Here is a 53,657-nt window from a genome sequence, read left to right on the forward strand (position 1 = left end):
CCCCAACAGCAGATCCACGCGCGCAACACCACCGGTTTTGCCCCGGTTACCGCTCTGCGAAATGTCGGCGTCGATTGCGTGATGGGCCACTACATTCATGAGGAACGTGATTGTCGAGAATGTGGTCGCGTCTGGCAACAGCCGAACGAAAAGGCGTCTGACCTCAATCTTGGCCTGTCCTTGATCACCGACGCCTGGAATGACGTTTTTGACCGCGCCTACCTGCTCACTGCCGATTCCGATCAGGCGGCCACAGCTCGATTCCTCCGCGAAACCTTCAAAGAGAAAAAGTCATTGGTGACTGTCTCGCCGCCAGGCCGAAATTTCTCTGCGAATATCACACAATTTAGCGAGGGGCGCATAGCGTTGACGAGGGAGCATATAGAGCGGTCTGTTTTCCCGGCCACCATAATGGGTAACGGCCCTCCTGGTCGTCGGCCACGCGAATATGATCCACCTGCCGATTGGGTCCATCCCGACAATCGACCACAGAAAAAGGCCGAGGCTTGATAAGCAGATTCCTCTTGCTCTGGTGGTACGTCGTGCTCGCATTCGCTGCGATCGCAAATCCACTCGTTGCAATCTTTCAACTCTATCGCGGCGATCTAGTTGGAGGAGCATTCTTTACAGCTTTCACCGCAGCATCGTGGCTGGTGGCGCGCAATGTGCTTCGTGACGTGCGAATGTGGAGAAGGAGGACGTAACAGATGGTCATTCCGTATCTTTCAATTGTCACGAGCCTCGTCGCGGCAGGGCTGGGCATCAGAGCGGCAACCATCCCTATCAGGGACAGCATAGACGACATGATGCCTGACATCGGCCGACGGGGAAAATGGGCCAGCTGGGCAGCGGTCGCGGCTGGCGTGTCGGTGGTGTTGCAAGCACTGGATAGGCTTTGGCAGTAGCCGTTTACATCGCCGCAATCGGCGCCGTGATGCTCGCCGGCGCGGTCTGGTCCTTTCGCCGCGGTCGCTTGGTCAGATCCGCGGCCTGCCTGCTGATGGCCGCCGTGTGCGTCTATGCGTTGATGCTTGCGCCGGCTCGCTCAGAGCCAGCGCTGACCCTGATCGCACGTTGCGAATTCTTCCTGCAAACGATGATGTACCGTCGCGGCCTGATCTACCGGCCGACCAAAGCGACCGAGCGAGCCGATCCGCCGGTCGTCACAGTCGAGTTCGAGACGCGGAACCGGGCGCACGCACCAGGCCGATCGGTTATCGGCACCTGCGAATTTGCTCAGGATCATCGGCATATCTCGTTCATCACCTTGGATGGATTGCGCGCCCAGATCGTATACGACTAGGCCCAAGCGGAGGCCCGCCAGCGCGCGTTCTGTCTGGCCGCTGTCCAACACGGGCGATGTGCTTCCCGCGCTCTGGCGCTTCCCGCTGGCCTGAATTTTTGCTTTCCTACGGCGCTCACGGCAATGCTGATACGAGAGGGAGGAGACGCGATGGCTAGGGAAGCCGACTATCAGGATGACGACATAGTGGTCATCTCGCGCAACCCCCTTGTAGGCAAATTGCTGCTGATCACGGAAGACGACGAAGAGATCGATCTTCATCTTGAGAGGGATAGCGCCGAAGCGCTGATGAGCGCGCTGGGTGCCTTCCTGATGGAGGGCGCGATCGGCCCCTTATAGCAACCCGCCAGCGGGAAGCCCGCTTGCGCGCGCCTCCTTTGCCTTTGACGGGCGATCCCTCTAAAATGTGCAGAAGAAAATAAGGGGAAAGGCTTATGACTGAGCCTGACGCTGCGCACGAAGCAATCGTCGATACGTGGCGTGGTTTTGGCGCCTCTGATTATGAGTACTTTGAGCGGTACGAGGATCCTGAGCTGCTGGCTTGGTTTTGGGCACCGGCGAGCCGCTTTCGCAAAGCTTTTGAGCGATATTTGGATTTGGATGATGTGCTTGAGATAGCCAGCGGTGCTGGACGCCATTCGGCGCAGATCGTGGGCCGCTGCAGGCGGCTGACGTTGATCGATACTTCAGTCGACGCCACCGCATTAGCCAGGAAACGGTTTTCAAGCGCTTCTCATGTGACCGTGACGCTTTCGCCGGACGGCAAGAGTCTACCATTTGAAAAGGGGCGTTTTTCCTCTGTTTTCAGTTACGACTCGATGGTTCATTTCGAACCGCTGACCGTGGCGTCGTACATCATGGAAGTCGCCTCCGTCTTGAAGCCGAGGGGGCGAGCCGTCCTTCATCATTCGAACTACTCGGAAAATCCAACCGGAACATTCAAGGAAAATCCCGATTGGCGGAACTTTATGCCAAAGGGATTTGTCGAGCATGTTAGCTCGCGTGCCGGGCTGACCATCATCGAACAGCAGGCGTTCCCCTGGAATGGGAATAGCGAAACTGACGCTCTCACTGTCGTGGAGAAGGTTTAACGGCGCGAGGACACGACCTTCGCCGCCCACCTCGCTGTGCGCATTCGGCCTCCGCTTATCTGGCGTCGCCGCATGGTTTGTGAACACTATTTTAATCGCCTTGCCCAGTGCGATCTGGTTCTATCTGCGCCGCGACTTCATCGGCATGGCCCCCTGTCGCAGGCTTGGCTCTCTACGTGCTGCTCAGCTAGCCCGTCTTAGGCTCGGCTCTGGAGGCCGCGCGTCTGCTCGGCCGCAAAGTGGTAGCGCGTCAAGGCTTCCCGCTCGCGCTCGCGTTCCAGCCGGATAGATTCTCTCGGGCAACTGCTGCCAGTGATCTCAGTCTCGGCTGGGGCTCGCCTACGTTTCAGCCCGGCGACCGTGGCTGGGTGGCGGGTTTGGCCGCCGGGCCAAGCCGGAAAACGGGGTTAGGTTCGCCGGCCGGTGAGGTTTATAGGCCAGCTTGCGGCGCTGCCAACTTGGCAAAACTAGGGTGTTTGGCTTGCTCTATTCACAAATTGGATGAGCCCAGAGTCGCGACCCGAAGTATGCCTGCCCTGTTCCGATTCCGAGCCCCCGCCGGTTAGGTCCGGCGTCCACTGGCCTACCCCGCCAGAGCGCCGGGCCGCTCCCGTTTCAGGGGCAAGCCGTCCAGCCCTTGCGCTTATCCGGCGTCGCCGCATGGTTTGGCAATTACTAAATATGAAGCCCGCTGCCAAAGAGCCGGGTGCAGCGGGCCTCATTTACAGCCGGAGAGAGTGGGGGGAAACGCAAGATTGAGGTCCATGGCGGTTCCTTTCCGTGATCGCGGAATTTGTGTTTTCAGCTTGTTTGAAGCATTGTCCGCGCGGGGAGATTGCGCAGCATGAGGGAACGGTTCGGAGATCGCGGCGCTGAAAGCTTCAGCACCACGCTGCCGGCAATGATCGAGGAGATGAAGGCGGCGCCCGAGGCGATGCAGCCCTCGAAGTTCTGGCAAGACCTGAACCGGCGGCATGCCGAGCGCATGGCATCGACCGGGATCGCAAATTTCAAGCGGACGCTGGCCAAGGACTATTTTACTTGGATGCGGGTCCTGCCCTGGGACCCGCAAATCCGTTTTCTGATCGGCCACCTGCCGCCCGCAGCGTCACTCCGGGCCGCGCTTGGTGTCATGTCGCCGTTAAAGCATCGCCATATTCCGTTGTTCGAGGGCTTCGCCCTGAACTTTCTCACCCGGCTCGTCTGGCAATATGCCGGGCAGGAATGCCCGGAAGAGATCGCGGCCCTGTCGGAGCCATCCGTCGGAAACCCGCCGGCCATCCGCATCGGCGGAAGACTTGTTTCCCAGGATCTTGCCAATTCAATCCTGGAATACAAATCGGTCGAGCCGGTCGCGACAGGGACGATCTGCGAGCTCGGTGGCGGCTACGGCCGAACAGCGTTCGTCATTGCCTCGCTGCGTCCGACCGTCAGATACATCATGGTCGATATCCCTCCGGCTCTCGGGGTCGCCCAGGAATATCTCTGCCAGGTGTTTGCTGACAGGAAGCATTTCCGCTTTCGTCCCTTCGGCAATTTTGAAACCGTTCGCGACGAATTCGAGGCGTCCGCGCTTGCCTTCCTATTGCCTCATCAACTTAAACTTCTGCCGGATTCCACCGTCGATCTTTTCGTCAACATCTCATCGCTGCACGAAATGCGGCTCGACCAGATCGAGTGCTATCTGTCGGAAATCCACCGCCTCGTTCGCCCGCAGGGACATTTTTACCTGAAAGCCTGGCAAGTTTCGAAAATCCCGTTCGAAGGGATTGTCATCCGGGAGAGTGACTACCCATTGGAACGATGGGATCGCGTCTATCGCCGGCTTCCGAAGGTCCAGGCGAGCTTCTTTGAAACCTTGCTTCGGAAACCGAAAAATTGACACGCCCGCTCATGCGCTCAGTGCCGGAGCAACACTTGCGGCAAGTATTCGGCCGGGCATGACTGGGGAGGTGGGGATGCTCCGTCTGATAGGCACAATAGCATCACTGGCTCTATTTTGCGGTGCAGCGGCGGCCGAAGAACGATCGTGCGAAATGCTCGGCACCTTGCTCTCTAACGGCAACTGTCAGGATGGCGACATAGCCAAGATTGCCGGCATTCGCGCTGACGATGTCCCAGACGCGATCCAAACCTATTGCGACTTCGGTTCCCAAATCCTGACCTTGCCGGACAAAGGCGTAATGACCCAGATTTCGGGCCAGTCTCAGTATGTGGTGCTCTGCAAGTTTCATGAGCGACCGTCTGCACCGAAGAACTAATAGCAGGAAAAACCTTAATGGCTGCAAACAAAGAGCACTGGAAAGCTTTCCGAGCGGAGCTGAGCGAATCGCTTGAAAACGAACGCCGGTTCATTGCCACGGCCGAGGCTGGCCAGACGGGAATTTGGCAAGTTGAGCCAGGCAAAGGAAAGGTCGACACTACTGCGGCGCATATTGCGCAATCGAAGCGAGCAGTTGAGGTTCTTGCCGGACTAATTGCCAAAATCGACCAAGACCATTTGGCCGAGTGAGCCCTGTCCCGCTCTACATCTACCGCCGAAGCGGAAGACTCCGCTGGTGGATAAGCCGACATAGCGAGCATAAGCGGTCGCTAAGAACTGGTGCGAAGACGCCATAAGGGTGGGGATTCACATCCGCCGCGTTCCGATCTAGAATCTTCGGCATGGAAGCGATCTTTGATGACCTTTCCAGTGCTCTCAGGGAGCCACGCGCAGACGTTTCGGCTGCTGTCCGCGCCTTTGCCCTAGACATTGCCGGCAAGCTCTTCCTGGGCATTGCCATTGGCCTTGGCGTCGCCATCGGGCTGGCCATCGCCGGCTGATCTTAGACAGATCCACCAATGACGCGCGGATGGTCAGTTACCGACGTACCTGTCACGCTGCTGGCCAGAGTGTCTCTGAGTTCATGAATGTCTCGGACAAGTGGCGCATAGGCCACTGTCAACGATGTGGGCCGGATCGTGCTCGGCGCATAGCCTTTCGCCAGCGCTGCTATCTCATCGCTGGTTAAGTTCGTTGACCAATATCCGATCTCTGCGATTTCCCCGACGTAAGCTGACCAAAATCCGTTTAGTTGGCTGCACGCAATGGAATAGGTAGGCGTGAGGTTGTTTCCCCAATTGCTTGAGGAATTGCCGGAGACCTCGGAGACGCCGTCAATAAACAGAGCGTTGGCCTGTCCGCTGCTTCTGTTGAAATTGAAAGCGACATGACGCCAATTTCCGTCATTCAAGTTGGATGTGGAAATCAGCGTGATACCTGCCGGGGTGGACGAGGGGTAGCCGACCGCAGTCAGTTTGTTCGCCGTATTGTTCAATAATATCCCGAAGCCCAACCGGCTGCCGGTGCTCCAATGCGACATCACAGAGACATTGGACGTGGTTTGGGTTGTCTTCAGCCAAAACGCAAAGCAGCCCACTGAGGGCTGGGCAGGCGTTGCTGTCCTCGACCAGGAAAATTGATCCGTGCCGCCGGCATTGCTCCTCGCCATCTCACTGCCCCACCATCATGACGCGCAGCAACTCGGCATCACCGGTCGCTGTGTCGTTGGTGACATCGCGCTCGATCTTCAGCCGGAACGCTTCGCCAGCAGCCAGGTTGTCCATATCGTCAGGCGATGACCCGCTGCCGATGTTGACGCTCATCTTCAGGACTTGGCCGCTGGTGCCGGGGACAGTCGTCGCGGTAATCGTCTGGGTGGCCGAAAAGCTGTCGCCGTCGATATCGTGGCCCGATGCATTGATGCGCTCGATCGAGACAAGCCACCCCACCGTTCCGCTCGTAGCCGAAGTGAGCGCGCACCAGACAGAAACCGTCAGGCCGGCGCCGGCATAATCGGCTGGTAGAACTCCGGTGAAGATCGCCGCTTCCTGGGTGGTGGCGTCGAAGTCCAGGCAGGGATGCCCGTTGCGGCTGTCCAACGTCGCGTAGTTGCTTGTCGGCGGCTCATTGACCAGAGGAGACCACTGTAGCTGCCAGGCGCTACCGCTGCCGCCACCGCCAGATACCGCCGCCCAAATGGGATTGAGTCCAGCTCCTTGTGTTTTGAGGTAGTAGCCGCTGGTTCCAGCCGCCAGCCGCCGCCACTGAGCCGGCGAGCTGTTGTCATAGTAGAGGATGTCGCCGGCTGAGGCTCCCTGGAAGGCGTCGATAGACCAAACCGAACCACCGCCGGAAACTGTAATGTCGCCCCTGTCGCCGTCGCTGACGCCGATCGCTCCGGTTGACGATGCCGTGAACCCGTAAAGCCCTGGAGATGAACCGTTGGTATAACCGATGAATATCTCGCCCGGTGCGACGGCCTTGGTCAGCGCCGTCTCAGGGGAACCACCATCGGTGCTTTTCAGCGTGACGGTATATGTCGCGTCGCTGTTGTGGAACTCGAAGGGTCGCTTGATGGCTGGGAGAATGAGCGTTCGGGCAGCCGAGAGTGCAGCGCTCGGCTTGAAGATCATCGCGGAGCGGTATTGTGTCGAGTTCAGCGTGACATTGCCGGCCGAGAAGTCGACGGAATAAGTATCACCAAAGGCATTGCCCAGAGCGGCATCAGCGTCATTGCTCGTTTGCCATTGCCCGTCGGCCTGGCCATCTGCGATCACTGGAAAATTGAGATCATGCGCCATCGGCGAGGCCCTTTAGTTCGCGCTCAGCAAGCGCCATTGCGAGCTTCAAGACTTCCTCGCGATCGAAGCCCAAGGCCTGGCATTTCGCTTGGAATCGCGTGAACTCCAGCACGACGGGAAAAAGCCGGCTGGGCTGCTTGCAGCCAGGTTCGAACATCGCCGGATCGAAGAGGATGCTAAGGCTATCCATCGTTTCCCTTTCTTGGGTCATTTCGACGTCTCCAAAAGCGCCCGTTGCAGCTCGACCGCTTGCTCGTACGATTGGTCGAAAAGGGTGGTCCTAGAATTGGGCGGACGTTCGGGATCACAGCCGAGCGGTTCGATATCGCGCGGCAACGGACTCATTTCCCATGGTCGCAAGCTCAGGGCACGATGCAGGGCCAGGTAGTCATTTGCCTTGAATGCTTCGACCGCCGCCTGCGAGATCCTGCGTTTCACATTTCTGTTTCGTGGTGTGCGTTTCGTCGGCATCAGGGTGCTCCGAACTCGCGATAAGCCGCCGGTAATTGCTGAGTGTCGGTCGGTGTCCATTCGGCTATGAAGCGGGCACCGAAGCGCTTCCAGGCATCCGCCATTTGCTCTTTGAATGCAGCTCGTGCCGCCGGCATTTCCGCCACAGGAACGATCCGGTTTACCGGGTCGACGATGCCGAACTCGCTTAATTCATTGAAGCCATCGTTTCCGGTCTCGAATGCCTCTCGCCATGCCTTGTACTCGGCATTGCCGCCGATATGCCGGCGCCGGATGGGGCTTCGCTTTGTCGCCATCGCTCAGCCTCCATAACCGGGACCGGCAGGGCGGCCGGGCCCGCCATGGAGAGGTTCCAAATCCAAGCCAAGCCGCGCCAAGGTTCTGATGCAGAGGCTCCGCGCTGCCGTTTCGTGCTTCAGCCCCGGATGATCCTTCAAGCCTGCTTTCGTGCGGATGACAGCGCCATCGGCATCGATCTGCGCCTTCAATGCCTCCGCCCGATCGAGCGCCTGGCACGCGGTGACAAGGAACTCGATGCCGGCAGCATCTTCGATGGCGTATTGAGCAACTACCGAACGCCAGAGAGCCATGCCGTGCTGGCCGAGCGGCCTAGGTGGCGCGCAGGTCAAAGGCGGGTTGTCGGCAACGAGTTTCAGATTTTTAGGCACTAGGGTTTTGTCCTTTGAATGTTTTCCTCAATTTCATGCGCGAAAGGGGACCAGACCGGTCTCCGAGGGGATCGACCTTCGGACGAGATGGCCCCCCGGGGTCTGCATGGTCATCCGATCGGCCTCCAACCATCAGGACGAGCGGCGGCGCGCCATTCATCGTGGTTCAGGCTGTTCTCATCGATCGGCATGGGCAGAGTGTCGAATGACTGCATCCACATCGCATCATCGATATAGCCGCAGAGCGCTATGGTGCGGTTGTCCTCGCACAGCACGACATCAATCTGATCAAACGCTGGTGCTGGCATGCGCCTTCTCCATCTTCTCGACTGCACCGCGCTTGACCGCGAGCTTCCACACCATTGGCGCGTCGTTTGGGCGGACGCCTCTGCTCCGGATCTGAGCGTGCCAAAGACCGCCTTGGTGGCTCACGAAGTCGCCTGGCTGGTACTGCGCTTCACTGCTTCATGCGCCCTGGTATGGCAGGCCATTCGCTTCGGCCAACGCTGGTGTCAGCGACAGCAGGAAGTTGGCGGATACGGGCCGCCTTTCTCTTGGCAGGCGCTTTTGCGACTGCTGCGCTGCTTGTCCTCTTTTTCCCCCAATGCTCGGGTGGACCGCTTGCCGGGCTGAGCGACTACGTACGCGACAATTGGCTTTCGCGCGTCGGGCAGGAACACAGCGCCTTCCTCAGCCCGGACTTTTTGAGCTCCGGCCGTTTCGCCAGGTTTTCTTTGGCCATTCTGGGCGCGGCCGCGACATGCAGCTTGGCCCTGTTTGACACAAGCAGAAGGCGCACCTGGATAGTCCTTGCGCTTTTTTCCACAGTCGGGCTCCTGCTGGGGCTGCTCTATCTGCGATACTTCCGCTTTTTCCCGCTCTTTGTTGCCCCCGGCCTAGCCCTGCTCATTTACCAGGGCTTACCAGCCCGGCTGGCGCTAGGGCGCTATTTCGGCACCAAGTCCAACGACGAATTGCCGGGCGTCTCTGTTCTTGCAGCTCCCGGAGTGGCGATTATCGCCATTCTTTTTGTGGGGCATCTGGTTTGGCCTCCCCGGGAAACGAAACTTCTCGGCATCGATATCGCCAAGGCCTGCGAGAAAGCCGGCGCCGGTCCGCATTTCGTCTGGCCGGATGGCGCGCGGCTGTTCGCACCTCCCAACATCGGGGCCGCCGGTTTGGGGTCTCCTGTCGGGCTCGACGTCGTGGCCGTCCCTTTTCACACATCGGCCAAGGGCATTGAGCGCGTCCTGCGATTTTTCGATCCGGCTACGCCCGATCCGGCGCGGCTGCTTGACGAAACCAAGGCCACCCATGTTGCGGTCTGCCGCGTGGAGGAGAGAACACTCCGGTCGGTCGAAGCTCAATTTCCGTTGGCCAGCCGATTGGCCACGGGAAAGCCACCAGACTGGCTGGCGGAGTGTCCCGTTGCGGGCCCGCTGCGCATCTATCGATATTCGGCGGCGGGCGGCCCTTCCGGCCAATGCCCTGTCGCGGGCCAATGAGCCGTAATGCGGTGACGCCTGTCAGGGCGTGATCGGGTTCAATTTCAGATGCTGGACCAGGATGATGGTCTTGGCGTCGACGATACGGCCGTCGGCAATGCCGGCCAGCGCCTCGTCGAGCGGCATCTCCAGAACCTCGATGTCCTCGCCTTCCTCCGGCGCTCCGCCGCCATCGGAGATGCGGTCGGCCGGTGAATAGCGCGCAGTGAAGAACCAGAGCCGTTCCGTCACGCTGCCGGGGCTCATATAGGGCGCGAACAGCCGCTCGACGTCCTTCAGACGATAGCCGAGCTCCTCTTCCGCTTCCTTGCGGATGCAGGTTTCCGGATCGTTTTCGTCGAGCAGGCCGGCGCAGGCCTCGATCAGCGGCTCGCGATGGCCGGTGGCATAGGCCGGATAGCGGAACTGCCGCACCAAAAGCACCGTCGAGCGTTGCGGATCGAAGGGCAGGATCACCGCGCCGTCGCCGCGGTCGTAGGTCTGCCGGGTCTGCGTTTCCCAGCGCCCGTCGCGGCGGCGATAGTCGAGCACCGTCTTCTTGAGCACCGCCCAGTCGTCGGACAGGACTTCTTCAGAGCGGATACGGACGCGATCTTCCATGGTGAACTCCGTGCTGCCGGCAAGCGTTATCGGCGAACTGGTGCCTGCGCAATCCTGGAAACCGACTGGTCCAGCAAGACTTTCACCGGCTCGTGTCTGGCGCGAAATGCCGCGGCTGCCTAGATAGCGGTATCTCTCCCAGGAGCCCCGTCTCATGACATCATCGCTTTTCCAGCCGATCACCCTCGGCGGCCTCACCTTTCCCAACCGCATCGCGGTAGCGCCGATGTGCCAGTATTCGGCCGAGGACGGGTCCGCCAGCGACTGGCATCTCCACCACTGGATGAACCTGGCCATGTCCGGCGCCGGCATGGTGACCGTCGAGATGACCGACGTCGAGCGGCGCGGCCGCATCTCGCATGGCTGCCTTGGTCTCTACTCCGATGACAACGAGGCTGCGGCCAAGCGCACGCTCGATGCCGCCAGGCGCGTCGGCGCGCCCGGCACCAAGTTCGGCGTCCAACTCGCCCATGCCGGCCGCAAGGCCTCCAACAGGAAGCCTTGGGAAGGCGGCGGTCCCCTGCAACCGGGCGAGGATCCCTGGCAGACCGTTTCGGCCTCGGCCATCGCCTATGACACCGGGTGGAATGTACCGCACGCACTGGACGAGGGAGAGATAAAGCAAGTCATCGGACGTTTCGCCGAGGCGGCCGCGCGGGCCGAGCGCGCCGGCTTCGACTTCATCGAACTCCACGCCGCTCACGGCTATCTGATCTTCCAGTTCCTGTCGCGGCTCTCCAACCAGCGCACCGACCGCTGGGGCGGCTCGCTGGAAAACCGCATGCGCTTCGCCGTCGAAATCGCCAGGGCTGTGAAGCAGGCCGCACCGGGCCTGATGCTGGGGGCGCGCCTCTCGGTGAAGGAATGGGTCGACGGCGGCTTCGAGGTCGAAGAAGCGATCGAAGTGGCCAAGGCACTGAAGGCGGAAGGCGTCGCCTATCTCTGCTGTTCCAGCGGCGGCAATTCGCCATTGCAGAAGCTGCCCAGCGGTCCCGGTTACCAGGTGCATCTGGCGGAAGCCGTGCGCAAGGGCGCCGACATTCCGACGCGCGCCGTAGGCCTGATCGACGATCCCAAGCAGGCCGAGACGATTTTAGCCGATGGCCGCGCCGACATGGTGGCGCTGGCGCGCGCCTTCCTCGCCGATCCGCGCTGGGGCTGGCGCGCGGCGGCGACGTTCGGCGAGGAAATCCGTCCGGCGCCGCAGCTGGCGCGCTCGGTGACGACGATGCAGCACTGGATGAAGGCGGCCGGCTGAGCGGCTGTTTCCATAGGTGACGCAGGGGCTGAGACCTTTGGGCGCAGGCGCCCCGCCACGATTGCAACCAAATTGGCCGTTTTGCGTTGGCGGCCATGACAGACAGCAAGCCGTTTGAAAAGCCGGTGGTGGTCGAGCTCGGCCATGTCGGCAAATATCGCCAGATCCGCAGCACCCGCGAAGCCGCCGAGTGCCTGATGACCGTTTGGCCGCTCAATCGCGGCCAGCGGCATCGTGATGCTCTCGACACTTGCCTCAAGGCGCTGGAAGGTTATCGTTCGACGGCGGACGCACGCCGCGCGTTGATCGAGGCAGCCGAGGAATCTGAAGTGTTGGTTCCCGAAGACAGGTTGCCTGACGAAAAGCTGCATTGAGCAAGCAAGGGCTTCTCGACCGGAGGATTCCATGGCGAAACTGACTTACAAGATCGTCGAGCATGACGGCGGCTGGGCCTACATGGTCGGCTCGACTTTTTCAGAAACATTTCCCACCCGCCAGGACGCGCTGCGCGCGGCTGAAATTGCTTCGGCCGAGCAACAGGTCGCCGGCACCACGGACGGCATCCAATATGAGGATTCCGAGGGTGTCTGGCATGACGAACTGGCCGACGGCCGCGACCGGCCGCAGACCGAAGTTTCCGATTAGTTTTTTACGGCCGCGCCGCGACCGACCATGCCCCTGCCTTCATGCCGGCCGCTGGCGGACGCGTCGGTTATTATTTGCCGCAGTACTGGTCGTTGACATTCTGCCCGGAATTGGCGTCGGGTCCGGGCGTATCCGAGGCGCACGGACCGATGGCCCCCGGATTGCCGAGGCTGTTAAGGCCGGTGGCTTCGCTGCTCGAAGAGATACTGCCTGTGGTGTAAGGATCGACTGGCACCCGCTCGCTCGAGACCGGACGATCATGGTGCCACCACGACCACACGTCCGAGGACTGCGCCATTGCCGAGGTTGCCATGCCCAGCGTGAGCACCGAGGCTGCAAGAACTTTCATAACCATTGGATACTCCATTCGGTTGATCGCCTAGATTTTGATGGCGACACGAATGAAACCCTGGGTTGGGTGCAAAAGTTCCAAGAGAAAATCGGCATGCAGCAGAGCCGCGCGACACGTTTGTGTGACGAGGCCGTGAGCCGCCGGAACGTTGGGCTGGTCCTATCGTCCTCGAAATTCAGGTCACGCCGGCGAACGCACGTGTGGCGATGCGTTGGATGAAGGCGACCACGCGTTCCGGTTCCGCGAATTGCGGCATGTGCCCCAGCCCTTGGACCCGTTCGAAGTCGAGCTGCTTGATCCTGCCCGGCATCGGATCGCCATGCGCCGCGATGCCGATGACCCGGTCATCCGCGCCGAACAGAATGCCTGCCGGCATCACGATCTCGCCATAGCGCCGCTCCAGGCGGCCGAGATCCTCCTCCACTGCCACGAAATCGGTCGAGGTCGCATGGAAATGAGCAGGCCGCAGCCCGAGCCACCCGCCTCCGGCGATCATGTAATCCCCGGGCACGGCTTGCGGCGCGAAGATGAATTTTCATCGTCGGCTCCGCATATTTCAGGCTGGCCGGTATCGCTACCGTACGGGCCAAGACCCGCCGCCACAGGCGCGAGGGAACATAAAGCAGGTCGAATTTCCGGCGCACCCTCGCTTCCAGATGCGTCAGCGGCGCGAGCAGCGCGATGCCGGAAATCGCAGTCGGATGCTCGATCGCGAGCGCAAGCGCGATGGCGCCGCCGAGTCAATGGCCGACGATCAGTGGCCTTTCCAGCCCAAGCTCCTCGATGAAACGCCGCACCACTTCCGCCTGTTCGGGCAGACGGCCGCCCGCCCCGCCTGCCCGCACCGAATATCCCGAGCCCGGCCGGTCGAGAGCGATCAGCCGGTAGCCGGCGCCGAAGCGTCCGAACAGCGTATGCCGGAAATGGTGGAGCTGCGCGCCGAGGCCGTGCAGGAAGACGATCGGCCTGCCCTCGCCCGCTTCGACATAGTGGATGCGGTTGCCGTCGATCTCGACGAACTTGCCGCAAGCCGGTACCAGCCTTTCGGCCCTGGCCGCGATCCACCATGTTGCAAGCATGAAGCCGAGCACGACAACAGCCGCCGCAACGATCAGGCCGCCGATCAGCCACGACAAAACCGATATCAGCATCTTCCACCCCAGCCGGACCGGCGCACCTTACCCGCAACCGTCTCTGCCACAAGAGCCCGGCCTGCCTGCGCATTGCAGCCGGCTGGCCGCCGCGTTATCTCAGGCGACTTGCAGCCGGAGTGAGCCATGTCTGAAATTGTTACCGCTGCCATGCTCGTCATCGGCGACGAGATCCTCTCCGGCAGGACCAAGGACAAGAACATCGGCCATCTCGCCGATATCATGACGGCGATCGGCGTCGATCTGAAGGAAGTGCGCATCGTTCCCGATGAGGAGGACGAGATCGTCGCCGCCGTCAACGCGCTGCGCGCCCGCTACGTCTATGTCTTCACCACCGGCGGCATCGGCCCCACGCATGACGACATCACCGCCGATTCGATAGCCAAGGCCTTCGGCGTGCCTTGCGAATACGATGCCAAGGCCTACGCCATGTTGGAGGCAAGCTTTGCCGAGCGCGGCATCGAATTCACCGAGGCGCGCAAACGCATGGCGCGCATGCCGCGCGGCGCCGACCACATCGACAATCCGGTATCGATCGCGCCGGGCTTCCGCATCGGCAACGTTCACGTGATGGCGGGCGTGCCGTCGATCTTCCAGGCGATGCTCGACAATGTGGTGCCGACGCTGAAGACCGGCACCAGGATGCTGTCGGCTACGGTGCACTGTCCGTTCGGCGAAGGCCTGATCGGTGGACCGCTGGCCGACATCCAGAAGGCGCATCCCGACACCATCATCGGCTCGTACCCGAAATATGGCGACGGCAAGTTCTGGACCGAGCTCGTGGTGCGCGCCCGCGGCGAAGCGGCTCTCGAGGCCGCGCGCAGGGACGTTGAGGTCATGGTGGCGGGCCTGTCGGCCGCGAGCTGATCCCGGAACCAGAAGGCGCGCGCCGACGTTTCTGGCACGGCACTTCATGCCGGCCATTTTGATGGCCGGAGGCGCGCTTGCGCCGACAAATTTGAGGGATCTGTCATGCGCTTCAAGACGATCGTCGCCATTCTGCAGAATGAACAGGACGCCGAGCGCGTGCTCGACTGCGCCATCCCGCTTGCTGAGCGGTTCGAGAGCCATCTCGTCGGCATCCATGCGGAAGCGCTTCCGGTCCCCTATACGTCGGCCACTGGTTTCCCCGACACGGAATTCCTGCAGGTCTCGGCCGAGATGAACAAAGAGCGCGCCGACAAGCTGCGGGCGGTCTTTCTCAGGCGCATCGAGGATTCCGGCCTGTCCTTCGAGTGGCGCAGCCTCGAAAGCTTCTCCGGCGACAGCGCGCTGACCGGCATTTCGAGCGTGCGGGCGGCTGACCTAATCATCGCCGCGCAGCGCGATACCGGAGGCGATCCGGGCGCAGATGTCGACACGCTGGTCTACGACGCAGGGCGGCCGGTGCTTGTCGTTCCGCATGCCGGGCCGCTCGTCACCACCTTCAGGCGCGTGCTGCTCGCCTGGAACGGCAGCAAGGAGGCGGCTCGCGCCGCATTCGACGCCCTCCCCTTCATCAGCGAAGCGGACAAGACCGACATTCTCGTCATCGATCCGCCGGAGACGCTCGACGAGGCTCCCGAGGCGGCGGGTGCCGAGATCGCGGCTGCCTTGTCACGCCACGGCGCCAATGTCAGCGTTTGCGTGCAGAAATCGGGAGGAAACTCGGTCGACGACATCATCCAGGAGAGGATCGCCGAATCCGGCGCCGATCTGCTGGTGCTCGGCGCCTACAGCCATTCCTGGCTGCGCCAGCTTCTTTTCGGCGGCGTCACCCGCACAGTGCTGCGCACGGCAAACGTAGCGGCCTTCCTGTCGAGATAAGTCCACAGCCATCACTGGATCCCACCCTTGCCAAGGCTGGCGCTTTCCGGCTAATTCCGCTTGCATTCCATCGTATTTGCGCGCAGAGGCGCGCGCTTGCGGAGTGCGCGAACCATGTCCCTTCCCGAAAAAGCCTTTCCGGTCTCCTGGGACCAGTTCCACCGCGATGCCCGCGCGCTCGCCTGGCGCCTTTCCGGCACCAACAAAGGCCAGTGGAAGGCGATCGTCTGCATCACCCGGGGCGGCCTGGTGCCCGCCGCGATCATTTCGCGCGAGCTTGGCATCCGCGTCATCGAGACGGTCTGCGTCGCCTCCTATCACGACTACACGAGCCAGGGTCAGTTGCAGGTGCTGAAGGAAATCTCCCCTTCGCTTCTTGCCGATGACGGCGCCGGCGTGCTCATCATCGACGACCTCACCGATACCGGCAAGACGGCAGGCATCGTGCGCGCAATGATGCCGAAGGCGCATTTCGCCACCGTCTATGCCAAGCCGAAGGGCAGGCCTCTGGTCGATACATTCGTCACCGAGGTCAGCCAGGACACCTGGATCTACTTCCCGTGGGACATGGGCTTCACTTACCAGAAGCCGATCGCCGATGATCACGCCGGCTGATTCGTTGGAAGTCGCCATTTAGGTCCAGCGCCCGCTGACGAGCATTGATTGCTGCACAAATAAAGCCGTCGGGCACGATATTTCGTAAAATTAACCCGCCTGGGTCGAACTTAACCAATCCGAGTGAAGTTTTTTACTTTTATTGTCCACAATACGTCGTAAGATTCGTTTGACGGCAAACGATTCTGGAGGCTGGGAGCAGCTTCTACGATGTTGACGAGGCCAACGACGCACAACCAAATGGCCGAAAGAGTCCGGCGACTCTTCGGCACGGCGCCCTGCCGCCTGCAGGTTGCAGCCTTGCCTTGGCGCGAAAATGAGAACGGCGTCGAGATCATGCTGATCACCAGCCGCGATACCGGGCGCTGGGTGCTGCCGAAAGGCTGGCCGGAAGCCAGGGAGCCGCTATGCCAAGCCGCCGCCCGCGAAGCGGGCGAAGAAGCGGGATTGCACGGCACCGTCTCGCATCTTGAAGTCGGTCGCTATTTCTACGCCAAGGTCCTGGCATCCGGCGAGGAAGTGCCTTGCGAGGTTCTGGTGTTCCCGCTCGAGGTCGACCGCGTCGCCGACCGCTGGAAGGAAAAGCGCGCGCGCACCCGCAAATGGGTCGGCTCGGCCGAGGCCGTTCGTATGGTCAACGAGCCCGACCTTTGCCAGATCATCGCCTATTTCTGCGCCGATCCGCATAAATTCGCCTGAGTCATCGGTCACATAATCGAATATGCAACCCGACGGCATGCCGCGCGTTGCGGTGCGCGAGCATCGGTGCTTTGTTGTTATTGCAGTGCCGATTCGGCTAATGGCGTCGATCGATGACGAACTCCGCGCAACCACTCGAAGAAAACTCCGGCGAACACCGGCGTGAGCACCGCCAGCGCGTGCTCAAGGGCGGGACGATCATCACCGGCATCCAAAATTCAGAGGTGAGCTGCACCTTGCGGAACCAAAACCCGGGCGGCGCCGAACTGAAAGTCGCACCGGAATCACGCGTTCCCGATCGTTTCCTGCTCTACGTTCCGGTCGATGGTGTGGCCTATCGGGCGGAAGTCCGCTGGCGCCGCAACGACCGCGTCGGTGTGAAGTTCACCGGGATCGAGCCCAAGCCCAAGCTGCACTACGGCTGAGGGCAATAGTGCATGTCGCGCAAAAGTGTGCAGCGGTTTTGCGAAAACGACATGCATAAAAACAAAGACCTAAAGCGCGTCGTACGAATCCGCTTCAGCGCGAAGCGCTTTAGGCAGCCGGCCGAAGCCGGATGCCTGTTTTTTCAGATGCTCATCTGTTTCACATGACGAGCCCTTTGGTCAGTTCCAGCGCCTGGCGCTCGAACAACCGCCGGTAGATCCCGCCGTTCAGCCGGATCAGCTCGTCATGCGATCCTTCCTCGATGATGCGGCCACGGTCGAAGACCAGCAACCGGTCGAGCGCCCGCACAGTGGAGAGCCGGTGCGCGATGACCAAAGTCGTGCGCCCGACCATCAGCCGCTCCATCGCCTTCTGGATGAGCACTTCCGATTCGGAATCGAGGCTGGATGTCGCCTCGTCCAGGATCAGGATGCGCGCATCGGCCAGGAAGGCGCGCGCGATCGCCACGCGTTGGCGCTCGCCGCCCGACAGCTTCACGCCGCGCTCGCCGACCAGGGTTCCGTAGCCTTTGGGCAGGTTGGCGATGAAGTCGTGCGCGCTGGCGAGCTTCGCCGCATGCTCGATCTCGGCCTGCGTGGCGCCCGGCCTGGCATAGGCGATGTTCTCGGCCAGCGACCGGTGGAACAGGATCGGCTCCTGCTGGACGATCGCGATCTGGCTGCGCAGCGATGCCTGCGCAACCTGTGCGATGTCCCGGCCGTCGATCAGGATTCGGCCCGCATTCACGTCATAGAGGCGCTGGATCAGCTTGACGAAGGTCGTCTTGCCCGATCCCGAATGCCCGACCAGCCCGATGCGTTCGCCCGCCGCGATCTCGACCGAGAAGTCGCGGTAGAGCGGCAGCCGGTGGTTGCCGTAGTGGAACGTCACCTTGTCGAACGCGATGCGGCCGTCGGTGATCCGGATCGGCGCCGCACCGGGCCGGTCCTCGATGCCGAGCGGCTCCGACTGGAAGTCGACCAGTTCCTCCATGTCGTTGATCGAGCGCTGCAGGTTGCGGATATGCGTGCCGATATCGCGCAGATAGCCTTGCAGGACGAAAAACGAGGTCAGCACGAAGGCGATATCGCCGGCGCTTGCCTCGCCCCATGCCCAGAGCATGAGCGCGAGGCCGATCACAGCCGCCCGCATCAAGAGCAGCATCGTGCCTTGCGTGGTGCCGTTGAACGTGCCGCGCACCCAGGTGCGGCCCGTGCGCAGGCGCCATTTGGCCACGACCCCGGCAAGGCGCACCTCTTCGCGGCTCTCGGCGCCAAAACCCTTGACCACCGCATTGCAGCTTACCGCGTCGGCCAGCGCGCCGCCGAGGCGCGTGTCCCAGCTGTTGGCAAGGCGTGCCACCGGCGCGACATAGCCGAGCGACAACATGGCGGTGACGGCGATGAACAGCACCGAGCCAACGGCGACCACCAATCCCATCATCGGCCAGAACCAGCCAAGCAGCAGCGTCGACCCGACCAGCATGACGAGCGACGGCAGCAGCGCGATCAGGATCGTGTCGTTGAGCAGGTCGAGCGCCCACATGCCGCGCGTGATCTTCCGCACGGTCGAGCCGGCAAAGCTGTTGGCGTGCCAGTCCGTCGAGAAGCGCTGGACGCGGTGGAAGGCGCCGGCGGCGATGTCCGACATCATCTTCAGCGTCAATTCGACGATCCACATGAAGGCGGCGTTGCGCAGCACGACGCCGGCCAACGCCAGCGCCATCAGGATGGAGAAGGCCGTCATTGCGGCGTGCCAAGCCGCCTCGTCGGCGCTGGCGCTGCTGGCGACCGCGTCGACCAGCCGGCCGGAATAGAGCGGCGTCAGCACGTCGGCAAGCGTCGAGAGCAGGAATGCGCCCATGATGAGCGACAGCCGCCACGGCTGGCGGCGCCAGTGGCCAAACGTGAAGCCGAGCACGCTGCGAAAGGCGCTGGCGCGCAGATCTATTCTGAAACGAGCCATGATGTCATCCGGGCGCAGACAGGCCCGGTCCCAGTAAAGTCAAATTGGAAACCCGCGGCGGCGCCTGATGGCGCCTGGGAATGAGGTTCGGTATGGTTGGGCGCCCGCCCCGAGGCGGCGACCGACAGCGGCAAGGCTCGTTCTGCGTCTGGCTTTCCGAAGGGACTTCGGACGGCCGGTGCAGACCTAGGCTTCGCGGCCTCGCATAACGATGTCAAATCCTGGCATACGGTCCTCCCGAAAGGGAATCGCGGAATGGCCCTTATAGGGGCGGCTCATCGCCTCGCCAAGGCGGGCTGTCCCCAAAACGACATCTGGTCCAAGCACTGGTACTATTTTGCAACAACGGCGGGTTGTGCCATCCCCGCGCATTCAGGCGGCGGGCTTGCGCTCCAGCCGCATATAGCGGCCATCGATCTTGAACCCGAACTTCTCGTAAAGGCTGTGGGCGTCGTTGGTCGAGAGGCTCCAATGCGAAACGGTCTTCCGCGCCTGAACGAGCCGCTTGCCGATGCCTTGCCCACGATGCCCCGGCCAGATGATGACGTCGGCAAGATAGGCAAAGACCGTATAGTCGGTGATCGCGCGGGCGAAGCCGACCTGCTTGCCGTCGATATAGGCGTCCACGCAAAACGAACTGGCGAGGCACGATGATGCATCTCATCGCTGCGCGCGCTTCCCCAATAGCTCGCCATCAACTGGTCCGAAGTCGCCCGGAAGTCGATCCGCGACAGGTCGAAGCTGATTTCAACGTCACGCATAGGCATGTGGCGGGGATACGCTAGCCGCGATCCCGGAACCGGTTGGTGATCGGGTAGCGGCGGTCGCGGCCGAAGTTCTTCCTTGTGATCTTCACGCCCGGGGCCGCCTGCCGGCGCTTGTACTCCGCGATATAGAGCAGATGCTCGACGCGCGTCACCGTCGCCCGGTCATGGCCGCGCGCGACGATGTCGTCGACACCCATCTCGTTCTCGACCAGGCATTCGAGGATGTCATCCAGCACCGGGTAAGGCGGCAGCGAATCCTGGTCGGTCTGGTTTTCCCGCAGCTCCGCCGACGGCGCCTTGTCGATGATGTTCTTCGGAATGACTTCGCCCGATGGGCCGAGCGCCCCCGGCGGCACATGCGCGTTGCGCCAACGCGACAGCGCATAGACCTGCATCTTGTAGAGGTCCTTGATCGGGTTGAAGCCGCCGTTCATGTCGCCGTAGAGCGTGGCGTAGCCGACCGACATCTCGCTCTTGTTGCCTGTCGTGACGACCATCGAGCCGAACTTGTTCGAGATCGCCATCAGGATCGTGCCGCGCGCGCGGCTCTGCAGATTTTCCTCGGTGATGCCCTCCTGGGTGCCCTCGAAAAGCTGGGTCAGCGCATGCTTGAAACCTTCGACCGGTTCGGAGATCGGCACGATGTCGTAGCGGCAGCCGAGCGCGCGGGCGCAGTCCTCGGCGTCCTTCAGCGAGTCTTTCGAGGTGTAGCGATAGGGCATCATCACGGTGCGCAGCCGCTCCTCGCCGAGCGCATCGACGGCCAATGCCGCGCAGATCGCGGAATCGATGCCGCCGGAGAGGCCGAGCACCACGTTCTTGAAGCCGTTCTTGTTGACGTAGTCGCGCAAGCCCAGCATGCAGGCCCGGTAGTCGGCCTCGTCCCGTTCCGGGATTTTCGACATCGGGCCTTCCGAGCAGACCCAATGGTCGGAATTATTTCCATTTCGCGCGCCTGCGGCGACGCGGCTTCTCTTCCATGTGGTGACGTCGACCGCTTCCTCGAACTGGCTCATCTGGAAGGCAAGCGTCTTGTCGGCGCCGATGCCAAACGACGCTCCGTCGAAGATGAGCTCGTCCTGGCCGCCGAGCTGGTTGGCGTAGACAATCGGCAAGCCGGTTTCGATAACCTGGCGGATGACGACCTGATGGCGGACGTCGATCTTGGCGCGGTAGTAGGGCGAGCCGTTCGGCACAAGCAGGATCTCGGCACCGCTTTCGGCCAGCGTCTCGCAGACCGCGATGTCGCCCCAGATGTCCTCGCAGATCGGGATACCGATGCGCACGCCGCGGAAATTCACCGGCCCTTGCAGCTCCGGCCCGGCCTGGAAGACGCGCTTCTCGTCGAACTCGCCATAGTTCGGTAGGTCGAGCTTGTAACGCTCGGCGATGATCTTGCCGCCATCGGCGAAGACGATCGAATTGTGCGTGCCGCTCTTGCGCTTCAGCGGCGTGCCGATGATGACGCCAGGACCGCCGTCGGCCGTGTCCCTGGCGAAATCCTCAGCCGCTTTTTCGCAGGCTTTCAGGAAGGCCGGCTTCAGCACCAGGTCTTCCGGCGGATAGCCGGCGAGGAAGAGCTCGGTGTAGAGCACGAGGTCGGCGCCTTGGCGCGCCGCATCCGCCCTCGCCTCGCGCGCCTTGGCGAGGTTGCCGGCGACGTCGCCGACAGTCGGGTTCAACTGGGCGACGGCGATGCGCAGGATGTCTGGTGCGGTCTGGGTCATGCAGTGGGTTTAGCGTGGCCGAAATCGCCGGGCAATGGCGATTGCTTGTACCAAATCCGCAGCGCGCACGAATGCGATCAGACCTAATCGTTCATGTACTCGCTTAGTGCCTCCACGGAGCGGTTCTCACCGATCGACATGGCAAGGATGCGCGAGATGTGCCGACGGGGCAGCCCAGTTTCAGCCGCCCATTGGTTGATCTGCACCTGGATCTTGTCGAGGTCTCGCTTCGAGGTCGGGCTTTCGGCGATGTCCAGGCCGGCGTCGCGCAACGCCGCCGCCATGTCGGCGGAAAGGACGAAGGTGTCCCACTCCAGCCAGCGCAGGAAATACTGGCCGGTGTTGCCGCCGAGCCGGCTTCCGTGCTTGCCGAGATAGGCGGTCAGTCCAACCTGGTCGTCGGCCGGCCATTCGGCGAGGAACTTGCCGAAGCCGCCATGCTCCTTCGAGACGCGGTCGACGAAGGCGGCATTGTCACGCACGGATTTGATCTTCTGCGGGTTGCGCACGATGCGCTTGTCGGACGCCAGCTCGTGCCAGAAATCGTCCGGCTGGAACAGGAGCCGCTTCGGCTCGAAACCGAGGAACGCCTCCTCGAAGCCCGGCCACTTCTGCTCGATGACGCGCCAGACGAAACCGGCGGCAAAGATGCGCTCAGCCATGGTGGAGAGGATGCGGTCATCGGGGACTTTCGCCACAGCCGCATTGTCGGGCATCGGCCCAAGCAGCGACGCCAGCGCCTCTTCACCGCCCTTGCGCTTTGCCGCCCGGGCACGAATTTTCTGAAAATCAGCCATTATGGTCCTCGCAAGTCGCGTGAATCTACCACTTCCCGTTCCAACCGGCAGCCTCTACGTCTATCGCAGACGCTGACGGAGGCGACACATGAACAAGACAGTCGAAGATCTGGCAAACCGCTGGCTGAATCGGAGACCAGATGCGTTGAGTAACATCGAGAGCCGGGTGCTGCAAAGCGCGCTCGATCGCACCACCATCTCGAAGGACACCAACAAGGCAGTCGCTTTCCACCAGACGTTCGGTGACCGGGTAGCCGACACCATCGCCCGCATCGGCGGCTCGTGGTCCTTTATTCTCGGCTTCATCGCCTTCCTGATCCTGTGGACTTTCGGCAATGTCTGGTTGCTGACGCGCGATGCCTTCGACCCCTACCCGTTCATCTTCTTGAACCTCGTGCTCTCCATGGTCGCCGCCCTGCAAGCGCCGGTGATCATGATGTCGCAGAACCGCCAGACCGAACGCGACCGCATCGACGCCGCCCATGACTACGAAGTCAACCTGAAGGCGGAGATCGAGATCATGGCCCTGCATGAGAAGCTCGACGAGTTGCGCCACAGCGAGATCATCGGCATGCGCGACGAGATCCTGCGCATGGCCGAGCAAATCAGGCGGATCGACGAGAAACTGTCGGCGCGATCGGCAAGCTGATGACCGAGGCCATCCATCGTCTCATCGAGCAATACGGGCTGATCGCGGTCTTCCTCGGCTGCGTCGCCGAGGGCGAAAGCGCCGCCATCCTCGGCGGCTTCTTCGCGCACCAGCAGATATTCGTGCTCTGGCAGGCGTTCATGGCCGCGTTTCTCGGCGCCTTCGCCGGCGATACGTTTTTCTTCACCCTCGGCCGCAGCTTTGCCGATCATCCCTATGTTGTCAGGCTGCGCAAACGGCCAGGTTTTCGCCGCGCCTACCGGCTGCTCAACACCCATCCCAACATCTTCGTGCTGACGAACCGCTATGTCTACGGAATGCGCCTTGTCGGCGGCATCGCCGCCGGGCTGTCGACCGTGTCGGTGCCGCGCTTCGTCATCCTGAACGCGATCTCGTCGGCGGTCTGGGCGACCCTCTTCGGCACCGTCGGCTATGTCTTCGGGCTGGGCGCGGAGCGCATGGTCGGCCAAGCGTTTGCCCGCCACGAGCGCCTGCTCATCGCCCTTGCCGTTGGCATCGCCGTGGCCGTCCTTGCCTGGCTGGTTGCCCACCACTTTGCCCGAAGAGAACGTATAAAGGATGCAAGAGAGGATCAGGCGGAATCCTAAGCTGTCGGATCCGTGCCTACGGTCAGATCGGCGCGCCAATGATGCGTTCGATTATCGCGAGACCCCAGACACCGCTCGCGATCACGATCGAAATCAGCACGGCCAGCGAGCCGCAGTCCTTGGCGAGCTGGATGTCGATGTGGAACTCGCGGGAAATCGCGTCGCACGCCGCCTCGATGCCGGTGTTCAGCACCTCGACCATGATCATCAGCAGAACCACGCCGATCAGCAAGGCATAGCCGCGCCAGGACACCGAAATGAACCAGCCGGCCGGCAGAGCGAGCGCAAACAGCATCAGCTCCTGCTGGAACGCCTTTTCATGAGCAGCCAGCTTGCGGAAAGCCCGCACCGAATTGATGAAAGCGTCGATCAGCCGCTGCATACCCGGTCCCGTTTCGAATCACCGTCAGGGGATATCGCAACGGCCGGAGCAAGGGAATAAGGCAGCGGCTCCAAAAATCATTGGTCCGCGACCTTTATCGACGGCGTCGACTTCTCGAACTGCGGCAGTCCGTCGTCGATCGCGTAGTAGTCGCCTTTGTCACCGACGAAGATGTGGCTTTCGGCCGAAAGACCCGTCGGCTTGTCGAACGAGCCGGCCATGATCGAGATGGTGTCAAGCTCGTTGTGCTTCCAGAACATCACCGAACCGCAGCTGCGGCAGAAGCCGCGTTTCGCAACGTCGGAGGCGCCGTACCAGGTGAGCGCGTCGGCTCCCTCTATGTCGATCTCGGCATCTTTTGAGGCGGTCGCGGCAACGAAATGGCCCGTTTGCTTGCGGCATTGCGAGCAATGGCAATAGACCACTCCACGCAACGGGCCCCTCGTCCTGAAGCGCACCGCCCCGCACAGGCATGATCCACTGTGATTTTCGTCCATTCCGGGCCTCCTTCGACGTCGTTCGCCTCGATCGTGCCGGACAAGATTCCAGTTCTGCGGCTGTCAGGCGCAGGCAAATGCGACACCGAAAAGGCGCCTTTCAAAAGTCATGTCCGCACCGAATTGCAGCCTATGGTAGCAGAGACAATGAGGAAATGCAGGCCATTAAGGAAACTTTAGCTCAACTGCATCTATGATTCCTGCAAGCGAAGGTCGTGTTGGGGACGCGCCGTCGCATTCGCAATTCTGATTCAAATCCCCGTATAGGCGGCTCCCGGCGGTGGCAGGTCTCCGGTCGCACTGAAGGGGTAGTGAACAGACCATGCAGCCGGCAGCCGTCCCGACCGACAGAAATAGCGACATCGCCAGCACCGTTGTGGCGACCATGCGCCAGCTCGGCGTGCTCGGTCTGCCGCGCAACTACGAAATCTTCTACGAGGCGCTTAGCGGCAGCAATCACGAGCTCAGTCTTGCCGTCGTCTCGTTGAGCAACCGGCCGACGCAGGAGGAGCTCGACGGCATCGGGCGCACCTTCTTCCCGCAGCACCACGGTCCCGCCATCGTCGAGCACGCCCGCGAGATGGTCGCCAAGGAGCTCGAGGACATCGCCGCGCTGCTGCGCAGCGAGCGCACCCACGTTGAGAAGTACGGCCGCATCCTCGACGAGACGTCGAGCGGCCTGAGCAACCGCAGCCTGCTCTCCCAGGATCTGTTGCAGAAGATTGCCGGCGCCATGTCGGCCGCCACCAGCTCGACGCTGGATCACAACCGCCATATCTCGAGCACGCTCAGCGAGAAGACCGCCGAGCTGGAGAGCGTCAAATCGAAGCTGGAGGAATACAAGCGGCTCGCCGATACCGATCCGCTGACGCAGATCTGGAATCGCCGCGCCTTCGACAAGGAAATCACCCGCATCTACAACAGCAACCGCGGTATCCTGTTCAACGCGCTGATCCTTGCCGATATCGATCGCTTCAAGGATATCAACGACCGTTACGGCCATCCGGTCGGCGACAAGATCATCCAGATCATCGCCGAGATCTTCCAATCCAGCATCCGCGCCGACATGTTCGTGGCGCGCACCGGCGGCGAGGAGTTCGCGCTGATTGTCGAAGGCGCCAGCGAGGATACCACCTACGAAATCGCCGAGCGCATCCGCGTGCTGATCGAACAGACGCCGTTCACCAGCAGCCAGACCGGAATGAACTACGGCACGGTGACCGTCTCGATGGGCATTTGCATGGCTTCCGAGGCCGACACCCCCGAAGACCTCTACACCAAGGCCGACCGCGCGCTTTACCGCTCCAAGGTCAGCGGCCGCAACCGCGTGACAAGGCATTCCACCATGGCCGGCCGCGCCGGCAAGGGTTGGCTGCTCTATAAGAAAGACTGACATTTCGGCGGGCGGATTCGGGCCGATCCCTTTCCAAATGAATTTTTGTGGACTATATTTTCCACAGAAATGAATGGGTGCGCTTATGCAACGTCCAGTCGCCGCCGCGACGGCGGCGGAAAATGCCGTCATCACCAAGGCCACGCTGCGCGCGGCCGACCTGCTCGACATCACCGCGAGAACGCTGGCGCTGGTCATCGGTGTCTCGGAAGCGACGGTCTCGCGCATGCGCAAGCAGGAATTCCTGCTCGAGCGCGGCACCAAGCCGTTCGAGCTTGCGGTGCTGTTCGTCCGGCTGTTCCGTTCGCTCGACGCCATCGTCGGCGGCGACGAGACGGTCGCCCGGGCATGGCTGAAGAACCCAAACACGGCGCTCGACGGCACGCCGCTCGAAAAAATCCTGACCATTGCCGGACTTGTCGATGTCATCGCCTACCTGGACTCCCGACGCGCTCTCGTCTGAGGCGGTCGGGCTCGAAGGCAAGTATTGGCGGATGGTCGAGGCGCAGCACCGCGTCTCGACGCTGAAGCTCGTCGACGGGCTCGACGAACAGGGCTTGCTGGAGGACCTGATCGAGGAGACCAAGCCGCAGATCCCGCTCGAATGCCGCCATCTTCACTACCTTCTGGCGACGCCCTTCCGCTACGGCTCGATCTATCCGTACGGCTCGCGATTCCGCCGCGCGGGCAAGACCAAAGGCGTCTACTACGCCGCCGAGACGGTGCTGACGGCGGTGGCGGAGATGGCCTTCTACCGCTGCCTGTTCTTCGCCGATTCGCCGCAGACGCAATGGCCGAATGACGCAGCCGAATACACGGCCTTTGCCGCGGCGATCAGATGCGACAAGGCCGTCGACCTCATCCGGCCGCCGCTCGACCGCGACGAGAAGGCATGGACGGATCCGACCGACTACTGCGCCTGCCAGGCCATCGCGGACGTCGCGCGCGAGGCCGGGATGCGGGCGATCCGCTACCGATCGGCGCGCGACCCGAAGGGCGCCAACATCGCGCTTCTGACCTGCAAGGGTTTTGCTAAGGCCAAGCCGCTGGAACCTCACACCTGGCGCATCCGCATCGGTTCGTTCGGCGTCCAGGCGATTTGCGAATTTCCGGACAAGCGGCTGGAATTCTCAAGGACGAGCTTCGTCGATCCGCGGCTGACGAACATGCGCTGGGAGCGCGGGCGTTGATTTAAGCCAAAATGTTCACAGCACGCGCGGCCACCAGCGCGATGGTCAGCAGCGAGATCATCGCCTCGGCCATCATCAACAGCTTGGCGCGCTGGGTGAGCGGCAGTGTGTCGGTCGGCGAGAACGCCGTCGCGTTGGTGAAGGCCAGGAAGAAATAGTCGACGAAGCCCGGCAGCCAGTCCCTGGTTTCGCGATCGGGCAGCGTCATTTGCGGGAACAGGAAGTCGGCATGCGCGCGCTTGACCAGGCCGCAGGTCGGCGGCCCGCCGCGATCAGTGTTCCAGAACCACAGCGCGAAGACGATGACGTTGGTGACCCAGATGTTCAGCGCATCGACCAGCAGCGTCGTGCCGGCGCCGGCATGGCCTTCGAGCAGCTTCTGGACCAGCAAGACCAGCGAGCCGCAATTCATGATGCTGATGACGCCTGTCATCACCAAGGCTGCACGGCGGATGAAGACACGAAACCGGCCGATCGCATACCAATGTTCATGGTCGACGGCCTTCTGCGTCGCCATCTGCGTCCAGGCCGTTGCGATCGACAACGGCGCGAGCAGCGCCGCTTCGATTGCCGGAGCCAGCCAGCGCGGACCGAACGATAGGTCGTTGATGACGAGAAGCTGCAGGCAGATGACGACAAGCACCGCCGCCCGCGCCGACCAGAAATCGATCGCGCGGTGATGGATGATGGCATGCTCGTGACGCATTGTGACAAGAAGGAACCGGGTTGGCGGGCGCGCACGCTTCACGCCAATCTTGGTTTTGCAATGGACGTCCCCGGACACATTTTCGTAATCGCTCGCGTGACCACGCCGACCGAAAACGAAAAGGCGCCGGATTTCTCCGGCGCTTGATCGACAAAATCGGATTGGAGGCAGGCTCAGGCGCTGGCGGCCTGCTTGTGCTGGACCGTGTGGCTTTTCTTGAGCAGGTCCGAGACCAGGAAGGCCAGCTCGATCGCCTGGTCGGCATTGAGGCGCGGATCGCAATGGGTGTGGTAGCGGTCCTGCAGGTCTTCCGCCGTGATGGCGCGGGCGCCGCCGGTGCATTCGGTGACGTTCTTGCCGGTCATCTCGACATGGATGCCGCCCGGATGCGTGCCTTCGGCGCGATGCACCTCGAAGAAAGTCTGCACTTCCTTGAGAATCCGGTCGAACGGCCGCGTCTTGTAGCCCGCCGCCTCGATCGTGTTGCCGTGCATCGGGTCGGACGACCACACCACGTTGCGGCCTTCCTTCTTCACCGCCCGCACCAGCTTCGGCAGGTGTTCGGCGACCTTGTCGGAACCGAAGCGCGCGATCAGCGTCAGCCGGCCCGGCTCGTTCTCGGGATTGAGCAGGTCGATGAGTTCCATGAGGCCATCGGGCGTCAGCGACGGGCCGCATTTCAGGCCGAGCGGGTTCTCGATGCCGCGGCAATATTCGACATGCGCATGGTCGGGCTGACGGGTGCGATCACCGATCCAGATCATATGGCCGGAGGTCGCGTACCAATCGCCGGAGGTCGAGTCGACGCGGGTCAGCGCCTCCTCATAGCCGAGCAGCAGCGCCTCATGGCTGGTGTAGAAATCGGTCTCGCGCAGCGCGAAGTTCGTCTCGGAGGTGATGCCCACCGCGCGCATGAAATCCATCGTCTCGGTGATGCGGTTGGCGAGCGACTCGTACTTTTCGCCCTGCGGGCTGTCGGCGACGAAGCCCAGCATCCAGCGATGCACATTCTCCAGGCTGGCATAGCCGCCCTGCGCGAAGGCGCGCAGAAGATTGAGGGTGGCCGCCGACTGTCGGTACGCCATCTCCTGCCGCGCGGGATCCGGGATGCGCGAGGAGGCGTCGAATTCGATGCCGTTGATGATATCGCCGCGGTAGCTCGGCAGCGTCACGCCGCCTTTGGTCTCATTGTCGGACGAGCGCGGCTTGGCGAACTGGCCGGCGACGCGGCCGACCTTCACCACCGGCTGCGCGCCGGCGAAGGTGAGCACCACCGACATCTGCAGGAAGACGCGGAAGAAGTCGCGGATGTTGTCGGCGCCGTGCTCGGCAAAGCTCTCGGCGCAGTCGCCGCCCTGGAGCAGGAAGGCCTCTCCGGCGGCGACCGCCGCCAGCTGCTTCTTCAGCTTGCGCGCCTCGCCGGCAAAAACCAGCGGCGGGTAGGTGGCGAGCCGCGCTTCCGTGGCCTGCAGCGCCGCAAGGTCCGGATAGGCCGGAACCTGCTTGATCGGCTTTGCTCTCCACGAATTCGGCGACCATTTCGTCATCGTTGCACCCAAACGCCCTTCCAGAGCAATTCCGGGAATGTGACGTTTCCGTCCGGAACTGCGTCAAAAACAGATGACCAGGCACCCTCGCCCGCGTCTTCAGCCCCGATATGGGGTGGCGGCTCCTTACACGAAGCCGATTTCCTATTCTAGCCGGGAATTTCAGCAGTGGCGAATGCCTTCGCCTGCCAAGGTAGGTCGAGATTCAGGTCAGGCCGAGCGGGAGTCGAAGACGGGCGCGAAGCGACCAAACTGGGTGGGTTCCGAGAACCGGAGCTGAGCGTACCTGAAAGTACGTGAGCACCGGCCTACGCCGGCCGTAGCACTCATGAGTGGCGTGGCAGTTAAATTAAGGCTACGGCCGGCGAAGGTCGGAAAGCGCAGGAAGGCGCCATTTGCAGGCCGGCCTCACCTGAATATCGACCTGCCTTAGGCGGCTTTGTCGACGAGCCGCGCCAACTGCGTCATCACCACTGCCGATCCCGCCAGGCGCTTCTCCGCGTTCGGCCAATCGCGCATGAAGACGACGCTGTGGTCGGCCCTGATCTTGGCCAGCGAGCCCTGTTCGCCAATGAATTTGACCAGCCCGACCGGGTTGGGAAACTCGCGCTTGCGGAAATGAATGACGACGCCCTTGGGGCCGGCGTCGAGCTTCTCGACATTGGCCTTGCGGCAGAGCGCCTTGATGAAGACGATCTTCAGGAGATGCGTGACTTCCTCCGGCAGCGGTCCGAAACGGTCGATCAGCTCGGCGCCGAAGGCATTGATCTCCTCGGTGTTTTCGAGGTCGCCGAGGCGGCGGTAGAGCGCCATTCTGAGCTGCAAATCGGGCACATAGCTTTCCGGAATCATCACGGCCGTGCCGACCGCGATCTGAGGCGACCAGCCGCCGTCCTGCACTTCGCCCGAATCCTTCACCTCGGCCACCGCCTCTTCCAGCATCTGCTGGTAGAGCTCGAAGCCGACCTCCTTGATATGGCCGGACTGTTCCTCGCCGAGAAGGTTGCCGGCGCCTCTGATGTCGAGATCGTGGCTGGCAAGCTGGAAGCCGGCGCCGAGCGTGTCGAGCGACTGCAGAACCTTCAGCCGGCGCTCGGCCGTGTCTGTGAGCTTGCGGTTTGCCGGCAGCGTGAACAGCGCATAGGCGCGCACCTTCGAGCGGCCGACGCGGCCGCGCAGCTGATAAAGCTGCGCCAGGCCGAACATGTCGGCGCGATGGATGATCAGCGTATTGGCGGTCGGAATGTCGAGGCCGGATTCGACGATGGTCGTCGACAGAAGCACATCGTACTGGCCGTCATAGAAGGCGTTCATGATGTCGTCGAGCTCGCCGGCTGGCATCTGGCCGTGGGCGACCGCCACTTTCAGCTCCGGCACGGATTCCTTCAGGAAATCATGGATTTCGGCAAGATCGCTGATGCGCGGCACGACATAGAAGGAATGGCCGCCGCGATAGCGTTCGCGCAGCAGCGTCTCGCGGATGACCAGCGGATCGAAGGGCGAGATGAAGGTGCGCACCGCCATGCGGTCGACCGGCGGCGTGGCGATCAGCGACAGTTCGCGCACGCCGGTCAGCGCCAATTGCAGCGTACGCGGGATCGGCGTCGCCGACAGCGTCAGCACATGCACGTCGTTCTTGAGCTCCTTCAGCCGCTCCTTGTGCTTGACGCCGAAATGCTGCTCCTCGTCGATGATCAGGAGCCCCAGATTCTTGAACGAGATCGAGCTGCCGAGCAGTGCGTGTGTGCCGACCACGATATCGACCGTTCCGTCGGCGATGCCCTTCTTGGTCTCGGCCAGTTCCTTGGCGCCGACTAGGCGCGAAGCCTGCGCGATGCGGATCGGCAGGCCGGAAAAGCGCTGCGAGAAGGTCTTGAAATGCTGGCGGGACAGCAGCGTCGTCGGCACCACGACAGCGACCTGAAACCCTTCCATCGCCGCGATGAAAGCGGCGCGCAGCGCCACTTCCGTCTTGCCGAAGCCGACATCGCCGCAGACCAGCCGGTCCATCGGCTTGCCGGCGCCGAGATCGTCCATGACGGAATCGATCGCCGTCTGCTGGTCGTCGGTCTCCTCATAAGAGAAGCGCGCGGCGAACTCGCCATAAAGGCCGTCGGCCGGGATCATGGCAGGAGCGGCGCGCATCTGCCGCTCGGCGGCGATGCGGATGAGCTGTCCGGCCATGTCGAGCAGGCGCCGCTTCAGCCGCGCCTTGCGCGCCTGCCAGGCGCCGCCGCCGAGCTTGTCGAGCGTCGCTTCCGCCGAATCCGAACCGTAGCGCGACAGGAGCTCGAAGTTCTCCACCGGCAGGAACAGCCGGTCGTCGCCGGCATAGTGGATCTCGAGGCAGTCATGCGGCGCGCCAACCGCCTCGATGGTGCGCAGGCCGACGAAACGGCCGATGCCATGGTCGGCATGGACGACGATGTCGCCGGAAGACAGCGACGACGCTTCGGCGATGAAATCGGAAGCCTTCTTCTTGCGCTTCGAACGCCGGATCAGTCTGTCGCCGAGAATGTCCTGCTCGGCGACGACGACCATGTCGTCGGTCTCGAAGCCGGACTCGAGCGGCAGCACGGCGAGGCCCGCCTGCCCCGGCTCGAGCTTTTCAACCTCGGCAAGCGTGGCGACGGGTTTGAGGTTGCCGAGATGGTGTTCGGCGAGGATCTGGCTAAGCCGGTCGAGCGAGCCCTCGGTCCAGCCGGCGACGATGACGCGGCGGCGCGCGGCGCGCTCGTCGGCAATATGCTTCACCACGACATCGAAGACATTGATGTTGGGATCGGCGCGCTCTTCGGCGAAGCTGCGGCCGTGGCGCGAGCCCGCGTGGAATACTTTCTTGCCACCGACATCGGGCGCATCGAAGACGGTGAAGTCGATGTCCTCGCGCGGCCCGAGTGAAGCGCGGAGGTTCTCCGGCGAGAGATAAAGCAGGTCCGGCGCCACCGGCTTGTAGGGCACCGCATCCTTCAACGCGCTGTCGGCCTGTTTCCGGCGGGCTTCATAATGGTCGAGTATCAACTTGTGGCGCTCAGCCAGCGCCTCATGCGCCAGATGGTCGAAGACGACAGGCGCATCCGGCAGATAGTCGAACACCGTCTCCAACCGCTCGTAGAAGAACGGCAGCCAATGCTCCATGCCGGCAAAGCGTCGGCCCTCGCTGACCGCCGCATAGAGCGCGTCGTCGCGCGACGGCGCGCCGAAAGCCTCGATATAGGAGCGGCGGAAGCGGCTGATCGTATCCGGCGTCAGCGCCACCTCGCTCATTGCCTGCAGCGCCATCGACTTGCGCTGGCCGGTTGTGCGCTGGGTCGCCACGTCGAAGACGCGGATCGATTCCAGCGTGTCGCCGAAGAAGTCGAGCCTCAGCGCCTCGCTCCAGCCGGGCGCGAAAAGGTCGAGGATGCCGCCGCGCACCGCGAACTCGCCGACGTCGCGCACCGTCGGCACGCGCTCGAAACCGGAATTCTCCAGCCGCGCGATCAGCACGTTCATGTCGATCTGGTTGCCGGGCTTGGCATGGAAAGTCTGCGCTTCGATCAGCCCGGCCGGCGGAATGCGCTGCAAGAGCGCATTGGCGGTGGTGAGGATCACGGCGCGATGCGGCTTCTTGGCGAGCGCAATGATGGCGGAAAGCGCGGCGAGCCGCCGCGCGGCGGCATCCGCGCCAGGCGAGACACGGTCGTAAGGCAGACAATCCCAGGCAGGCAGTTCCAGCACCGGCAGTCCGGGCGCCGCGAACGCGAGCGCATCGATGATCGCCGGCAGCCGCTGGCCGTCGCGCGCGACGAACAGCACCGGCTTGTCGGGTGCGATCTCCTGCGCCGTCTGCACCAGCGCGAAGGCTTCGTAGCCGTCGGCGACGCCGTCGACGATGAACTGGCCGGCGCGGCCCTTGGGCAGGCCGATTGAAGGAATGAGGCTCATGCTTATGCGTTTTTCAAAATGTCATGGCCCGGCGCGACGCCAGGATCTTCCGCAGCACCGCGCAATCGACATCGGACGGAACCGGACGTTCGCCGGTGATCATCGGCAGGAATTCGGTATCGGGAATTTCGAGGAGCTTTTCATATTGGTCGATTTCGTCGCCGGTCAAGGCGCCGATCTCGGCATCGGCAAAGGAACCGAGGATCAGGTCCATCTCGCGCATGCCGCGATGCCAGGAGCGGAACAAAAGCTTACGCCGCCGGGCGTCGAGCCCCTCGCTTGATCGCTGTGTTCCGGTCATCGCCGCATCCCTGTTCGAGCGGCGCATATAGCGTGGATAGAGGGCGGTGTCAGCCTTTGCGCTGCGGCCGTCGCGACATAAGCTGACAGCATGCGTCCCTCCATCCTCGATCCATTGTTCGTCCCGATCACCTCGCTTGCCGGCGTCGGCCCGAAGGTTGGCGTCCTGATCGAAAGGGTCGTGCCGGCCGATCTCGGCGACCGTCCCGCGCGCGCGGGCGACCTTCTGTTCGTGCTGCCCAACACAGTGATCGACCGCCGCAACCGGCCGGGCATCGCGCTCTCGGCCGAAGGCCAGATCGTTACGCTCGAAGTCCGGGTCGACCGGCACCAGCCGCCGCCGCGCGGCAACAGGTCCGTGCCTTACCGTGTCTATGCACATGACGACACCGGCGAGATCGCGCTGACATTCTTCCAAGCCCATGCCGCCTATCTGCAAAAAATGCTGCCCGAAGGCGAGCGCGTCGTCATCTCCGGCCGCATGGAATGGTTCAACGGCCGCCCGACCATGGTCCATCCCGACCATATCGCCCCGCTCGATGAGGCCGAGGGTCTGCCGCTGGTCGAGCCGGTCTATCCGCTCACCGCCGGACTATCGGCGAAAGTGCTGCGCCGCGCCATCGGACAAGCGCTCGGCCGCTTGCCGGAATTGCCCGAATGGCAGGACGACGCTTTCATGCGCCGCCACACCTTTCCGTCTTTCGGCGATGCGCTCACCCGCATCCACAATCCGAAGGACCCGATCGACGTTGCCATCGAAGGGACGGCCTGGCGGCGCCTGGCTTACGACGAGTTCCTGGCCGGACAGGTGTCGCTGGCGCTGGTGCGAGCGAGAATTCGCCGCCTGTCGGGCCGGCCGCTGGTCGGCGACGGCCGCGTCGTCGAAAAACTGCGTGCCGCCCTGCCCTACAAGCTCACGCATAGTCAGGAATTCGCGCTCGGCGAAATCAACGCCGACCTCGCCGATCCCGAACGCATGCTGCGCCTGCTGCAGGGCGATGTCGGCTCCGGCAAGACGGTGGTCGCGCTGCTTGCCATGGGACGCGCGGTCGAGGCCGGTGGCCAGGCAGCGCTGATGGCGCCGACAGAAATCCTGGCGCGCCAACATCTGGCGACGATCGCGCCGCTGGCGGAGAAAGCCGGGCTGCGCGTCGCCATCCTTACCGGCCGCGAGAAGGGCCGCGAACGCACCGAGACACTGGAAGGGCTTGCCGGCGGCGTGATCGACATCGTCGTCGGCACGCATGCGCTGTTCCAGGAAACGGTGACGTTCCACGACCTCGTGCTTGCCGTCGTCGACGAGCAGCACCGGTTCGGCGTCCACCAGCGCCTCGCCATCACCGCCAAGGGCGACGCGCCCGACATGCTGGTGATGACGGCGACACCGATCCCGCGCACGCTGGTGCTCACCGCCTTCGGCGACATGGATGTCTCGAAACTCACCGAGAAGCCGGCCGGCCGACAACCAATCCGCACCGTGACCTTGCCGCTGGAGCGGCTGGACGAACTGGTGGGTCGCATGCGCGACGCCGTCGCCGAAGGCCAGAAGATCTACTGGATCTGCCCGCTGATCGAGGAATCCGAAGAGATCAAGCTGATGTCGGCGGAGGACCGTTTCGCCTCGCTGAAGCCGCTGTTCGGCGATCAGATCGGCCTGGTTCATGGGCGCATGAAGGGCGCGGAAAAGGACGAGGCGATGCGCGCCTTCAAGCAGGGCGAGACGCGCATCCTGATCGCCACAACCGTCATCGAGGTCGGCGTCGACGTGCCGGACGCGACGATCATGGTCATCGAGCATGCCGAGCGCTTCGGCCTTGCCCAGTTGCACCAGTTGCGCGGCCGGGTCGGGCGTGGCGATCGGCCCTCCTCTTGCGTGCTGCTCTACAAGGATCCGCTCGGCGAGACGGCGAAGCGCCGGCTTTCGGTGATGCGCGAGACCGAGGACGGCTTTCGCATCGCCGAGGAGGATCTGAAGCTGCGCGGCGAAGGCGAACTGCTGGGCACCCGCCAGTCCGGCGCGCCGGGCTTCCAGGTGGCGCGCATCGAGTTCCATGCCGACCTGCTCGAAGGCGCGCGCGACGACGCGCGGCTGATCCTGTCGCGCGATCCGGAACTGCGGTCCGAGCGCGGCGAGGCGCTTCGGCTGCTGCTTTACCTGTTCGGGCGCGACGAGGCGGTGCGGCTGCTGCGCGCCGGCTGAGCAGCGCCGATCGCCGGATTGGCGAGCGCCCCCTCGATGGGCTCGCCGTTCAGCGTCACCAGCTTGGCCTTGACCTCCGGCGCCACCATGCCGGCTGAAACGATCAGCTTGGCGCCGTCCTCGATGCTCATATCGAGTGGCACGATCTCGGATTTATGCACATACATCAGGAAGCCTGTGGTCGGGTTCGGCGTGCAGGGCATGAACACCGCAATCAGCGGATCGCCTTCCTGGTCGAGCTTCTGGTTGATCTCGGTTTCCTTTTCGCTGGCGACGAAGACCAGCGACCAGACCCCTTTTCGCGGATATTCGACCAGACCGACCTGGCGGAACATGTCGCCCTTGTTCGACAGCACCGTCTCGAAGATCTGCTTCAGCGAGCCATAGATGCCGCGCACCAGCGGCATGCGGCCGAGCAGCCGCTCGCCGAAATTGACGATGGCGCGGCCGACGATGTTTGCCGTCAGGAAGCCGATCAGCGTGATCAGGATGAGCGCCACGATCAGCCCGAAGCCGGGGACCGGGAACGGCAGATAGGTATCCGGGTTGTAGCGCGCCGGAATATAAGGCTTCACCCAGGAATCGACCCAGCCGATCAGGGACCAGGCGATATAGGCGGTGATCGCCAGCGGCGCGCAGACGACGAAGCCGGTCAGGAAATAGTTCCTGAGCCGGGTCATGCCAGAGGTCTTCAGGGCGTCGGACATGGGGTCACCGCGGCGCAGGTTGCACGCCAAGATTAGTGAACCGCGAGCCGGTTTGGAACTGCGAAGTTTTTAAAGAACGCCTAGGTTGAAAAGGCGTATATCCGGTTATTCCACTGTGACCGATTTCGCCAGATTGCGCGGCTGATCGACGTCCGTGCCCATGAAGACGGCGGTGAAATAGGCCAGCATCTGGATCGGCAGCGCGTAGATGATCGGCGAAATGATCTCCGGCACGTCGGGCAGGATGATCGTCTCCATCGTCTTGATGCCCGCCTGGGCGGCGCCCTTGGCGTCGGTGATGAGGATGATCTTGCCGCCGCGCGCCGCCACCTCCTGCATGTTCGACACCGTCTTTTCGAAGATACGGTCATGCGGCGCGATGACGATCACCGGCATGTTCTCGTCGATCAGCGCGATCGGCCCGTGCTTCAGCTCGCCGCCGGCATAGCCCTCGGCGTGGATGTAGGAAATTTCCTTGAGCTTCAGCGCCCCTTCCATGGCTAAAGGGAAGTTGGTGTCGCGGCCGAGATAAAGCACGTCCTTGTAACGGGAGAGCTCGCGCGAGATGCGCTCGATCTGCTCGTCGAGCTTCAGCACCTGGGTGGCGAAGCGCGGCGCCTCGGAAAGCTCACGCACCAGCTGCTTTTCCTGCTCGCGCGAGATCGTTCCGCGCGCCACGCCCGCCCGCACGGCGAGCGAAGCCAGCACGGACAGCTGGCAAGTAAAAGCCTTGGTCGAGGCGACGCCGATTTCCGGCCCGGCAAGCGTTGGCAGCACGACATCGGATTCGCGGGCCATGGTCGATTCGCGCACATTGACGACCGCGCCGATCTTCATGCCGGCCTGGCGGCAGTAGCGCAGTGAGGCCAGCGTGTCGGCGGTCTCGCCCGACTGCGAGATGAAGAAGGCCGCGTCGTTCGCCGACAGCGGCATCTCGCGGTAGCGGAATTCCGAGGCGACATCGATGTCGACCGGCAGCCGCGCATAGCGCTCGAACCAGTATTTTGAGATCAGTCCGGCCAGATAGGCGGTGCCGCAGGCGGAAAGCGCCAGCCGGCCGATCTTGGCGAAATCGAAGGGCAGGTCGAGCGGCTTCGACACGCCGGCGACGAAATCGACATAGTGCGCCAGCGTGTGCGAGATCACCTCCGGTTGCTCATGGATTTCCTTCTCCATGAAGTGGCGGCGATTGCCCTTGTCGACCATGAAGCTGGTCGACAACGACTGCTGACGCCTGCGCTCGACCTGGTTGCCGTCGATGTCGTAGATCGCCACGCTGTTGCGACGCACCACCGCCCAGTCGCCATCCTCGAGATAGGTGATGGAATTGGTGAAGGTCGCCAGCGCAATCGCGTCCGAGCCCAGGAACATTTCGCCGTCGCCGTGGCCGACGGCCAATGGCGGACCGTTGCGGGCGCCGACAATCAGGTCCTCGTCGCCCTTGAACATGATCGCCAGCGCGAAGGCGCCTGCGAGCCGCTTCAGCGCCTGGTGCGCGGCCTCCACCGGCTTCAGCCCCTTGGCGATCTCGCGCGACACCAGATGGGCGACGACCTCCGTGTCGGTCTGCGAGGAGAACGCATAGCCATCGCGGGTCAGTTCGTCGCGCAGCTCGGCGAAATTCTCGATGATGCCGTTGTGGACGATGGCGACGCCGTCGGAAAAATGCGGATGCGCATTGGTCTCGTTCGGCACGCCATGGGTCGCCCAGCGCGTGTGGCCGATGCCAATCGTGCCTTCCAGCGGCTCTTCCTTCAGCCGGCGCTCGAGATTGATCAGCTTCCCTTCGGCGCGGCGGCGGCCGAGTGCCCCATTCTCAATGGTGGCGACGCCTGCCGAGTCGTAGCCGCGATACTCCAGCCGCTTCAGGGCATCGACGATAAGCGGCGCGACCTGCGAATGGCCGACAATTCCAACGATACCGCACATGCGCTGCCCCCGATTCCCTGCGGAAACCCAGCGCTATCTAGGGATTGCCGGCCTGCCGCGAAAGTCACTTTGCGTTTCGTTCCGTGTCAGCGGAACGGTGTTTGCACCGATGCACCATGACAGGCCGCGCTTGCAATCCGGTTACCGCAATTGGTTGGTTTTTTCGCGGCGCGGTCCTCGATTGTTCATCGTTGGCGCCAGTGGCGCCGGCACGGAAAACGCCCTTTGACGATCATTCCGCTGCATTTTTCTTCGCCGTCGCGGCCGAGGCGAAGCGTTGCCGCAGCTCCTTGCCCTTGCCGGGCAGCGTCTTCTGGCGGGCGCGGCCAAAGGCCAGCGCATCGTCGGGCACGTTTTCGGTGATGACGCTGCCTGAAGCGATGTAGCCGCCCTTGCCGATGGTGACAGGCGCCACCAGCGACGAGTTCGAGCCGACAAAGGCGCCCTCGCCGATGTCGGTGAAGAATTTCGAATAGCCGTCGTAATTGCAGGTGATGGTGCCGGCGCCGATATTGGCGCCGGCGCCGACGCGTGCGTCGCCGATATAGGTCAGGTGGTTGACCTTGGCGCCCTCCTCGATCGTCGCCTGCTTGACCTCGCAGAAATTACCGACCTTGGCCTTTTGCCTGAGATCGGCGCCCGGCCGCAGCCGCGCGAATGGCCCGACATCGCAATTGGAGGCGATGGTGGCGCCCTCAATATGGCTGAAGGCATGGATCTTGGCGCCCGAGGCGACCTTGACGCCCGGCCCGAACCAGACATTCGGCTCGACAATCGTATCGGCGCCGATTTCAGTGTCATGCGAGAAATAGACAGTCTCCGGCGCAATCAGCGTCACGCCCGCAAGCATCGCCTCGCGCCGCCGGCGCGCCTGCCAGATGGCTTCCGCCTCGGCGAGCTCGGCCCGGTTGTTGATGCCGAGCGCGCTCTCAAAGCTCGCCTCCGTGGCCACCACGTCGAGGCCCTCCGCGCCGGCGATCTCGACGATGTCGGTGAGGTAGAACTCGCCCTTGGCGTTGTTGTTGCCGACCTTGTCGAGCAGCCGAAGCGCATGCTTGCCGGCCACCGCCATCATCCCGGCATTGCAGAAGCCGATCTTCTTCTCCGCCTCGGAGCAGTCCTTCTCCTCGCGGATGGCGACCAACTGGCCGTCCTTCTCGATCAGCCGACCGTAGCCGGTCGGATTGGGTGGGCGGAAGCCGATGACCGCGACGGCGGCGCCTTGCGCCAGCTTCTGCCGCGCGGCCACCAGCGCTCCGGCATCGATCAGCGGCGTGTCGCCGAACATGACGAGAATATCGTCGTAACCCTTTGATATCGCTTCGCGCGCGGCAAGCACGGCATGCGCGGTGCCGAGCCGCTTCTCCTGCACGAAGGTCTCCGCTTTCGGCGCGAATTTCCGCGCCGCCTTCCTCATCTCCTCGGCGCCGTGACCGATGACCAGCGACAGGCCCGTCGCCCCGGCCGCCTCGGCGGCCTTCACGACATGAGCCACCATTGGCAGACCGGCGATCGCATGCAGCACCTTGGGCATCGCGCTTTTCATGCGCGTGCCTTCGCCGGCGGCGAGGATGACGGACAGGCAGGATCTCTGGCTCATAAGGGCGACCGTACGAAAAGCGTTTGAATCAATGCATGTTAGCAGTGCAGCTCATGCTGCACCAATGCGGTTAAATTCCGGTGAGATGGTTGAGCCGCCGACTCTTAATCTGCGGTCCATTGGAGGAGAATCCGGCAATCATCCCCTACAACAGGCCGTGCCTCTTGAATTCCGCCTGCTCATCGCCGGCGATCCAGCCAAATACCTTCAAGCGGCCGTCGCGCCGTTCGACGAGATAATCGACCTCGAAATCGATCGTCAGGCGTTCCTTGTTCTTGCGTTCGTATTCGCCCGACCATTGCACCTTGGCTACGCAATGATCCTGATCGATGGGCGTTACCGAGACATCGGCGCATGTCATCGTCTTGCTGCCCATCGCCCGATAGGAGTCAAAACCCTTCTTCATCATGTCCCGCAACTGCTGGCCATTCTCGCCGACCATGACCCTGCCGGCGTCACGGAGACAAAGCCGGTCGAATACATGTTCCCGAGTCTTGCAGGTTGACGTCGCCGGCGATTGCGTCGTTGTAGACCTTCTCATAGCCCTTGAAGAATTTCTGAGCGTCAACCTTGGCTACCATCCTCACCTCGCCGCATTTTAAGGCCGTGCGCCTGCGCACAAACGCCAGGTCTCAGGCATCGTTCCGGATTGACGTCGAATGAGTCAGCCCAACCTTCCCAGCGCCGGAAAATTCTCCAGCAGCCAGTACGACGCGCTTTGCACGCCGCCGGTCAGGAAAAACACGCCGGCGACGACCAGCAACGCGCCGATGGCTTTTTCGACGCGGCCGAGATGGACGCGGAATTTTCCCAGGAAGCGCATGAAGGCGCCGGAAAACAGCGCCGCGATCAGGAACGGAATGCCGAGGCCGAGCGAGTAGGCGGCAAGCAGCAGCGCGCCCTCGCCCACCGTCTCGCGCCCGCCGGCCAGCGTCAGGATCGGTCCCAGCACCGGACCGATGCAGGGCGTCCAGCCGAAGGCGAAGGCCAGTCCCATGACATAGGCGGCGATCATGCTGGCCGGTTTGCCCTGCGACTGGAAGCGCGCCTCGCGCGACAAAAGCGGGATGCGCAGAATGCCGAGGAAATTCAGCCCCATGATGATGATCAGCGCGCCGGCCACCATCGCCAGTTGTTCCTGCCATACCCGCAGCAGGCGGCCAATGGTCGAGGCACCCGCGCCGAGCGCGACGAAGACGGTGGAGAAGCCGAGCACGAAGGCTAGCGAGGCATAGAGCAGTGCGCCGCGCGCGCCTTCGCGCGCCGTCACGCCATGATTTCCGCGGAAATCGTCGACCGAGACGCCTGCCATGTAGCAGAGATAGGGCGGCACCAGCGGCAGTACGCAAGGCGACAGGAACGAGATCGCCCCCGCCCCGACTGCGCTGACATAGCCGATGTCCAATGCCATTTCGACCCCGATTGTGCTGCCGCCGATATAGCGATGCGTGAGCCTCCGTGCCAATCACCATTGTGTGGCACGTGGTCGCCCGGCAGAGGAAGAAACGGCCTCCCTCACGCGTTGATTGCACAGCGCGCGATTGCGGCGTGCTTGTTCTCAGGGAGAGATTGTCATGAAATCGATTGCACTCGGGCTCGCGGCCCTGTTGCTCGGCACTGTTGCATCCCACGCCGCCGAGGCGTGGAAGGAGGCCGAAGTCGGCGGCAAGAAAATCTATACCGATGCCATGGGCATGACCCTTTACACCTATGACAAGGACGAGAAGGGCAAATCCAACTGCTACGACAAATGCGCCGCCAATTGGCCGCCGCTGAAGGCCGAGGCCGGCGCCAAGGCCGACGACGAATGGACGATCGTCGATCGCACCGACGGCACCAAGATGTGGGCCTATGACGGCAAGCCGGTCTACACCTTCGTCAAGGATAAGAAGGCCGGCGACATGGGCGGCGAAGGCGTCGCCGGCGCCTGGCACGTCGTCGCGGCCGACTGAGTTTCCCGGTCTGGCTGCCGGACATCTTTCCGCCGGCAGCCAACCCGGTTGCGTCCCCGGTTGCGTCGTTGACGGCGCTTGCCTCGATATCGGTTCTGTCGCTCAGTCGACTCGCGTCAGCAGTAGCCCGATCATCTTCCCGCGGTCCAAGACACGACCCGCCACGCTCCAAAAATGTGATCTTCGCCATACACTCTAAGAGTGTATCGCTGGCGGCGGGCCGGCAAATTGGGTTCTTCCCCTTGACCGATTGCAAAAGCACGGCCATGTGAGCGGCGAAAAGAGTGGGATTTCGTCGTGCGCCGCGGAGTTCTTCCGCCGCCTCACAGCTGATAAGAGACCTCATGGACGTCGTCGTCGTCGAATCGCCGGCCAAGGCGAAGACAATCAACAAATATCTGGGCAAGAACTATAAGGTCCTGGCCTCGTTCGGCCATGTCCGCGATCTGCCGGCCAAGGACGGCTCGGTGCGCCCGGACGAGGACTTCGCCATGTCCTGGTCGGTCGACACCGCCTCCGGCAAGCGGCTTGCCGACATCGCCAAGGCGGTCAAGGACGCCGACGGGCTCATCCTCGCCACCGACCCGGATCGCGAGGGCGAAGCGATCTCCTGGCATGTGCTGGAAGTGCTGAAGCAGAAGCGCGCGCTGAAGGACAAGCCGGTCAGCCGCGTCGTCTTCAACGCCATCACCAAGGCCTCGGTGCTCGAAGCAATGGCCAATCCGCGCCAGATCGATGCGCCGCTGGTCGATGCCTATCTCGCCCGCCGCGCGCTCGATTATCTCGTCGGCTTCACGCTCTCGCCTGTGCTGTGGCGCAAGCTGCCGGGCGCCCGTTCCGCGGGCCGCGTGCAGTCGGTGGCGCTGCGCCTGGTCAGCGACCGCGAATCCGAGATCGAGCGCTTCATTCGCGAGGAATACTGGCAGATCGCCGCCATCCTCGGCACGCCACGCAACGACAGCTTCGAGGCGCGGTTGACCGCCTATACCGGCAAGAAGCTGCAGAAGCTCGACATCGCCAACAAGGCGCAGGCCGACGACATCAAGGCGATGCTGGAGGGTGCGACCTTCAAGGCGCTGTCGGTCGAAGCCAAGCCCACCAAGCGCAACCCCGGTCCGCCCTTCACCACCTCGACGCTGCAGCAGGCCGCCTCCTCCGGGCTCGGCTTCTCGGCCAACCGCACCATGCAGGTGGCGCAAAAACTCTATGAAGGCATGGATGTCGGTGGCGAGACCGCCGGCCTCATCACCTATATGCGAACCGACGGCGTGCAGATGGCGCCCGAGGCGATCGACGCCGCTCGCGATGCGATCGTCAAGGAATTCGGCGCGAAATACCTGCCCGAAAAGCCGCGTTTCTACACGACCAAAGCCAAGAACGCCCAGGAAGCGCATGAGGCGATCCGCCCGACCGATTTCAAGCGCACGCCGGCCTCGGTGCGGCAATATCTCGATGCCGACCAGGCGCGGCTTTACGAGCTGATCTGGAAGCGCGCTATCGCCAGCCAGATGCAGCCGGCCGAGATCGAGCGCACCACGGTCGAGATCGAGGCGGTCAACGGCGCCCGCACCGCCGAACTGCGCGCGATCGGCTCGGTCATCCGCTTCGACGGCTTCATTGCCGCCTATACCGACCAGAAGGAGGAGGACGCGGAGGACGAAGAAAGCCGTCGCCTGCCCGAGATCCGCGCCGGCGAGCTGCTTGCCCGCCAGGCGATCAACGCCACCCAGCACACGACCGAGCCGCCGCCGCGCTACTCCGAGGCGTCGCTGATCAAGAAGCTGGAGGAGCTCGGTATCGGCCGGCCGTCGACCTACACGGCTATCCTGAAAACGCTTGAAGACCGCGACTACGTTACGATCGACCGGCGCAAGCTGGTGCCGCAGGCCAAGGGCCGGCTGCTGTCGGCGTTCCTCGAAAGCTTCTTCGAGCGCTATGTCGAGTATGACTTCACCGCCTCGCTCGAGGAGAAGCTCGACGAGATCTCCGACGGCAAGCTCGCCTGGAAGGACGTGCTGCGCGATTTCTGGAAGGATTTTTCCGGAGCTGTCGACGACATCAAGGAACTGCGCGTCACCGACGTTCTCGACGCGCTCAATGACGAGCTCGCGCCGCTGGTGTTCCCGGCACGGGAAGACGGCTCGAACCCGCGCATCTGCCCGAAATGCGGCTCAGGCAACCTGTCGCTGAAGCTCGGCAAGTTCGGCGCCTTCGTCGGCTGCTCCAACTATCCCGAATGCTCCTACACCCGCCAGCTCGGCGACGCCGCCAATCCCAATGGCGAGAACGGCAATGGCGAGGACGGCGTCAGGCTGCTCGGCAAGGATCCGTACACGGCCGAGGAAATCACGCTCAGGAGCGGCCGTTTCGGCCCCTATATCCAGCGCGGCGAAGGCAAGGACGCCAAGCGCTCGAGCCTGCCCAGGGGCTGGACCGCCGAGTCGATCGACCATGAAAAGGCGCTGGCCCTGCTGGCATTGCCGCGCGATGTCGGCAAGCACCCGGAGACCGGCAAGATGATCTCGGCCGGCCTCGGACGTTACGGGCCCTTCGTGCTGCATGACGGCACCTATGCCAATCTGGAAAGCATCGAGGACGTGTTCTCGATCGGGCTGAACCGCGCTGTCTCGGTGATCGCCGAGAAGCAGCAGAAGGGCAAGGGCGGCCGCAACGGCAGCACGCCGGCTGCGTTGAAGGAGCTTGGCGACCACCCCGATGGCGGCGGCAAGATCGTTGTGCGCGACGGCAAATACGGCCCCTATGTCAATTACGGCAAGGTCAATGCGACGCTGCCCAAGGGCAAAGACCCGCAATCGGTGACGATGGAGGAGGCGCTCGCTTTGATCGCCGAGAAGGAAGCCAAGGGCGGAGGCGGCAAGAAACCGTTCCGCAGGGCGGCGAAGAAAGGATAGTACGACGTGGCGCGCAGGATCTCCGGAAGAAGCCACGGCGATCCGCGCGGCGCCGACACCCGGGCCAAGGTCAAGGACGACTACCGGCCCTCGCGCGACGAAATCCTGCGCTACATCGCCGAGAATCCCGATCGCTCCGGAAAACGTGAGATCGCCAAGGCCTTCGCGTTGCGCGGCGAGGACCGCATCTGGCTGAAGGACCTGCTGCGCGACTTGCAGGACGAAGGCCTGCTGACAAGGGAGCGCAAACGCCTCACTCGCGCAGGTGCCTTGCCCCATGTCGCCGTGCTCGACATTGTCGGTCGTGACGCCGACGGCGTGCTGCAGGCCAACCCGAGCGAATATACCGGCCCCGGCTCGCCGCCTGTCATTGCCATCCGCATGTCGCGCGGCGCCAGCGGCCCCGTCCCTGGCATCGGCGACCGTGTGCTCGCCAAGACCTTCCCGACCGACGATCCTGCCGGCCCGGCCTATACCGGGCGGGTGATGAAGATCTTCGAGAAACGCAGCGAGGCGGTGCTCGGCGTCTTCCGCGTGCTGAAGGACGGCAGCTTCCGCATCGAGCCGGTGGAACGCCGCCAGCCCGAGCTGATCGTCGACAAGGAATTCCAGAACGGGGCCAAAAACGGCGATCTTGTCGAGGTCGAGCCGGCGCGCGCTTCGCGCTACGGGCTACCGCGCGCCAAGGTGCTGGCAGTGCTGGGCTCGCTGTCCAGCGAGAAGGCGGTCTCGATGATCGCCATCCACGCCCACGATATTCCGCACGTCTTTCCGGCCGATGTGATCGCCGAAGCCGATGCGATGAAACCGGCAACGCTTGCCGACCGCGAGGACTGGCGCGACCTGCCGCTGGTCACCATCGATCCGGCCGACGCCAAGGACCACGACGACGCGGTCTTCGCCATGCCCGATGCCGACGAGAAGAATCCCGGCGGCGTCATCGCCACAGTGGCGATCGCCGACGTCGCGGCCTATATCCGCTACGGCACGCCGCTCGATCGTGAAGCGCTGAAGCGCGGCAATTCGGTCTATTTCCCGGATCGCGTCGTGCCGATGCTGCCCGAGCGCATTTCCAACGATCTCTGTTCGCTGCGCGAAGGCGAGGACCGTCCGGCCATCGCCGTTCGCATGACCTTTTCCGCCGAAGGCCGCAAGCTCAGGCACTCCTTCCACCGCGTCATGATGAAGTCGGCGGCCAAGCTCGCCTATCCGCAGGCGCAGGCGGCGATCGACGGCGCGCCGGACGACAAGACGGGGCCGATCCTTGACACAGTTCTCAAGCCGCTATGGGACGCCTATGCGGTGCTGAAGCGCGGCCGCGACAGCCGCCAGCCGCTCGAACTGGAGCTGCCGGAACGCAAGATCCTGCTCAAGCCGGACGGCACCGTCGACCGTGTCGTCGTGCCGGAGCGCCTCGACGCCCATAAGCTTATCGAGGAGTTCATGATCCAGGCCAATGTCGCGGCCGCGGAGACGCTTGAAGGCAAGAAAGAGCCCCTGGTCTACCGCATCCACGATGCGCCTTCGCTCGCCAAGCAGGAATCGCTGCGCGAATTCCTGCACACACTTGGCCTGTCACTGGCGCGCGGCGCGCAGATGCGGCCGGGGCAGTTCAACGGCATTCTGGAGCGGGTGCGCGGCGCCGACAACGAGGCGCTGGTCAATGAAGTGGTGCTGCGCTCGCAGAGCCAGGCCGAATATTCGCCGAAGAACATCGGCCATTTCGGTCTCAACCTGAGACGCTATGCGCATTTCACCTCGCCGATCCGGCGCTATGCGGATCTCATCGTGCATCGCGGACTGATTGCCGCGCTCGGTCTCGGTGCCGGCGGCCTGACGCAGCAGGAGGCGGATCGGCTGGAAGAGGTCGGCGCGCTGATCTCGGCCACCGAGCGCCGGGCCATGGCCGCCGAACGCGATACGGTCGACCGGTTGATCGCAGCCTACCTTGCAGAGCGCATCAACGACACCTTCGACGCCCGCATCTCCGGCGTCACCAAGGCGGGACTCTTTGTCCAATTGCCGCAGTACGGCGCTGATGGCTTTATTCCGGTGTCAAGCCTCGGCGGCGACTACTATATCTACGACGAAACCGCTCGATCGCTGTTCGGAGAGCGCATCGGCAAGGGCTATCAGCTTGCCGATCGCGTCGAGGTTCGGTTGCTCGAGGTCGCGCCGATGGCCGGCGCGATGCGTTTCGAGATGCTGAGCGACCCGAAGCCGCTGCCCGGCTCGCGACGGTCGTTCCACAAGGCCAAGGGCCGCGCCCGCGCATCGCAGTCGCGTTTCGGGCCCCGCGGCAGGAGAAGATGATGCCAAAAGGACTTGGGGTGCCTAAAGGACTTGGGGTGGAAGAACAGGTTTTCGGCGGCGAGCATCATTCGGGCCGTGTCGCGCGTCCGCTGTGGACGGCGATCAAGCGCGGTCTGCTTGGCCGCTGCCCGCATTGCGGCGAAGGCAAGCTGTTCCACGCCTTCACCAAGCCTGTCGACAAATGCAGCGTCTGCGGCGAGGAGCTTCACCACCACCGCGCCGACGACCTTCCCGCCTATCTGGTGATCGTCATCGTCGGCCACATCGTGGTTGGCGCCTTTATGGGCGTGGAGGCGACCTCGACGCTTACGCTGTGGCAGCACGCGCTGATCTGGGTGCCGCTGACCCTCGTTCTGGCCATCGCGCTGCTGCAGCCGGTCAAAGGTGCCGTCATCGGCCTGCAATGGGCGCTCTATATGCACGGCTTCGGCGGCGAGAAGGACGAGTTTGAACCGCATCCCTAAGCCTGCAGCGGTTCTGCCTTTGATAGAGACAACGACCATCTCCAAGCCTCTGTTTTATGCAATTGCGGACCGAAAGCCGCTGCGCGCTTTTCCTGGAATTGCTCCAGCAGCGACTTTTCGTCCGAGGCTGGTGCAAAGGCCCGAACCCGCAAGCCACTTTCGCATTCGAGAAGTTTCCGCTAGGTCGAGCGCATGGAAGGAATGACCAGGGCGGATGTCGACAAGCTCGATAAAGGCTTGGCAGTGCACGGCGGCCGGCTGCTTCGCCCGCGCGATGCCGCAACCTTGATCCTGCTCGACCGGAGCGGCAGCGACGTTCTGGTGCTGATGGGCCGGCGCCATGCCGGGCATGCCTTCATGCCCGGGAAATTCGTCTTCCCCGGCGGCCGCACCGACCCCGCCGACAGCCGCATTCCAGTGGCCGCCCCGCTGCACGCCAAGGACGAGGCAAGGCTCGCCAGCGGTCCCGGCCGCGCGAGCGCCGCGAGGGCACGCGCCATCGCCTTGTCGGCAATCCGTGAGACTTACGAGGAAGCCGGCCTGCTGATCGGCCGCAAGGGCCCGTTCGCGACCGCCAAGCGCGATTGGCAGGGTTTCGTCGAACACGGCGTGACGCCGTCGCTGGACGCCCTGCGCTTCATCGCCCGCGCCATCACCCCGCCCAACCGCGTGCGCCGTTTCGACACGCGCTTCTTCAGCGCCTGGCGCGAGGATGTCGCCGTGGAATTGCCGGACGGCGGCCCGACCAACGAGCTGGAAGAACTCGTCTGGCTGCCGCTCGCCGAGGCGCGCAAGGCCGACATTCCCGACATTACCCGCATGATCCTGGAAGAACTGGAAAAGCGGCTCACGAACGATCCCTTGCTGAGTCCGGGCGGTGCCGTGCCGTTTTTCCGGCTGATCCGAAACCGCTTCGTCCGCGAAGTCCTTTAGAAGTAGAGCATCCATATTCCATGACGGTCGATACCCAGCAAAAGGGCGACGAACGCGTACACTGGTTGCCGATGATTGCGGCGATCTCCTCGATCAGCGTGGTCGGCATCGCCATCGGCCTCGGCATGCCGCTGCTCAGCGTCATCCTCGAAACGCGCGGCCATTCGGCCTCGATGATCGGCCTCAACACCGCGGTCGCCGGCCTTGCCTCGATCGCCGGAGCGCCGCTCGCCACGCCGCTTGCCATGCGGCTCGGCGTCGCCTGGACCATGCTTTTGATGATCGCCGTTGGCGCGCTTGCCTTTGTCGGCTTCCATTTCGCGCCGGATTTCTGGATGTGGTTTCCGCTGCGCGTCGCGCTGCATATCTCGCTGACGGTGCTCTTCATTCTGTCGGAATTCTGGATCAGCACCTCGGCGCCGCCGCATCGCCGCGGCCTTGTACTCGGCATCTACGCCACGGTGCTTTCCCTGGGCTTCGCCGCCGGGCCGTGGCTGTTCGCTCATCTCGGCTCAGGCGGCTTCCTGCCGTTTGGTGTCACCATTGCGCTGGTGACGCTCGCAGCCATTCCGGTGCTTGCAGCGCGCAACGAGAGTCCGACCATAGTCGCCGACAGTGAGACCAGCCACTTCCTGCGCTACATCTGGATGGTGCCGACCGCGACCTTCGCCGTTCTGGTGTTCGGCGCCGTCGAGACCGGCGGCTTCTCGCTGTTCCCGGTCTATGGCAACCGCTTAGGATACTCGGAGGCCGACGCAGCACTGCTCCTGACCATGATCGGCCTCGGCAACGTGCTCTTGCAGATACCGATCGGCATGATTAGCGACCGCGTCTCCGACCGCCGCTACCTGCTTCTGGCCTGCGCCACGGTCGGTCTCATCGGAACCGTTTTCATGCCGTTCTTCGCCCAAAACTGGCACCTGATGGCGGCCCTGCTGTTCGTCTGGGGCGGCGTGGTCGCCGCCATGTACACGATCGGCCTTGCCCATCTCGGCTCGCAACTCTCCGGCCACGAGCTCGCCTCCGCCAACGCCGCCTTCGTGCTGTGCTACGGCGTCGGCATGGTGATCGGCCCGCAGGCGATCGGCATCGGCATGGACGCCTTCGGCCCCTCTGGCTTCGGCTGGTCGCTCGCGCTGTTCTTCGCCGCCTATATGCTCCTGGTCTGCGCCAGGCTGGTGCGGAAAATTCTCTAGCGCGGAATGTCGCGAGGCTTGGGTATCCTGACATCACCGTGTCAGCAGCACCCCTGCTATACCCTCGCTCCAACGCAGGTATAGCGAGGAGAGATCGGATGATCGACAGCGGCTTTGAAACCAAGTCCCTCAGGATGGAACTGCTCCTGCTCGTCACCTTCCAGGCGCCGGCGGCCGATGTCGAGCGCATCATGGAGGCGGTCGTGGCGATCACGCCGCTGCGCATGGGCAAGTATGACGGCAACGCCTACCAGTCGGCGCAAGGCATCGAGCGCTACCGGACGCTCGAAGGGGCTGCCGCGGGCGCCGAGATCGAGCTGCGCAGGCGGCCGGGCACGGTCGAGGTGTCGTTCGAACTGCCCGACGACCAGGCGCTTGCCGCGCGCGTCGTTGAGGCCATATTCCAGGCTCACTCCTATGAGGAGCCGGTGATCCGCATCCAGCCGTTGCTGACCTGCCGTTCCAAGGGCCTCGATGACCGTGCCAATCCGAACCGCTGGTGGAATACGACCGGCGACTGGAAGAAGGCCGATCTGCAGGTCAGGGAGAACGCCTGACCGGCGGGTTCCGCTGGGTCAAAACGGGGCAGGAAGGCGCTTGGGCTTGACTTTCCGGGCGCGTTCTTTATGTGTCGCGCCAAGTTTCCCGCGTCCGGGTGTTTTCCCGTGTTCCAGCGGCCAAAACTCCACGAACATTAACGGACGAACATCATGGCCAAAGCCGCAAACATCAAGATCAAGCTTCTGTCGACCGCCGACACCGGTTTCTTCTACGTGACCAGCAAGAACAGCCGCACCAAGACGGACAAGCTGTCGTTCCGCAAGTACGATCCGGTCGCCAAGAAGCATGTCGAGTTCAAAGAAACCAAGATCAAGTAATCCGGTTTCCTCCGAGAATGCCAAAGCGCCGCCCTAAGGGCGGCGTTTTTCGTCGATGGGCTTACCCGATCAAAACGGACCCTGCGACGCCGGATCAGCTGGCCGCCGTAGGATCGCGCACCGAATTTTCGCACCAAGTGTGGCAGCGCCGTCACATCGAGCCGAGCGGGACCTGCTTACAGTACGATTCTGCAACACAGCGGGATCAGCGGAAGCGGGGGCTTCATGACGCATCGATGGTTCGCCGGACTGTTGTCGGCAACTTGGTCTTTTCCACGGTCGCGGCCAAGGCTGCCGATTTATCGCCGGTTGTCGCAGCGCCGACTTTCAACTGGACGGGCCTTTATGTCGGCATCCAGGGTGATTATCAATGGAGCAACGACCGCTCCACTGAGTTCCTTATGGCGACCGGAGCGCCGACCGGCTTCTTCCAGGATTTCCATCCGACCGGCGGACTGGGCGGCATCCACGTCGGCTACAACTACCAGATTGACCGGATCGTGCTCGGCATTGAGGGCGACGCTGAACTCGGCCGTGTGAGTGACAGCATCACTGCCTTCGGCAATAGGTTCGACGCCCGAAAGAACTGGGAGGCTTCTATCCGTGGGCGGCTCGGGCCGATGGACCGCCTCCTTCTCTATGTCACCGGCGGCGCCGCGTTCACCGAGTTGAAGTATTCCTATGTTTCGCTGGCCAATGCAGTACCGCCCGCCAATGCCACGATCTCCAAGACCGGATGGACCGTCGGCGGCGGCGGCGAAGTTGCGCTGACGGACTGGATGACCGCGCGCCTGGAATATCGCTATAGCGATTTCGGGACCACCCGCTTCGACTGGCCCCCGCCCGTCGGTGGTACGTACGAGCAGCATCCACGTTTCCATGAATTGCGCGCCGGCATCAGCCTCAAATTCTGAGGCGTCGGAGCGACCTTGCCTCGAAGTTGATCCCGTTTCGCCTACGACAAAACGCAATGGACTCCACCGTTTGGTGCGGAATCCTGATCTCTTTTCTGGAAAAGGGGGCCGGTCGGCGTTTGGCAGCGGTACGAGGAGGCCACTATGTGCCAGCGCCGGCCGGCCGACCCCACGGACCCAGGAGATGCGGCGGACCTGAGCATCATGGGGTATTTTTAGGATCGAGCCGGGCAGTCTACCCTCGTGCCGGCTTCGTTTTCGGTCTATGCGAAGCAGATTTGCGCAAGAACGTATGAAAATCAACCATTTCTTAACCACGGCTTCCGAATCGCTTGGGTTAAGGTAAATTCGTAACCCTGTCGGATGACTGGATATTAGCGACCTCTACAATGCGTGTCGCTCAAAAGTGTGCGGCGGTTTTGAGAAAACGACCTGCCCAAATCAAAAAGACCTAGCGCATGTCGCCCAAAAGTGCGCGGATGCTGAAGCGCGTCGCCGAAATCCGTTTCAACGAACGCGCTTTAGGCGGCCTTGGCGACAACCCGGTTGCGGCCGCCGCTCTTGGCCTCGTAGAGCGCAAGGTCGGCGCGCTTCATCAGCGCCGCGACCGTATCCGCTCCCTTCAGCACCGACGACACACCGAGGCTGACGGTCACTTCGATCGTCTTGCCGTCCGTCCCGATTGCAAAGGGCACCTGCGCGATCTCGGCGCGGATGCGTTCGGCCACCTTCTCGGCAATGGGCCCGTCGGTGTCAGGCATGACCACGACGAACTCCTCGCCGCCGAACCGGCAGGCGAGATCGATGCCGCGCACGTTCTTGCGCAGCCGCCTGGCGAATTCGCGCAGCACGTCGTCGCCGCCGTCATGGCCGTGAGCGTCGTTGATGGATTTGAAGCGGTCGAGATCGGTGATCATCACCGACAGCGGCCGCCGCCGCGCCACGGCGCGATCGAACAGCGTCTGCAGGTGGCTGTCGAGGTAGCGACGGTTATGCAGCCCGGTCAGCCCGTCGGTCACCGCCATCTCGATGGTTTGGGTGACGCTGGCCCGCAGCTGGTCGTTGTAGCGTTTGCGCCGCACCTGCGTGCGCAGGCGCGCCGTCAGTTCGTGCTGGTCGATCGGCCGCGTCAGATAGTCGTTGATGCCGAGTTCGAGGCCCCGGATGATACGCCCCCCCTCGCCCTCTTCGGCCAGAAGGATGATCGGTAGGAAGCGGGTGCGGTCGAGCGAGCGCAGTTGCGAGCAGAGTCTGAGCGCATCGAAGTCGGCAAAGGCCGTCGAGATCAGCACGCATTCATAGGGTGTTTCGGCGGCCTGAAAGAAGCCCGCGTTCGGATCGGTGGCGATATCGAGCTCGGCGCTGCCGCGCAGCATCTTTTGGACGCGCTCGATCGACGACTTGCGCTCGTCGATCAGAAGCACCTTGGGCTTGGTGTCTTCCGTCGCGAAGTTGCGGCTGAGCAGTTCCTCGATGCCGATGTTGCGCGTAGTCGAGGCGCGCAGCCGCAATTCGTCGGTCAGCGACTTCAGCCGAACCAGGCTTTTCACCCGCGTCATCAACTGCAGATCGTTGACCGGCTTGGTGAGAAAATCGTCGGCGCCGGCCTCGAGGCCGCGCACCCGGTCGGACACCTGGTCGAGCGCGGTGATCATGACCACCGGAATGTGAGAGGTCGCCGGGTCGCTCTTCAGCCGCTTGCAGACCTCGAACCCGTCCATGCCCGGCATCATCACGTCGAGCAGCACGACATCGACCTTGCCGTTCTCGCAGGTCTCGATCGCGTCCGGGCCGTTGCCGGCCGTCAGCACCTCGAAATACTCGGCGAGCAGCCGGACCTCCAGCAGCCGCACATTGGCGGGGATGTCATCGACGACGAGGATCCGCGCGGTCATCTCAAAGGCTCCGGCTCGGCATCAGGCATCGCCCAGATAGGATTTGATCGTCTCGATGAAGCGCGGCACCGAGATAGGCTTGGAAATATAAGCCTC

62 protein-coding genes (1 of these 62 running past the window's edge) are annotated in these 53,657 nt (G+C 62.9%); 34 read left to right on the forward strand and 28 right to left on the reverse strand.

The window, feature by feature from the left end; genetic code table 11:
* From AU465_RS02095 to AU465_RS02120, 6 genes are all read left to right on the forward strand, one after another.
* On the forward strand, positions 1-510 hold a 510-nt coding region (locus tag AU465_RS02095), incomplete at its 5' end, for a PIN domain-containing protein (protein WP_512699434.1).
* A 197-nt stretch (positions 511-707) separates the two neighbouring features.
* Positions 708-905 carry a hypothetical protein gene (locus AU465_RS02100; RefSeq protein ID WP_192243576.1) on the forward strand — a complete coding sequence of 66 codons (198 nt, stop codon included), beginning with the start codon at positions 708-710 and terminating at the stop codon, positions 903-905.
* 29 nt (positions 906-934) lie between these two features.
* Positions 935-1,303: a hypothetical protein gene (locus tag AU465_RS02105; RefSeq protein ID WP_192243578.1), complete on the forward strand. Its 369-nt coding sequence runs from the start codon at positions 935-937 to the stop codon at positions 1,301-1,303.
* A 150-nt stretch (positions 1,304-1,453) separates the two neighbouring features.
* On the forward strand, positions 1,454-1,642 hold the full coding sequence (locus tag AU465_RS02110) for a hypothetical protein (protein ID WP_192243580.1): 189 nt from the start codon (positions 1,454-1,456) through the stop codon (positions 1,640-1,642).
* A gap of 95 nt (positions 1,643-1,737) precedes the next feature.
* On the forward strand, positions 1,738-2,394 hold the full coding sequence (locus AU465_RS02115; protein WP_192243582.1) for a class I SAM-dependent methyltransferase: 657 nt from the start codon (positions 1,738-1,740) through the stop codon (positions 2,392-2,394).
* An 844-nt stretch (positions 2,395-3,238) separates the two neighbouring features.
* A complete protein-coding gene (locus tag AU465_RS02120; RefSeq protein WP_192243584.1) occupies positions 3,239-4,276 on the forward strand; it encodes a putative sugar O-methyltransferase in 1,038 nt (345 codons plus the stop codon).
* A 112-nt stretch (positions 4,277-4,388) separates the two neighbouring features.
* Here AU465_RS02120 and AU465_RS02125 read toward each other — a convergent pair whose 3' ends face one another.
* A complete protein-coding gene (locus AU465_RS02125; RefSeq protein WP_192243586.1) occupies positions 4,389-4,628 on the reverse strand; it encodes a hypothetical protein in 240 nt (79 codons plus the stop codon).
* A 44-nt stretch (positions 4,629-4,672) separates the two neighbouring features.
* Here AU465_RS02125 and AU465_RS02130 point away from each other — a divergent pair, with 44 nt between their 5' ends.
* Both AU465_RS02130 and AU465_RS02135 read left to right on the forward strand, forming a co-directional pair.
* Positions 4,673-4,906 carry a hypothetical protein gene (locus tag AU465_RS02130; protein WP_192243588.1) on the forward strand — a complete coding sequence of 78 codons (234 nt, stop codon included), beginning with the start codon at positions 4,673-4,675 and terminating at the stop codon, positions 4,904-4,906.
* 152 nt (positions 4,907-5,058) lie between these two features.
* Positions 5,059-5,217, forward strand: a complete 159-nt coding sequence (locus AU465_RS02135; protein WP_192243590.1) for a hypothetical protein — start codon at positions 5,059-5,061, stop codon at positions 5,215-5,217.
* 2 nt (positions 5,218-5,219) lie between these two features.
* Here AU465_RS02135 and AU465_RS02140 read toward each other — a convergent pair whose 3' ends face one another.
* Genes AU465_RS02140 through AU465_RS02160 form a run of 5 tightly spaced genes read right to left on the reverse strand, consistent with a single transcriptional unit; the run spans position 5,220 to position 7,784 of the window.
* Complete coding sequence (locus AU465_RS02140; protein ID WP_192243592.1) at positions 5,220-5,885, reverse strand: LamG-like jellyroll fold domain-containing protein; 666 nt, start codon at positions 5,883-5,885, stop codon at positions 5,220-5,222.
* 1 nt (position 5,886) lies between these two features.
* A complete protein-coding gene (locus AU465_RS02145; protein ID WP_192243595.1) occupies positions 5,887-7,017 on the reverse strand; it encodes a hypothetical protein in 1,131 nt (376 codons plus the stop codon).
* On the reverse strand, positions 7,007-7,228 hold the full coding sequence (locus AU465_RS02150) for a hypothetical protein (protein ID WP_192243597.1): 222 nt from the start codon (positions 7,226-7,228) through the stop codon (positions 7,007-7,009). Before AU465_RS02150 ends, AU465_RS02145 begins: the two co-directional genes overlap by 11 nt.
* A complete protein-coding gene (locus AU465_RS02155; protein WP_192243599.1) occupies positions 7,225-7,488 on the reverse strand; it encodes a hypothetical protein in 264 nt (87 codons plus the stop codon). The genes AU465_RS02150 and AU465_RS02155 overlap by 4 nt, the downstream gene beginning before the upstream one ends.
* The gene (locus tag AU465_RS02160) at positions 7,488-7,784 is read right to left on the reverse strand and encodes a hypothetical protein (RefSeq protein WP_192243601.1); all 297 of its coding nucleotides are present in this window, start codon (positions 7,782-7,784) and stop codon (positions 7,488-7,490) included. Before AU465_RS02160 ends, AU465_RS02155 begins: the two co-directional genes overlap by 1 nt.
* A gap of 129 nt (positions 7,785-7,913) precedes the next feature.
* Between AU465_RS02160 and AU465_RS02165 the strand changes: the two genes are divergently transcribed.
* Positions 7,914-8,159: a hypothetical protein gene (locus AU465_RS02165; protein WP_192243603.1), complete on the forward strand. Its 246-nt coding sequence runs from the start codon at positions 7,914-7,916 to the stop codon at positions 8,157-8,159.
* A 107-nt stretch (positions 8,160-8,266) separates the two neighbouring features.
* On the opposite strand, the gene AU465_RS02170 is transcribed toward AU465_RS02165, so the two are convergent.
* Positions 8,267-8,464, reverse strand: a complete 198-nt coding sequence (locus AU465_RS02170) for a hypothetical protein (RefSeq protein WP_192243605.1) — start codon at positions 8,462-8,464, stop codon at positions 8,267-8,269.
* Between the two features lie 246 nt (positions 8,465-8,710).
* On the opposite strand from AU465_RS02170, the gene AU465_RS02175 reads away from it, so the two are divergent.
* Positions 8,711-9,661, forward strand: coding sequence for a hypothetical protein (locus tag AU465_RS02175; protein ID WP_192243607.1), 951 nt, complete (start codon positions 8,711-8,713; stop codon positions 9,659-9,661).
* Positions 9,662-9,682: 21 nt separating this feature from the next.
* Here the strand turns inward: AU465_RS02175 and AU465_RS02180 are convergent, their stop codons facing one another.
* The gene (locus AU465_RS02180; protein WP_192243609.1) at positions 9,683-10,261 is read right to left on the reverse strand and encodes an NUDIX domain-containing protein; all 579 of its coding nucleotides are present in this window, start codon (positions 10,259-10,261) and stop codon (positions 9,683-9,685) included.
* Between the two features lie 154 nt (positions 10,262-10,415).
* On the opposite strand from AU465_RS02180, the gene AU465_RS02185 reads away from it, so the two are divergent.
* The 3 genes from AU465_RS02185 to AU465_RS02195 all read left to right on the forward strand — a co-directional run bounded on the left by AU465_RS02185 (position 10,416) and on the right by AU465_RS02195 (position 12,164).
* Complete coding sequence (locus AU465_RS02185; RefSeq protein WP_192243611.1) at positions 10,416-11,519, forward strand: NADH:flavin oxidoreductase/NADH oxidase; 1,104 nt, start codon at positions 10,416-10,418, stop codon at positions 11,517-11,519.
* Positions 11,520-11,614: 95 nt separating this feature from the next.
* A complete protein-coding gene (locus AU465_RS02190) occupies positions 11,615-11,893 on the forward strand; it encodes a DUF982 domain-containing protein (protein WP_192243613.1) in 279 nt (92 codons plus the stop codon).
* 31 nt (positions 11,894-11,924) lie between these two features.
* Positions 11,925-12,164 (forward strand): DUF2188 domain-containing protein, encoded by a 240-nt coding sequence (locus tag AU465_RS02195; protein WP_067328195.1) that lies wholly within the window; start codon positions 11,925-11,927, stop codon positions 12,162-12,164.
* A gap of 70 nt (positions 12,165-12,234) precedes the next feature.
* Here AU465_RS02195 and AU465_RS02200 read toward each other — a convergent pair whose 3' ends face one another.
* From AU465_RS02200 to AU465_RS36100, 3 genes are all read right to left on the reverse strand, one after another.
* Positions 12,235-12,519: a hypothetical protein gene (locus AU465_RS02200; RefSeq protein WP_192243616.1), complete on the reverse strand. Its 285-nt coding sequence runs from the start codon at positions 12,517-12,519 to the stop codon at positions 12,235-12,237.
* A gap of 172 nt (positions 12,520-12,691) precedes the next feature.
* Positions 12,692-13,012 carry an alpha/beta fold hydrolase gene (locus AU465_RS36095; RefSeq protein ID WP_246505814.1) on the reverse strand — a complete coding sequence of 107 codons (321 nt, stop codon included), beginning with the start codon at positions 13,010-13,012 and terminating at the stop codon, positions 12,692-12,694.
* Between the two features lie 244 nt (positions 13,013-13,256).
* The gene (locus AU465_RS36100) at positions 13,257-13,667 is read right to left on the reverse strand and encodes an alpha/beta fold hydrolase (protein ID WP_246505815.1); all 411 of its coding nucleotides are present in this window, start codon (positions 13,665-13,667) and stop codon (positions 13,257-13,259) included.
* 126 nt (positions 13,668-13,793) lie between these two features.
* Between AU465_RS36100 and AU465_RS02210 the strand changes: the two genes are divergently transcribed.
* The 5 genes from AU465_RS02210 to AU465_RS02230 all read left to right on the forward strand — a co-directional run bounded on the left by AU465_RS02210 (position 13,794) and on the right by AU465_RS02230 (position 17,212).
* Complete coding sequence (locus tag AU465_RS02210; protein WP_192243618.1) at positions 13,794-14,534, forward strand: competence/damage-inducible protein A; 741 nt, start codon at positions 13,794-13,796, stop codon at positions 14,532-14,534.
* Between the two features lie 105 nt (positions 14,535-14,639).
* On the forward strand, positions 14,640-15,473 hold the full coding sequence (locus tag AU465_RS02215) for a universal stress protein (protein ID WP_192243620.1): 834 nt from the start codon (positions 14,640-14,642) through the stop codon (positions 15,471-15,473).
* A 114-nt stretch (positions 15,474-15,587) separates the two neighbouring features.
* Positions 15,588-16,088, forward strand: coding sequence for a xanthine phosphoribosyltransferase (gene gpt, locus AU465_RS02220; RefSeq protein WP_066998919.1), 501 nt, complete (start codon positions 15,588-15,590; stop codon positions 16,086-16,088).
* Between the two features lie 210 nt (positions 16,089-16,298).
* Positions 16,299-16,787 carry an NUDIX hydrolase gene (locus tag AU465_RS02225; RefSeq protein ID WP_192243622.1) on the forward strand — a complete coding sequence of 163 codons (489 nt, stop codon included), beginning with the start codon at positions 16,299-16,301 and terminating at the stop codon, positions 16,785-16,787.
* Positions 16,788-16,900: 113 nt separating this feature from the next.
* Positions 16,901-17,212: a PilZ domain-containing protein gene (locus AU465_RS02230; protein WP_192243624.1), complete on the forward strand. Its 312-nt coding sequence runs from the start codon at positions 16,901-16,903 to the stop codon at positions 17,210-17,212.
* 160 nt (positions 17,213-17,372) lie between these two features.
* Here AU465_RS02230 and AU465_RS02235 read toward each other — a convergent pair whose 3' ends face one another.
* The 4 genes from AU465_RS02235 to AU465_RS02250 all read right to left on the reverse strand — a co-directional run bounded on the left by AU465_RS02235 (position 17,373) and on the right by AU465_RS02250 (position 22,469).
* On the reverse strand, positions 17,373-19,178 hold the full coding sequence (locus AU465_RS02235; protein ID WP_192243626.1) for an ABC transporter ATP-binding protein: 1,806 nt from the start codon (positions 19,176-19,178) through the stop codon (positions 17,373-17,375).
* A gap of 372 nt (positions 19,179-19,550) precedes the next feature.
* On the reverse strand, positions 19,551-19,805 hold the full coding sequence (locus AU465_RS02240; RefSeq protein WP_312891178.1) for a GNAT family N-acetyltransferase: 255 nt from the start codon (positions 19,803-19,805) through the stop codon (positions 19,551-19,553).
* Positions 19,806-19,959: 154 nt separating this feature from the next.
* Positions 19,960-21,672 (reverse strand): NAD+ synthase, encoded by a 1,713-nt coding sequence (locus AU465_RS02245; protein ID WP_192243628.1) that lies wholly within the window; start codon positions 21,670-21,672, stop codon positions 19,960-19,962.
* 83 nt (positions 21,673-21,755) lie between these two features.
* On the reverse strand, positions 21,756-22,469 hold the full coding sequence (locus AU465_RS02250) for a DNA-3-methyladenine glycosylase I (protein WP_192243631.1): 714 nt from the start codon (positions 22,467-22,469) through the stop codon (positions 21,756-21,758).
* A gap of 88 nt (positions 22,470-22,557) precedes the next feature.
* On the opposite strand from AU465_RS02250, the gene AU465_RS02255 reads away from it, so the two are divergent.
* Both AU465_RS02255 and AU465_RS02260 read left to right on the forward strand, forming a co-directional pair.
* Entirely contained in the window at positions 22,558-23,118 is a 561-nt protein-coding gene (locus AU465_RS02255) for a DUF1003 domain-containing protein (RefSeq protein WP_192243634.1), read from the forward strand.
* Positions 23,118-23,726, forward strand: coding sequence for a DedA family protein (locus AU465_RS02260; RefSeq protein ID WP_192243636.1), 609 nt, complete (start codon positions 23,118-23,120; stop codon positions 23,724-23,726). Before AU465_RS02255 ends, AU465_RS02260 begins: the two co-directional genes overlap by 1 nt.
* 22 nt (positions 23,727-23,748) lie before the next feature.
* On the opposite strand, the gene AU465_RS02265 is transcribed toward AU465_RS02260, so the two are convergent.
* A complete protein-coding gene (locus AU465_RS02265) occupies positions 23,749-24,108 on the reverse strand; it encodes a diacylglycerol kinase (protein WP_192243638.1) in 360 nt (119 codons plus the stop codon).
* Positions 24,109-24,185: 77 nt separating this feature from the next.
* Positions 24,186-24,605: a GFA family protein gene (locus AU465_RS02270; protein WP_192243640.1), complete on the reverse strand. Its 420-nt coding sequence runs from the start codon at positions 24,603-24,605 to the stop codon at positions 24,186-24,188.
* Between the two features lie 322 nt (positions 24,606-24,927).
* Here AU465_RS02270 and AU465_RS02275 point away from each other — a divergent pair, with 322 nt between their 5' ends.
* The 3 genes from AU465_RS02275 to AU465_RS02285 all read left to right on the forward strand — a co-directional run bounded on the left by AU465_RS02275 (position 24,928) and on the right by AU465_RS02285 (position 27,188).
* A complete protein-coding gene (locus AU465_RS02275) occupies positions 24,928-25,998 on the forward strand; it encodes a GGDEF domain-containing protein (protein ID WP_192243642.1) in 1,071 nt (356 codons plus the stop codon).
* Between the two features lie 85 nt (positions 25,999-26,083).
* A complete protein-coding gene (locus tag AU465_RS02280; RefSeq protein ID WP_059185195.1) occupies positions 26,084-26,461 on the forward strand; it encodes an antitoxin Xre/MbcA/ParS toxin-binding domain-containing protein in 378 nt (125 codons plus the stop codon).
* Complete coding sequence (locus AU465_RS02285) at positions 26,421-27,188, forward strand: RES family NAD+ phosphorylase (protein ID WP_192243645.1); 768 nt, start codon at positions 26,421-26,423, stop codon at positions 27,186-27,188. The genes AU465_RS02280 and AU465_RS02285 overlap by 41 nt, the downstream gene beginning before the upstream one ends.
* Position 27,189: 1 nt before the next feature.
* Here AU465_RS02285 and AU465_RS02290 read toward each other — a convergent pair whose 3' ends face one another.
* Positions 27,190-27,894, reverse strand: coding sequence for a hypothetical protein (locus tag AU465_RS02290; RefSeq protein ID WP_192243647.1), 705 nt, complete (start codon positions 27,892-27,894; stop codon positions 27,190-27,192).
* Here AU465_RS02290 and AU465_RS02295 point away from each other — a divergent pair.
* Entirely contained in the window at positions 27,880-28,041 is a 162-nt protein-coding gene (locus AU465_RS02295; protein WP_192243649.1) for a hypothetical protein, read from the forward strand. The genes AU465_RS02290 and AU465_RS02295 overlap by 15 nt on opposite strands.
* A 26-nt stretch (positions 28,042-28,067) precedes the next feature.
* On the opposite strand, the gene AU465_RS02300 is transcribed toward AU465_RS02295, so the two are convergent.
* The 3 genes from AU465_RS02300 to AU465_RS02310 form a co-directional block, all read right to left on the reverse strand.
* Positions 28,068-29,441, reverse strand: a complete 1,374-nt coding sequence (locus AU465_RS02300) for a class II 3-deoxy-7-phosphoheptulonate synthase (RefSeq protein WP_192243652.1) — start codon at positions 29,439-29,441, stop codon at positions 28,068-28,070.
* Positions 29,442-29,870: 429 nt separating this feature from the next.
* Positions 29,871-33,368, reverse strand: a complete 3,498-nt coding sequence (gene mfd / locus AU465_RS02305) for a transcription-repair coupling factor (protein ID WP_192243654.1) — start codon at positions 33,366-33,368, stop codon at positions 29,871-29,873.
* A gap of 13 nt (positions 33,369-33,381) precedes the next feature.
* The gene (locus tag AU465_RS02310) at positions 33,382-33,669 is read right to left on the reverse strand and encodes an FAD assembly factor SdhE (protein WP_192243656.1); all 288 of its coding nucleotides are present in this window, start codon (positions 33,667-33,669) and stop codon (positions 33,382-33,384) included.
* A 90-nt stretch (positions 33,670-33,759) separates the two neighbouring features.
* Here AU465_RS02310 and recG point away from each other — a divergent pair, with 90 nt between their 5' ends.
* Positions 33,760-35,868 carry an ATP-dependent DNA helicase RecG gene (recG, locus tag AU465_RS02315; RefSeq protein WP_192243658.1) on the forward strand — a complete coding sequence of 703 codons (2,109 nt, stop codon included), beginning with the start codon at positions 33,760-33,762 and terminating at the stop codon, positions 35,866-35,868.
* Here the strand turns inward: recG and AU465_RS02320 are convergent.
* From AU465_RS02320 to AU465_RS02340, 5 genes are all read right to left on the reverse strand, one after another.
* Entirely contained in the window at positions 35,820-36,575 is a 756-nt protein-coding gene (locus AU465_RS02320) for a DUF502 domain-containing protein (protein WP_192243660.1), read from the reverse strand. The two genes, recG and AU465_RS02320, sit on opposite strands and share 49 nt — an antisense overlap.
* A 105-nt stretch (positions 36,576-36,680) precedes the next feature.
* Positions 36,681-38,504 carry a glutamine--fructose-6-phosphate transaminase (isomerizing) gene (gene glmS, locus AU465_RS02325; RefSeq protein ID WP_192243662.1) on the reverse strand — a complete coding sequence of 608 codons (1,824 nt, stop codon included), beginning with the start codon at positions 38,502-38,504 and terminating at the stop codon, positions 36,681-36,683.
* A 232-nt stretch (positions 38,505-38,736) separates the two neighbouring features.
* Positions 38,737-40,104, reverse strand: coding sequence for a bifunctional UDP-N-acetylglucosamine diphosphorylase/glucosamine-1-phosphate N-acetyltransferase GlmU (glmU, locus tag AU465_RS02330; protein WP_192243664.1), 1,368 nt, complete (start codon positions 40,102-40,104; stop codon positions 38,737-38,739).
* Between the two features lie 145 nt (positions 40,105-40,249).
* On the reverse strand, positions 40,250-40,546 hold the full coding sequence (locus tag AU465_RS02335) for a DUF6841 family protein (RefSeq protein WP_246505816.1): 297 nt from the start codon (positions 40,544-40,546) through the stop codon (positions 40,250-40,252).
* Positions 40,547-40,768: 222 nt separating this feature from the next.
* A complete protein-coding gene (locus tag AU465_RS02340; protein ID WP_192243667.1) occupies positions 40,769-41,515 on the reverse strand; it encodes a cytochrome c biogenesis CcdA family protein in 747 nt (248 codons plus the stop codon).
* Between the two features lie 163 nt (positions 41,516-41,678).
* Here AU465_RS02340 and AU465_RS02345 point away from each other — a divergent pair, with 163 nt between their 5' ends.
* From AU465_RS02345 to AU465_RS02385, 9 genes are all read left to right on the forward strand, one after another.
* Positions 41,679-42,056, forward strand: a complete 378-nt coding sequence (locus tag AU465_RS02345) for a COG4315 family predicted lipoprotein (protein WP_192243669.1) — start codon at positions 41,679-41,681, stop codon at positions 42,054-42,056.
* Positions 42,057-42,400: 344 nt separating this feature from the next.
* Positions 42,401-44,968 (forward strand): type I DNA topoisomerase, encoded by a 2,568-nt coding sequence (gene topA / locus AU465_RS02350; protein ID WP_192243671.1) that lies wholly within the window; start codon positions 42,401-42,403, stop codon positions 44,966-44,968.
* A gap of 6 nt (positions 44,969-44,974) precedes the next feature.
* On the forward strand, positions 44,975-47,281 hold the full coding sequence (gene rnr, locus AU465_RS02355; RefSeq protein ID WP_192243673.1) for a ribonuclease R: 2,307 nt from the start codon (positions 44,975-44,977) through the stop codon (positions 47,279-47,281).
* Between the two features lie 17 nt (positions 47,282-47,298).
* Complete coding sequence (locus tag AU465_RS02360; RefSeq protein ID WP_192243842.1) at positions 47,299-47,745, forward strand: DUF983 domain-containing protein; 447 nt, start codon at positions 47,299-47,301, stop codon at positions 47,743-47,745.
* A gap of 192 nt (positions 47,746-47,937) precedes the next feature.
* Positions 47,938-48,678, forward strand: a complete 741-nt coding sequence (locus AU465_RS02365) for an NUDIX hydrolase (RefSeq protein ID WP_192243675.1) — start codon at positions 47,938-47,940, stop codon at positions 48,676-48,678.
* A 20-nt stretch (positions 48,679-48,698) separates the two neighbouring features.
* The gene (locus AU465_RS02370; RefSeq protein WP_192243677.1) at positions 48,699-49,874 is read left to right on the forward strand and encodes an MFS transporter; all 1,176 of its coding nucleotides are present in this window, start codon (positions 48,699-48,701) and stop codon (positions 49,872-49,874) included.
* A gap of 98 nt (positions 49,875-49,972) precedes the next feature.
* Positions 49,973-50,431: a YqfO family protein gene (locus AU465_RS02375; protein WP_192243679.1), complete on the forward strand. Its 459-nt coding sequence runs from the start codon at positions 49,973-49,975 to the stop codon at positions 50,429-50,431.
* A gap of 153 nt (positions 50,432-50,584) precedes the next feature.
* Complete coding sequence (gene rpmG, locus AU465_RS02380; protein WP_006201775.1) at positions 50,585-50,752, forward strand: 50S ribosomal protein L33; 168 nt, start codon at positions 50,585-50,587, stop codon at positions 50,750-50,752.
* Between the two features lie 263 nt (positions 50,753-51,015).
* Complete coding sequence (locus AU465_RS02385; RefSeq protein WP_192243681.1) at positions 51,016-51,666, forward strand: outer membrane protein; 651 nt, start codon at positions 51,016-51,018, stop codon at positions 51,664-51,666.
* 521 nt (positions 51,667-52,187) lie between these two features.
* Here AU465_RS02385 and AU465_RS02390 read toward each other — a convergent pair.
* Together AU465_RS02390 and AU465_RS02395 are read right to left on the reverse strand one after the other, a co-directional pair.
* Positions 52,188-53,561, reverse strand: coding sequence for a PleD family two-component system response regulator (locus AU465_RS02390; protein WP_192243683.1), 1,374 nt, complete (start codon positions 53,559-53,561; stop codon positions 52,188-52,190).
* A 21-nt stretch (positions 53,562-53,582) separates the two neighbouring features.
* Positions 53,583-53,657, reverse strand: partial view of a response regulator gene (locus AU465_RS02395; protein ID WP_281396661.1) — the 3' portion only. Its footprint extends 282 nt past the window's final position; only the last 75 of its 357 coding nucleotides appear in the window; the start codon falls outside the window, past its right edge — the gene reads right to left on this strand; it ends in the stop codon at positions 53,583-53,585.

It is taken from the genome of Mesorhizobium silamurunense (assembly GCF_014843905.1).
Classification (GTDB): domain Bacteria; phylum Pseudomonadota; class Alphaproteobacteria; order Rhizobiales; family Rhizobiaceae; genus Mesorhizobium; species Mesorhizobium silamurunense.

What these genes read in the sequence shown, in the direction of transcription:
- topA (WP_192243671.1), top strand. Translation starts at nt 42,401, where the DNA reads ATGGACGTCGTCGTCGTCGAATCGCCGGCCAAGGCGAAGACAATCAAC.
- gpt (WP_066998919.1), top strand. Translation starts at nt 15,588, where the DNA reads ATGTCCCTTCCCGAAAAAGCCTTTCCGGTCTCCTGGGACCAGTTCCAC.
- AU465_RS02200 (WP_192243616.1), bottom strand. Translation starts at nt 12,519, where the DNA reads ATGGTTATGAAAGTTCTTGCAGCCTCGGTGCTCACGCTGGGCATGGCA.
- AU465_RS02365 (WP_192243675.1), top strand. Translation starts at nt 47,938, where the DNA reads ATGGAAGGAATGACCAGGGCGGATGTCGACAAGCTCGATAAAGGCTTG.
- glmU (WP_192243664.1), bottom strand. Translation starts at nt 40,104, where the DNA reads ATGAGCCAGAGATCCTGCCTGTCCGTCATCCTCGCCGCCGGCGAAGGC.
- recG (WP_192243658.1), top strand. Translation starts at nt 33,760, where the DNA reads ATGCGTCCCTCCATCCTCGATCCATTGTTCGTCCCGATCACCTCGCTT.
- AU465_RS02120 (WP_192243584.1), top strand. Translation starts at nt 3,239, where the DNA reads ATGAGGGAACGGTTCGGAGATCGCGGCGCTGAAAGCTTCAGCACCACG.
- AU465_RS02130 (WP_192243588.1), top strand. Translation starts at nt 4,673, where the DNA reads ATGGCTGCAAACAAAGAGCACTGGAAAGCTTTCCGAGCGGAGCTGAGC.
- AU465_RS02260 (WP_192243636.1), top strand. Translation starts at nt 23,118, where the DNA reads ATGACCGAGGCCATCCATCGTCTCATCGAGCAATACGGGCTGATCGCG.
- AU465_RS02390 (WP_192243683.1), bottom strand. Translation starts at nt 53,561, where the DNA reads ATGACCGCGCGGATCCTCGTCGTCGATGACATCCCCGCCAATGTGCGG.
- AU465_RS02270 (WP_192243640.1), bottom strand. Translation starts at nt 24,605, where the DNA reads ATGGACGAAAATCACAGTGGATCATGCCTGTGCGGGGCGGTGCGCTTC.
- AU465_RS02140 (WP_192243592.1), bottom strand. Translation starts at nt 5,885, where the DNA reads ATGGCGAGGAGCAATGCCGGCGGCACGGATCAATTTTCCTGGTCGAGG.
- glmS (WP_192243662.1), bottom strand. Translation starts at nt 38,504, where the DNA reads ATGTGCGGTATCGTTGGAATTGTCGGCCATTCGCAGGTCGCGCCGCTT.
- AU465_RS02190 (WP_192243613.1), top strand. Translation starts at nt 11,615, where the DNA reads ATGACAGACAGCAAGCCGTTTGAAAAGCCGGTGGTGGTCGAGCTCGGC.
- AU465_RS02265 (WP_192243638.1), bottom strand. Translation starts at nt 24,108, where the DNA reads ATGCAGCGGCTGATCGACGCTTTCATCAATTCGGTGCGGGCTTTCCGC.
- AU465_RS02115 (WP_192243582.1), top strand. Translation starts at nt 1,738, where the DNA reads ATGACTGAGCCTGACGCTGCGCACGAAGCAATCGTCGATACGTGGCGT.
- AU465_RS02110 (WP_192243580.1), top strand. Translation starts at nt 1,454, where the DNA reads ATGGCTAGGGAAGCCGACTATCAGGATGACGACATAGTGGTCATCTCG.
- AU465_RS02155 (WP_192243599.1), bottom strand. Translation starts at nt 7,488, where the DNA reads ATGCCGACGAAACGCACACCACGAAACAGAAATGTGAAACGCAGGATC.
- AU465_RS02165 (WP_192243603.1), top strand. Translation starts at nt 7,914, where the DNA reads ATGATCCTTCAAGCCTGCTTTCGTGCGGATGACAGCGCCATCGGCATC.
- AU465_RS02310 (WP_192243656.1), bottom strand. Translation starts at nt 33,669, where the DNA reads ATGACCGGAACACAGCGATCAAGCGAGGGGCTCGACGCCCGGCGGCGT.
- AU465_RS02275 (WP_192243642.1), top strand. Translation starts at nt 24,928, where the DNA reads ATGCAGCCGGCAGCCGTCCCGACCGACAGAAATAGCGACATCGCCAGC.
- AU465_RS02185 (WP_192243611.1), top strand. Translation starts at nt 10,416, where the DNA reads ATGACATCATCGCTTTTCCAGCCGATCACCCTCGGCGGCCTCACCTTT.
- AU465_RS02375 (WP_192243679.1), top strand. Translation starts at nt 49,973, where the DNA reads ATGATCGACAGCGGCTTTGAAACCAAGTCCCTCAGGATGGAACTGCTC.
- AU465_RS02125 (WP_192243586.1), bottom strand. Translation starts at nt 4,628, where the DNA reads ATGAAACTTGCAGAGCACCACATACTGAGACTGGCCCGAAATCTGGGT.
- AU465_RS02285 (WP_192243645.1), top strand. Translation starts at nt 26,421, where the DNA reads ATGTCATCGCCTACCTGGACTCCCGACGCGCTCTCGTCTGAGGCGGTC.
- AU465_RS02105 (WP_192243578.1), top strand. Translation starts at nt 935, where the DNA reads ATGCTCGCCGGCGCGGTCTGGTCCTTTCGCCGCGGTCGCTTGGTCAGA.
- AU465_RS02295 (WP_192243649.1), top strand. Translation starts at nt 27,880, where the DNA reads ATGCTCGTGACGCATTGTGACAAGAAGGAACCGGGTTGGCGGGCGCGC.
- AU465_RS02225 (WP_192243622.1), top strand. Translation starts at nt 16,299, where the DNA reads ATGTTGACGAGGCCAACGACGCACAACCAAATGGCCGAAAGAGTCCGG.
- AU465_RS02135 (WP_192243590.1), top strand. Translation starts at nt 5,059, where the DNA reads ATGGAAGCGATCTTTGATGACCTTTCCAGTGCTCTCAGGGAGCCACGC.
- AU465_RS02300 (WP_192243652.1), bottom strand. Translation starts at nt 29,441, where the DNA reads ATGACGAAATGGTCGCCGAATTCGTGGAGAGCAAAGCCGATCAAGCAG.
- AU465_RS02145 (WP_192243595.1), bottom strand. Translation starts at nt 7,017, where the DNA reads ATGGCGCATGATCTCAATTTTCCAGTGATCGCAGATGGCCAGGCCGAC.
- AU465_RS36100 (WP_246505815.1), bottom strand. Translation starts at nt 13,667, where the DNA reads ATGCTGATATCGGTTTTGTCGTGGCTGATCGGCGGCCTGATCGTTGCG.
- AU465_RS02150 (WP_192243597.1), bottom strand. Translation starts at nt 7,228, where the DNA reads ATGACCCAAGAAAGGGAAACGATGGATAGCCTTAGCATCCTCTTCGAT.
- AU465_RS02320 (WP_192243660.1), bottom strand. Translation starts at nt 36,575, where the DNA reads ATGTCCGACGCCCTGAAGACCTCTGGCATGACCCGGCTCAGGAACTAT.
- AU465_RS02210 (WP_192243618.1), top strand. Translation starts at nt 13,794, where the DNA reads ATGTCTGAAATTGTTACCGCTGCCATGCTCGTCATCGGCGACGAGATC.
- AU465_RS02170 (WP_192243605.1), bottom strand. Translation starts at nt 8,464, where the DNA reads ATGCCAGCACCAGCGTTTGATCAGATTGATGTCGTGCTGTGCGAGGAC.
- AU465_RS02370 (WP_192243677.1), top strand. Translation starts at nt 48,699, where the DNA reads ATGACGGTCGATACCCAGCAAAAGGGCGACGAACGCGTACACTGGTTG.
- AU465_RS02160 (WP_192243601.1), bottom strand. Translation starts at nt 7,784, where the DNA reads ATGGCGACAAAGCGAAGCCCCATCCGGCGCCGGCATATCGGCGGCAAT.
- AU465_RS02290 (WP_192243647.1), bottom strand. Translation starts at nt 27,894, where the DNA reads ATGCGTCACGAGCATGCCATCATCCATCACCGCGCGATCGATTTCTGG.
- rpmG (WP_006201775.1), top strand. Translation starts at nt 50,585, where the DNA reads ATGGCCAAAGCCGCAAACATCAAGATCAAGCTTCTGTCGACCGCCGAC.
- AU465_RS02180 (WP_192243609.1), bottom strand. Translation starts at nt 10,261, where the DNA reads ATGGAAGATCGCGTCCGTATCCGCTCTGAAGAAGTCCTGTCCGACGAC.
- AU465_RS02230 (WP_192243624.1), top strand. Translation starts at nt 16,901, where the DNA reads ATGACGAACTCCGCGCAACCACTCGAAGAAAACTCCGGCGAACACCGG.
- AU465_RS36095 (WP_246505814.1), bottom strand. Translation starts at nt 13,012, where the DNA reads ATGATCGCCGGAGGCGGGTGGCTCGGGCTGCGGCCTGCTCATTTCCAT.
- AU465_RS02255 (WP_192243634.1), top strand. Translation starts at nt 22,558, where the DNA reads ATGAACAAGACAGTCGAAGATCTGGCAAACCGCTGGCTGAATCGGAGA.
- AU465_RS02215 (WP_192243620.1), top strand. Translation starts at nt 14,640, where the DNA reads ATGCGCTTCAAGACGATCGTCGCCATTCTGCAGAATGAACAGGACGCC.
- AU465_RS02335 (WP_246505816.1), bottom strand. Translation starts at nt 40,546, where the DNA reads ATGGTCGGCGAGAATGGCCAGCAGTTGCGGGACATGATGAAGAAGGGT.
- AU465_RS02245 (WP_192243628.1), bottom strand. Translation starts at nt 21,672, where the DNA reads ATGACCCAGACCGCACCAGACATCCTGCGCATCGCCGTCGCCCAGTTG.
- AU465_RS02235 (WP_192243626.1), bottom strand. Translation starts at nt 19,178, where the DNA reads ATGGCTCGTTTCAGAATAGATCTGCGCGCCAGCGCCTTTCGCAGCGTG.
- AU465_RS02340 (WP_192243667.1), bottom strand. Translation starts at nt 41,515, where the DNA reads ATGGCATTGGACATCGGCTATGTCAGCGCAGTCGGGGCGGGGGCGATC.
- AU465_RS02250 (WP_192243631.1), bottom strand. Translation starts at nt 22,469, where the DNA reads ATGGCTGATTTTCAGAAAATTCGTGCCCGGGCGGCAAAGCGCAAGGGC.
- mfd (WP_192243654.1), bottom strand. Translation starts at nt 33,368, where the DNA reads ATGAGCCTCATTCCTTCAATCGGCCTGCCCAAGGGCCGCGCCGGCCAG.
- AU465_RS02100 (WP_192243576.1), top strand. Translation starts at nt 708, where the DNA reads ATGGTCATTCCGTATCTTTCAATTGTCACGAGCCTCGTCGCGGCAGGG.
- AU465_RS02280 (WP_059185195.1), top strand. Translation starts at nt 26,084, where the DNA reads ATGCAACGTCCAGTCGCCGCCGCGACGGCGGCGGAAAATGCCGTCATC.
- AU465_RS02345 (WP_192243669.1), top strand. Translation starts at nt 41,679, where the DNA reads ATGAAATCGATTGCACTCGGGCTCGCGGCCCTGTTGCTCGGCACTGTT.
- AU465_RS02195 (WP_067328195.1), top strand. Translation starts at nt 11,925, where the DNA reads ATGGCGAAACTGACTTACAAGATCGTCGAGCATGACGGCGGCTGGGCC.